Source organism: Alkalibacterium putridalgicola (assembly GCF_900109825.1).
GTDB lineage: Bacteria > Bacillota > Bacilli > Lactobacillales > Carnobacteriaceae_A > Alkalibacterium > Alkalibacterium putridalgicola.
The window spans coordinates 1-51,296 of the sequence record NZ_FOBL01000020.1; the positions used below are offsets into that span (position 1 = coordinate 1).

Annotated in this window: 47 protein-coding genes, 6 tRNA genes and 1 rRNA gene; 41 read left to right on the plus strand and 13 right to left on the minus strand. The window is 42.9% G+C overall.

Annotated features, from left to right (window positions below; all coding sequences use genetic code 11):
* The first annotated feature begins 129 nt into the window (after positions 1 to 129).
* The 4 genes from rrf (at position 130) to BMX84_RS07560 (ending at position 1,208) form a co-directional block, all read left to right on the plus strand.
* A 5S ribosomal RNA gene (gene rrf / locus BMX84_RS07545) occupies positions 130 to 245 on the plus strand.
* Between the two features lie 34 nt (positions 246 to 279).
* A tRNA-Asn gene (locus BMX84_RS07550) sits at positions 280 to 352 on the plus strand.
* A gap of 22 nt (positions 353 to 374) precedes the next feature.
* Positions 375 to 447: transfer RNA gene (locus BMX84_RS07555), tRNA-Thr, on the plus strand.
* A 359-nt stretch (positions 448 to 806) separates the two neighbouring features.
* A complete protein-coding gene (locus BMX84_RS07560) occupies positions 807 to 1,208 on the plus strand; it encodes a hypothetical protein (protein ID WP_091488578.1) in 402 nt (133 codons plus the stop codon).
* Positions 1,209 to 1,448: 240 nt separating this feature from the next.
* Here BMX84_RS07560 and BMX84_RS07565 read toward each other — a convergent pair whose 3' ends face one another.
* Positions 1,449 to 2,285 carry a Cof-type HAD-IIB family hydrolase gene (locus BMX84_RS07565; RefSeq protein ID WP_091488580.1) on the minus strand — a complete coding sequence of 279 codons (837 nt, stop codon included), beginning with the start codon at positions 2,283 to 2,285 and terminating at the stop codon, positions 1,449 to 1,451.
* Positions 2,286 to 2,716: 431 nt separating this feature from the next.
* Between BMX84_RS07565 and BMX84_RS07570 the strand changes: the two genes are divergently transcribed.
* Positions 2,717 to 3,295, plus strand: a complete 579-nt coding sequence (locus BMX84_RS07570) for a uracil-DNA glycosylase family protein (protein WP_091488581.1) — start codon at positions 2,717 to 2,719, stop codon at positions 3,293 to 3,295.
* 87 nt (positions 3,296 to 3,382) lie between these two features.
* Here the strand turns inward: BMX84_RS07570 and BMX84_RS07575 are convergent, their stop codons facing one another.
* Positions 3,383 to 3,976, minus strand: coding sequence for an NADPH-dependent FMN reductase (locus BMX84_RS07575; RefSeq protein ID WP_091488583.1), 594 nt, complete (start codon positions 3,974 to 3,976; stop codon positions 3,383 to 3,385).
* 260 nt (positions 3,977 to 4,236) lie between these two features.
* Between BMX84_RS07575 and BMX84_RS07580 the strand changes: the two genes are divergently transcribed.
* From BMX84_RS07580 to glmM, 8 genes are all read left to right on the plus strand, one after another.
* Positions 4,237 to 4,509 (plus strand): GNAT family N-acetyltransferase, encoded by a 273-nt coding sequence (locus tag BMX84_RS07580; RefSeq protein WP_091488584.1) that lies wholly within the window; start codon positions 4,237 to 4,239, stop codon positions 4,507 to 4,509.
* Between the two features lie 98 nt (positions 4,510 to 4,607).
* A tRNA-Glu gene (locus tag BMX84_RS07585) sits at positions 4,608 to 4,679 on the plus strand.
* A 28-nt stretch (positions 4,680 to 4,707) separates the two neighbouring features.
* Positions 4,708 to 4,780, plus strand: a tRNA-Thr gene (locus BMX84_RS07590).
* 16 nt (positions 4,781 to 4,796) lie between these two features.
* Positions 4,797 to 4,877, plus strand: a tRNA-Tyr gene (locus tag BMX84_RS07595).
* A gap of 5 nt (positions 4,878 to 4,882) precedes the next feature.
* Positions 4,883 to 4,954 (plus strand) — tRNA-Gln (locus BMX84_RS07600).
* Between the two features lie 161 nt (positions 4,955 to 5,115).
* Positions 5,116 to 5,976, plus strand: a complete 861-nt coding sequence (gene cdaA / locus BMX84_RS07605) for a diadenylate cyclase CdaA (RefSeq protein ID WP_091488586.1) — start codon at positions 5,116 to 5,118, stop codon at positions 5,974 to 5,976.
* Positions 5,973 to 6,977 (plus strand): CdaR family protein, encoded by a 1,005-nt coding sequence (locus BMX84_RS07610; RefSeq protein WP_091488587.1) that lies wholly within the window; start codon positions 5,973 to 5,975, stop codon positions 6,975 to 6,977. The genes cdaA and BMX84_RS07610 overlap by 4 nt, the downstream gene beginning before the upstream one ends.
* A gap of 43 nt (positions 6,978 to 7,020) precedes the next feature.
* A complete protein-coding gene (glmM, locus tag BMX84_RS07615; protein WP_091488589.1) occupies positions 7,021 to 8,379 on the plus strand; it encodes a phosphoglucosamine mutase in 1,359 nt (452 codons plus the stop codon).
* Positions 8,380 to 8,450: 71 nt separating this feature from the next.
* On the opposite strand, the gene BMX84_RS07620 is transcribed toward glmM, so the two are convergent.
* Positions 8,451 to 8,933, minus strand: coding sequence for a DUF456 domain-containing protein (locus tag BMX84_RS07620; RefSeq protein ID WP_218142355.1), 483 nt, complete (start codon positions 8,931 to 8,933; stop codon positions 8,451 to 8,453).
* Positions 8,934 to 9,190: 257 nt separating this feature from the next.
* Here BMX84_RS07620 and epsC point away from each other — a divergent pair, with 257 nt between their 5' ends.
* A complete protein-coding gene (epsC, locus tag BMX84_RS07625) occupies positions 9,191 to 9,742 on the plus strand; it encodes a serine O-acetyltransferase EpsC (RefSeq protein WP_091488592.1) in 552 nt (183 codons plus the stop codon).
* A 24-nt stretch (positions 9,743 to 9,766) separates the two neighbouring features.
* Positions 9,767 to 10,243, plus strand: coding sequence for an S-ribosylhomocysteine lyase (locus BMX84_RS07630; protein WP_091488593.1), 477 nt, complete (start codon positions 9,767 to 9,769; stop codon positions 10,241 to 10,243).
* 493 nt (positions 10,244 to 10,736) lie between these two features.
* Here the strand turns inward: BMX84_RS07630 and BMX84_RS07635 are convergent, their stop codons facing one another.
* A complete protein-coding gene (locus tag BMX84_RS07635) occupies positions 10,737 to 11,438 on the minus strand; it encodes a zinc metallopeptidase (protein WP_091488595.1) in 702 nt (233 codons plus the stop codon).
* Positions 11,439 to 11,657: 219 nt separating this feature from the next.
* Between BMX84_RS07635 and BMX84_RS07640 the strand changes: the two genes are divergently transcribed.
* The 4 genes from BMX84_RS07640 to BMX84_RS07655 are packed head-to-tail and all read left to right on the plus strand — an operon-like array spanning position 11,658 to position 16,431.
* The gene (locus BMX84_RS07640) at positions 11,658 to 12,833 is read left to right on the plus strand and encodes a galactokinase (protein WP_091488597.1); all 1,176 of its coding nucleotides are present in this window, start codon (positions 11,658 to 11,660) and stop codon (positions 12,831 to 12,833) included.
* The gene (gene galT / locus BMX84_RS07645; RefSeq protein WP_091488598.1) at positions 12,826 to 14,331 is read left to right on the plus strand and encodes a UDP-glucose--hexose-1-phosphate uridylyltransferase; all 1,506 of its coding nucleotides are present in this window, start codon (positions 12,826 to 12,828) and stop codon (positions 14,329 to 14,331) included. Before BMX84_RS07640 ends, galT begins: the two co-directional genes overlap by 8 nt.
* 27 nt (positions 14,332 to 14,358) lie before the next feature.
* Positions 14,359 to 15,399, plus strand: a complete 1,041-nt coding sequence (locus BMX84_RS07650) for an aldose epimerase family protein (protein ID WP_091488600.1) — start codon at positions 14,359 to 14,361, stop codon at positions 15,397 to 15,399.
* Positions 15,400 to 15,441: 42 nt separating this feature from the next.
* Complete coding sequence (locus BMX84_RS07655) at positions 15,442 to 16,431, plus strand: LacI family DNA-binding transcriptional regulator (protein ID WP_091488602.1); 990 nt, start codon at positions 15,442 to 15,444, stop codon at positions 16,429 to 16,431.
* Between the two features lie 716 nt (positions 16,432 to 17,147).
* On the opposite strand, the gene BMX84_RS07660 is transcribed toward BMX84_RS07655, so the two are convergent.
* Both BMX84_RS07660 and BMX84_RS07665 read right to left on the minus strand, forming a co-directional pair.
* Entirely contained in the window at positions 17,148 to 17,894 is a 747-nt protein-coding gene (locus BMX84_RS07660; RefSeq protein ID WP_091488603.1) for an NAD-dependent epimerase/dehydratase family protein, read from the minus strand.
* 75 nt (positions 17,895 to 17,969) lie between these two features.
* Positions 17,970 to 18,167, minus strand: a complete 198-nt coding sequence (locus BMX84_RS07665; protein WP_091488605.1) for a CsbD family protein — start codon at positions 18,165 to 18,167, stop codon at positions 17,970 to 17,972.
* Between the two features lie 162 nt (positions 18,168 to 18,329).
* Here BMX84_RS07665 and tsaB point away from each other — a divergent pair, with 162 nt between their 5' ends.
* The 4 genes from tsaB to tsaD are packed head-to-tail and all read left to right on the plus strand — an operon-like array spanning position 18,330 to position 21,137.
* Entirely contained in the window at positions 18,330 to 19,058 is a 729-nt protein-coding gene (tsaB, locus tag BMX84_RS07670; protein ID WP_091488607.1) for a tRNA (adenosine(37)-N6)-threonylcarbamoyltransferase complex dimerization subunit type 1 TsaB, read from the plus strand.
* A complete protein-coding gene (gene rimI, locus BMX84_RS07675; protein ID WP_177165504.1) occupies positions 19,045 to 19,644 on the plus strand; it encodes a ribosomal protein S18-alanine N-acetyltransferase in 600 nt (199 codons plus the stop codon). Before tsaB ends, rimI (BMX84_RS07675) begins: the two co-directional genes overlap by 14 nt.
* Positions 19,634 to 20,167 (plus strand): ribosomal protein S18-alanine N-acetyltransferase, encoded by a 534-nt coding sequence (rimI, locus tag BMX84_RS07680; protein WP_177165505.1) that lies wholly within the window; start codon positions 19,634 to 19,636, stop codon positions 20,165 to 20,167. Before rimI (BMX84_RS07675) ends, rimI (BMX84_RS07680) begins: the two co-directional genes overlap by 11 nt.
* Entirely contained in the window at positions 20,127 to 21,137 is a 1,011-nt protein-coding gene (gene tsaD / locus BMX84_RS07685) for a tRNA (adenosine(37)-N6)-threonylcarbamoyltransferase complex transferase subunit TsaD (RefSeq protein WP_091488611.1), read from the plus strand. Before rimI (BMX84_RS07680) ends, tsaD begins: the two co-directional genes overlap by 41 nt.
* Positions 21,138 to 21,613: 476 nt before the next feature.
* Here the strand turns inward: tsaD and BMX84_RS07690 are convergent, their stop codons facing one another.
* Positions 21,614 to 23,566 carry an ABC-F family ATP-binding cassette domain-containing protein gene (locus tag BMX84_RS07690; protein ID WP_091488613.1) on the minus strand — a complete coding sequence of 651 codons (1,953 nt, stop codon included), beginning with the start codon at positions 23,564 to 23,566 and terminating at the stop codon, positions 21,614 to 21,616.
* A gap of 374 nt (positions 23,567 to 23,940) precedes the next feature.
* Between BMX84_RS07690 and BMX84_RS07695 the strand changes: the two genes are divergently transcribed.
* Positions 23,941 to 24,621, plus strand: coding sequence for a redox-sensing transcriptional repressor Rex (locus BMX84_RS07695; RefSeq protein ID WP_091488615.1), 681 nt, complete (start codon positions 23,941 to 23,943; stop codon positions 24,619 to 24,621).
* A gap of 50 nt (positions 24,622 to 24,671) precedes the next feature.
* Here BMX84_RS07695 and BMX84_RS07700 read toward each other — a convergent pair whose 3' ends face one another.
* A complete protein-coding gene (locus BMX84_RS07700; protein ID WP_091488617.1) occupies positions 24,672 to 24,872 on the minus strand; it encodes a YdiK family protein in 201 nt (66 codons plus the stop codon).
* Positions 24,873 to 24,907: 35 nt separating this feature from the next.
* A complete protein-coding gene (locus tag BMX84_RS07705; RefSeq protein ID WP_177165506.1) occupies positions 24,908 to 25,570 on the minus strand; it encodes a CPBP family intramembrane glutamic endopeptidase in 663 nt (220 codons plus the stop codon).
* 241 nt (positions 25,571 to 25,811) lie between these two features.
* On the opposite strand from BMX84_RS07705, the gene groES reads away from it, so the two are divergent.
* Together groES and groL are read left to right on the plus strand one after the other, a co-directional pair.
* A complete protein-coding gene (gene groES, locus BMX84_RS07710) occupies positions 25,812 to 26,096 on the plus strand; it encodes a co-chaperone GroES (RefSeq protein WP_091488620.1) in 285 nt (94 codons plus the stop codon).
* Between the two features lie 57 nt (positions 26,097 to 26,153).
* Complete coding sequence (groL, locus tag BMX84_RS07715; protein ID WP_091488622.1) at positions 26,154 to 27,779, plus strand: chaperonin GroEL; 1,626 nt, start codon at positions 26,154 to 26,156, stop codon at positions 27,777 to 27,779.
* A 280-nt stretch (positions 27,780 to 28,059) separates the two neighbouring features.
* Here groL and menA read toward each other — a convergent pair whose 3' ends face one another.
* Positions 28,060 to 29,001 carry a 1,4-dihydroxy-2-naphthoate polyprenyltransferase gene (gene menA / locus BMX84_RS07720; protein ID WP_091488624.1) on the minus strand — a complete coding sequence of 314 codons (942 nt, stop codon included), beginning with the start codon at positions 28,999 to 29,001 and terminating at the stop codon, positions 28,060 to 28,062.
* Positions 29,002 to 29,432: 431 nt separating this feature from the next.
* Here menA and BMX84_RS07725 point away from each other — a divergent pair, with 431 nt between their 5' ends.
* The 5 genes from BMX84_RS07725 to BMX84_RS07745 all read left to right on the plus strand — a co-directional run bounded on the left by BMX84_RS07725 (position 29,433) and on the right by BMX84_RS07745 (position 36,775).
* Positions 29,433 to 31,286: an FAD-dependent oxidoreductase gene (locus tag BMX84_RS07725; protein ID WP_091488625.1), complete on the plus strand. Its 1,854-nt coding sequence runs from the start codon at positions 29,433 to 29,435 to the stop codon at positions 31,284 to 31,286.
* A 266-nt stretch (positions 31,287 to 31,552) separates the two neighbouring features.
* Positions 31,553 to 32,533 (plus strand): polyprenyl synthetase family protein, encoded by a 981-nt coding sequence (locus tag BMX84_RS07730; protein ID WP_091488627.1) that lies wholly within the window; start codon positions 31,553 to 31,555, stop codon positions 32,531 to 32,533.
* Between the two features lie 199 nt (positions 32,534 to 32,732).
* On the plus strand, positions 32,733 to 33,512 hold the full coding sequence (locus tag BMX84_RS07735; RefSeq protein WP_091488629.1) for a carbon-nitrogen family hydrolase: 780 nt from the start codon (positions 32,733 to 32,735) through the stop codon (positions 33,510 to 33,512).
* 137 nt (positions 33,513 to 33,649) lie between these two features.
* Entirely contained in the window at positions 33,650 to 35,128 is a 1,479-nt protein-coding gene (locus BMX84_RS07740) for a hypothetical protein (RefSeq protein WP_091488630.1), read from the plus strand.
* 144 nt (positions 35,129 to 35,272) lie between these two features.
* Positions 35,273 to 36,775 (plus strand): pyruvate kinase, encoded by a 1,503-nt coding sequence (locus BMX84_RS07745; protein WP_177165507.1) that lies wholly within the window; start codon positions 35,273 to 35,275, stop codon positions 36,773 to 36,775.
* A gap of 102 nt (positions 36,776 to 36,877) precedes the next feature.
* Here the strand turns inward: BMX84_RS07745 and BMX84_RS07750 are convergent, their stop codons facing one another.
* Positions 36,878 to 37,558 (minus strand): CAP domain-containing protein, encoded by a 681-nt coding sequence (locus BMX84_RS07750; RefSeq protein WP_177165508.1) that lies wholly within the window; start codon positions 37,556 to 37,558, stop codon positions 36,878 to 36,880.
* A 174-nt stretch (positions 37,559 to 37,732) separates the two neighbouring features.
* Here BMX84_RS07750 and BMX84_RS07755 point away from each other — a divergent pair, with 174 nt between their 5' ends.
* Positions 37,733 to 39,088, plus strand: a complete 1,356-nt coding sequence (locus BMX84_RS07755; RefSeq protein WP_091488638.1) for an MATE family efflux transporter — start codon at positions 37,733 to 37,735, stop codon at positions 39,086 to 39,088.
* A gap of 603 nt (positions 39,089 to 39,691) precedes the next feature.
* Here BMX84_RS07755 and BMX84_RS07760 read toward each other — a convergent pair.
* Positions 39,692 to 41,062: an MBL fold metallo-hydrolase gene (locus BMX84_RS07760; RefSeq protein ID WP_091488640.1), complete on the minus strand. Its 1,371-nt coding sequence runs from the start codon at positions 41,060 to 41,062 to the stop codon at positions 39,692 to 39,694.
* A 164-nt stretch (positions 41,063 to 41,226) separates the two neighbouring features.
* On the opposite strand from BMX84_RS07760, the gene BMX84_RS07765 reads away from it, so the two are divergent.
* The 8 genes from BMX84_RS07765 to BMX84_RS12510 all read left to right on the plus strand — a co-directional run bounded on the left by BMX84_RS07765 (position 41,227) and on the right by BMX84_RS12510 (position 48,072).
* Entirely contained in the window at positions 41,227 to 41,853 is a 627-nt protein-coding gene (locus tag BMX84_RS07765) for a glycosyltransferase family 32 protein (RefSeq protein WP_091488642.1), read from the plus strand.
* A gap of 129 nt (positions 41,854 to 41,982) precedes the next feature.
* Positions 41,983 to 43,611 carry an amidohydrolase gene (locus tag BMX84_RS07770; protein ID WP_091488643.1) on the plus strand — a complete coding sequence of 543 codons (1,629 nt, stop codon included), beginning with the start codon at positions 41,983 to 41,985 and terminating at the stop codon, positions 43,609 to 43,611.
* Complete coding sequence (locus BMX84_RS07775) at positions 43,601 to 44,503, plus strand: YitT family protein (protein WP_177165509.1); 903 nt, start codon at positions 43,601 to 43,603, stop codon at positions 44,501 to 44,503. The genes BMX84_RS07770 and BMX84_RS07775 overlap by 11 nt, the downstream gene beginning before the upstream one ends.
* A 71-nt stretch (positions 44,504 to 44,574) precedes the next feature.
* Positions 44,575 to 45,225 carry an ABC transporter ATP-binding protein gene (locus tag BMX84_RS07780; protein WP_091488646.1) on the plus strand — a complete coding sequence of 217 codons (651 nt, stop codon included), beginning with the start codon at positions 44,575 to 44,577 and terminating at the stop codon, positions 45,223 to 45,225.
* The gene (locus BMX84_RS07785; RefSeq protein ID WP_091488648.1) at positions 45,225 to 45,989 is read left to right on the plus strand and encodes an ABC transporter permease; all 765 of its coding nucleotides are present in this window, start codon (positions 45,225 to 45,227) and stop codon (positions 45,987 to 45,989) included. Before BMX84_RS07780 ends, BMX84_RS07785 begins: the two co-directional genes overlap by 1 nt.
* Positions 45,990 to 46,266: 277 nt before the next feature.
* Positions 46,267 to 47,202 (plus strand): 3D domain-containing protein, encoded by a 936-nt coding sequence (locus BMX84_RS07790; RefSeq protein ID WP_091488649.1) that lies wholly within the window; start codon positions 46,267 to 46,269, stop codon positions 47,200 to 47,202.
* Between the two features lie 472 nt (positions 47,203 to 47,674).
* Positions 47,675 to 47,872, plus strand: a complete 198-nt coding sequence (locus BMX84_RS07795; RefSeq protein ID WP_091488650.1) for a hypothetical protein — start codon at positions 47,675 to 47,677, stop codon at positions 47,870 to 47,872.
* Positions 47,873 to 47,904: 32 nt separating this feature from the next.
* Positions 47,905 to 48,072 carry a hypothetical protein gene (locus BMX84_RS12510; protein WP_177165510.1) on the plus strand — a complete coding sequence of 56 codons (168 nt, stop codon included), beginning with the start codon at positions 47,905 to 47,907 and terminating at the stop codon, positions 48,070 to 48,072.
* A gap of 268 nt (positions 48,073 to 48,340) precedes the next feature.
* On the opposite strand, the gene alr is transcribed toward BMX84_RS12510, so the two are convergent.
* Positions 48,341 to 49,510, minus strand: a complete 1,170-nt coding sequence (gene alr, locus BMX84_RS07800; RefSeq protein ID WP_091488651.1) for an alanine racemase — start codon at positions 49,508 to 49,510, stop codon at positions 48,341 to 48,343.
* 197 nt (positions 49,511 to 49,707) lie between these two features.
* On the opposite strand from alr, the gene BMX84_RS07805 reads away from it, so the two are divergent.
* Positions 49,708 to 51,045 carry a C1 family peptidase gene (locus BMX84_RS07805; RefSeq protein WP_091488652.1) on the plus strand — a complete coding sequence of 446 codons (1,338 nt, stop codon included), beginning with the start codon at positions 49,708 to 49,710 and terminating at the stop codon, positions 51,043 to 51,045.
* The last annotated feature ends 251 nt before the right edge of the window (positions 51,046 to 51,296 follow it).

Here is a 51,296-nt window from a genome sequence, read left to right on the forward strand (position 1 = left end):
AGGACTTAACCACCAAAGGTGGCTTAAGGGTAAGATGCGGTGTTGTAGAAAAACGTTGTGTGTACGTAAAATCAACTGTCTAGTTTTGAGAGAACAGAGTTCTCAAAAAAATAAAAAGAAGAGTCACTGTGCGGTGACGATGGCGGGAAGGACCCACCTGTTCCCATTCCGAACACAGCCGTTAAGCTTCCCAGCGCCGAGGATAGTGAAGGGTTTCCCTTTGTGAAAGCAGGACGTTGCCGTGCAGCTCTTTTTTTGATATAATGATTATATAATTATTCCGCAATAGCTCAGCTGGTAGAGCGCATGACTGTTAATCATGATGTCGCAGGTTCGAGCCCTGCTTGCGGAGTTATTTTTTTTGAAAATAATTAGCCGCTTTAGCTCAGCAGGTAGAGCGCATCCATGGTAAGGATGAGGTCGCCGGTTCAAACCCGGCAAGTGGCTTAAGATGGACGAGATCCCTGGATCTCGTCTTTTTATATTTACTAAAATAAATTAGAGAGTTTTATTGGAGTCATATCCTGCAAAGAATTGATCCAAGTATTATCCCTTGTAATAAATTTTTTATAGTATAAAATGAAAAAAAGTGTAACTATATATATATGGTCAATCTTGAATGGCAACATAAGCTAGTTTTTTATAATGTAGATACTTATTTGGCTCTTCTGCTGATCGATCTTCGTGATTTTGTGAGAGATTGGGGGTCAAGACTTGATGCCATTCATTTAGTAGAAGAAAGGGAAAGTATTGCTATCATACGATTTCTACATAGAGATACTATAAGTCAGAAAGGAGTCTCTCCCATGTCTGTCATTATAAAAAGAAAAGCAATGATCTTTAGAGGCTTTACTAGATTAGAGATGAAACTGAATGGAAAAGCTATCGGCACTATAAGTAACGGCGAAAAAAGAGAGATAAATGTCCCGTATAAAAATTCATGCTTGCAGGTGACTCAGTTTGGCGGAAAAAGTAATGAACTGTCTGTAAGTGACGGAGATATGGTGCTTATCAGTACTGCGGCGTGGACGGGATGGGGACTTTTTCTCATTGCGATCATTGTTCCGATGATGGTCAACAGTTTTGACGGATTACCTCAAGTCAGTAGTGTCATGCTGACCTTTGTGATGTATCTTTCTGCATTTTGGCTGGTATATTCTTTTAAACTGACTAAGCTGACCGCTGTTAATGAACTAAAGAAGAGGTAGATCTTTAAGAATGAAGACTTACCTCTATTTCAGTATGATTAAGAGGAACCACGAAAATCATATAAGCTGTTTTTGAGCCACTAGAGTTGATTACTGCTCTATGGTTTTTTTATTATCTGATGGATAGATTGGTGTTTCTAGTAATCTCCCGATTCAACCTTAAACAGCTCGAAGGCGTATTATATGGTGGGAAAGTTCAACTGTCCATGAAACCCTATCTTATTGAGTAACCTCATCCATTTAAATCAATTTAAGATGTCTAAATGCATTATACAGGCCATCATTAGCGACATCATCCGTCACGTGATCCGCCATTTCCTTGATTTCTCGGCTGCCATTTCCCATGGCAATACCAGTACCACAAACTTCCAGCATAGGGATATCGACGGCAGCATCACCAAATGCAATCGTATTTTTTTCAGATTCTCCCAGGTAATCCAAAAGTTCTGTGATTGCTGTTCGTTTATCGATATTATTTAAGGCAATGTCGCCAAAAAGAGCTGTTTCTCCCGCACCACCCCACGTTCCTACTTTAAATTCGCTGAAGAGGTGTTTTGCTTTCAAATAATCTTCATAAGAGTTCAAGATGAAGCTGATTTTATTGATGTCATCACGATAGGGAAGTTCTCCGAAAATCATATCTGGGAAGACATCTTTAACCTTGAGATGATCAGTCTGCTCTTGCCCTTTTTTTGCTGAATATAACTGTATAGGTCTTTCAGCTTCCTCTTCAAACCTCTCACTGGCGAACAGTCCGGCGTTACTTTCAAGATAAAATTCCAGATTATTTTCATATAGCCAGTCTACGATCATTCGAGTATCTTTGGCCGACAGTTTTTTTTCAGCTATGACATTGTTATTACTTTCGATATAACTTCCATTTCCACCAATGTATCCATTGAATCCTATATCCAGGATTTTTTTATACATTTCAGCTTTACTTCTTCCTGTAACAGTGAAGACTTTATGACCGTTGGCTTGTGCGGCTTTGATCGCTCTGACGGCTGATTCAGGCAGTTCATTAGTGTAAGTCACTAATGTTCCGTCTACGTCTAAAAAGATATAGTGTGATTCCATAATTATTCTCCTTATATAGTTGTTTATAAATTTGTCACCTTACTATAATTAGTTCTGGTCAGACCAGCTGACATTCCATGAGCCGCTGGTCACTTGATCCAAGTCAGCGAAGGATTGGTCAAAATAGAAAAACCTGAATCAATAATTGTCTGACAAAAGAAACTGTCAAAACAACTACTGATTCAGGTTTTGCCTAGTCGAGCTAGTAACAATCCAGATGATTTATGTGAGTCTATAGTATCATATATCCTTATGAATAGATATGCATTCTTACTCTCGTTTTTTTCAGTATCATTATGACGGATTTTACGTGCGTTCAGCAGAGGATACTTTATGATCGATTTTAGAAAAAACTCCTTCTGATACTTTCAGGTATTATCTATGCTAAACTAGTATTGAGATATCTTATATAGAAAGGGAACGGTAAGTATATGACGATTTTTGACGATATCAAGGAAGAAATCATGGCAGATCCAATGAATGCCGGCTACACAGAACGAGGTGTTAGGCCTCTGTTTAAAGCTTCGAGAGATGCCAAAATAGCTATCGTCGGACAAGCACCGGGTCGGAAAGCGGAAGAGACTCAGATGTTCTGGAACGACCCGAGCGGCGACCGACTTAGAGAGTGGATGGGCATCTCGAGAGAAGTATTTTATGATACGCACATCGTAGCGCACCTGCCCATGGATTTTTATTATCCGGGTAAAGCAAAGTCAGGAGATGTGCCTCCCCGGAAAGGATTTGCTGAAAAGTGGCATCCAATGATCCTTGAGGAGATGCCCCAGGTCGAGACGATCATCCTGGTGGGAAATCATGCACAGAAACACTATCTAGGCAAAAGGAGAGAACGGAACTTAACGGAAACTGTCAAGAATTATGAGCAGTATCTGCCTGACTATCTGCCTTTGGTGCATCCTTCTCCATTAAATCACGGCTGGCTGAAACGTCACCCCTGGTTTGAACAAGACGTGGTCCCGGTCCTTCGAAACATCGTACATGAACACATTTAAAGCTTAATCCAAGGTGAAGTCAAATAAACATGCAAGGGAGGGTTCCCTCCCTGCATGTTTATTTATAGCTAGTCAGTTAACGAGCTGTTATTTTTTAGGATCGCCTGCAGCTTCTGCTTTTTTCTCTCTAACTGATTTCATCGCTTCTGTCCAGTAAGTCAGCTGATAAAGCATCGTTTCTACAGCGTCTTTTTGTGCATCACTCGGGTTCAACCCATCGTCGTTCCAGTCATAAAATAATGAAAGAGCGGGGTGCGTACGTACGTGGGCAACCTGGAATTCAGAAAGTACCGTACGAAGCTGTTCTGCTGCTCGTACGCCGCCTGCCGAGCCATAGCTTACGATACCGGCTGCCTTATCGTTTAATTCGTTATAGACGAAATCCAGACCATTTTTCAGTGCGGAAGACATCCCGTGATTGTATTCAGGGGTAACAAAGATATAGCCGTCTAAGCTGTTTAGTTTTTCTGACCAGGGACGCTGTTTTTCTTTCTCTACAAGGTCATCAGTATAAGCGGGTGAAGCGGGTTCAGCAAACACCGGCAGATCGTATTCTTTCAGATCCACCAACTCGAATTTCAGCTCCTGCGTATAGTTCTCCGCTATATTTTTGACCCATTTTGCAACGTCCTCATTTACACGGCCTTCACGGATACTTCCTAATATTATCCCGATCTTCATTCGATCATTCCTCCTTTGAATTTGTGCGACGCTTTAAGCGTCTTCTGTTTAAGTATATCATATATATATTTTAAGTCGAATTCGAAGCACCTGCTTTAACGTCAAGAGGGAGTTGCGTATGTTCATAAGGGCCCTTTCAAATAGTCAGATCAGAGACTTTACGGCTATTCTTCGTCTTTTTCTAGAACTAAGAGAGTAATTTAATGTTAAATTTGAACCTACGTGTTACACTTATATCAAATACACAAGGAGTGGAACCAATGGAATTTACAAAAGGGGATAATCGTTTTTATAAGAAACAGGATGACAAACTCGTTGCAGAAATCACTTATATTCCTAAAGGCGATAATGTCGATGTCAATCATACATTTGTTGATCCGTCACTCAGAGGTCAGGGCATAGCTGAACAGCTTGTCGAACGTGTCGTAGAAGAAATGGAAAAAGAAGGAAAGAAAATCATCCCTTCTTGTCCATATGTAGGTAAGTTGTTCGAACGCAAGCCTGAAAAGTACGGGCATATCCACGCAAAATGAGTTTTCTCTAATAAAGCGAGATTCTTTTGAAATGATGTTGACAATTTATGCTTTTCATTATAGAATATATCTTGTGCTCAAAAAGTACAAGATATGCAGGCCCCTTGGTCAAGCGGTTAAGACACCGCCCTTTCACGGCGGTAACACGGGTTCGAATCCCGTAGGGGTCATCGCGCTTTATTCATAATGCGTCATAATGCCGGCTTAGCTCAGTAGGTAGAGCAACTGAATCGTAATCAGTGGGTCGAGGGTTCAATTCCTTTAGCCGGCATTGTTTATTTAATAGCGGAGGGATAGCGAAGTGGCCAAACGCAGCGGACTGTAAATCCGTTCCTTCGGGTTCGTAGGTTCAAATCCTACTCCCTCCATTTATTGGGCTATAGCCAAGCGGTAAGGCAGCGGGTTTTGATCCCGTCATTCCTAGGTTCGAATCCTAGTAGCCCAGTATGATAAAAAACTGTGCGGCGATATGCTGCACAGTTTTTTTGTTTATCCAGAGAGACTAAGGCTGCTCATAAAAAGAAAATTGTCAGAATTCACTCGTTAATGCAGGCTGATTATGTGGTATACTTACACCGTATATGTTTAGATTTTGGAGGTGGCATAATGCCCATAGAATTTCTTAGAACGTTCGACTGGTCACGCCTGCTGGCCTGGCGGACAGGAATCAATATTATCGATATTTTGATTGTTGCTTTCTTTATGTACCAGCTTATGAGAATAGTAAAAGGCACACGTGCTGTAGAACTTTTAAAAGGAATCGGAGTCATTTTACTGCTGAAATTAGTCAGTGTCCTGTTTCAGCTGAATACAACAGAATTTGTTGTCGACTTTGTCATTCAATGGTCTGCCCTGGCACTGATCATCATCTTTCAGCCTGAACTGAGACGTGGATTGGAACATCTTGGTAGAGGTTCGGTCTTTGGAAGAAAGAGAAAATCCAATCCGAGTGAACAGGTCGTGGATCATCTATCCCATGCGCTTCAATATATGGGGAAAAGACGTATTGGTGCCTTGATCTCAATTGAAATGGAAACGGGTCTGGATGAATACATTGAAACGGGTATCCCGATCAATGCAGATCTGTCCTCAGAATTGCTGATCAACATCTTTATACCGAACACGCCTTTGCACGACGGCGCTGTTATCATTAAAGACTTTAAGGTGGCTACAGCAGCAAGTTATCTGCCACTGTCAGAAAGTCCGGCTATTCCTAAGAAATTGGGGACACGACATCGTGCGGCAATCGGGCTGTCTGAAGTTTCCGATGCGATAACCCTGATAGTTTCAGAAGAAACGGGAGACATAAGCATTTCCCGCAGAGGGAACTTGATCAATGACATGACTCAGGAAGAAGTTGTTGATTACTTGAACAGAGAAATCGTTGAAACGGAGAAAGAAAAAGAAACAAAAGGACCTTTACAGCAATTTATAGAAGCTGTCAGAAAAGGGGTGTGGGGTAAATGAAAATGAATGTTGAAAATCCTTGGATTTCAAAACTCATTGCTTTATTCTTCGCCATCGTCCTGTTCTCATTTGTCGCGTATGAGAATGAATCGCGTAATCTTTCAACAAACCCGACAGATGGAGCAAGCATCACAAGTTCTGAAGTCATAACCAATTTACCTATAGATATCAACATCGATCGTGATACTTATTTTGTTTCAGGTATTCCCGAAACAGCTACGATACGTCTAGAGGGGCCACAAGCCATTTTAACTCAGACCCTGGCCACACAGAACTTTACTGTTGAAACGCCTGATCTCGATGAATTGGGTCCGGGCAGTCATACGATCGAACTGGAAGTCGAAGGACTAAGCAATCAGCTGGAATATAGTGTGATGCCGGCAGAGGTCATGCTGGAGATCGAAGAGAAACGAGTAGAAGAATATGAAGTGAGAGTCGAGTTCAATGAATCAGCTCACTTGGAAGATGGCTATAGAGCTGAAGATCCGATATTGTCTACTGAAACAGTAACAATTTCAGGAGCATTGTCCACAATGGAGGAAATCAGTGATGTCATGGTCGTTGTCATGCCTGAAGGCGGCAGCATCACCGAGGATATCGAAACGACATTGAACGTCCTTGCACTCGATGAGACAGGTGATCCATTGAATGTCAACATTTCACCTCAGCAGATCGATGTTACGATTCCCGTGAGAGGGACGCAGCGGACCCTGCCGATCGTTCTTGAAGAGTCAGGCGTGCCGAATGAAGATTATGAGTATGCATTAGAAATAGCTCAGGGAGAACCTGAGAACGTGACGATTACTGGAGAATCTGATACTATAGAAGAGTTGAATAACTTTGTGATAGAAGTGGATGTATCAGGTGTAACAGAATCAACTATACGTACGATACCTTTGAATCTGCCTGAAGGGATCACAGAAACAGAACCTGAAGAATTAGACGTTCTGATTCGCGTGAATAAAGTAGAACCAGCAGAAACAGATAATGGAACAGAATAAATCAAACAGATGAATAACAATAATGTGAGGAGTTAATTTTACTATGGGAAAATATTTTGGAACCGATGGTGTACGAGGAGTAGCCAATAAAGAACTGACACCGGAAATAGCATTTAAACTGGGACGTTTTGGCGGATATGTCTTGTCACAACACTCAGATTCTGACAGACCGCGTGTTTTAGTAGGTAAAGATACACGCATTTCGGGTAAAATGCTGGAATATGCACTAATATCCGGTCTTTTATCTGTAGGTGTCGAAGTGCTGCGTCTAGGGGTCATCACGACACCGGGTGTCTCTTTCCTGACACGTCAGCAGGATGCTACTGCAGGAATCATGATTTCGGCCTCGCACAATCCTGTACAGGATAATGGCATAAAATTCTTCGGTTCGGACGGTTTCAAACTTTCTGATGAACAGGAAGCTGAAATCGAAGCTTATCTTGATGGAGATAGTGATGACCTGCCTCGTCCAAGTGCGGATGATTTAGGTACATCTGACGAGTACAAAGAAGGCCTTCAGAAATATATCCAATTCCTGACACAGACGATTTCTGGTGACTTATCCGGGATACATGTGGCTCTGGATGGCGCAAACGGTGCAGCCAGTCCATTATTGAACCGCTTGTTTGCCGATCTGGATACGGATTTTGATGTGACGGGCAATACGCCTAACGGCTTGAATATCAATGAAGGAGTCGGAAGTACTCATCCGGAATATTTATCTCAATTCGTAAAAGAAAAAGGTGCTGATGTCGGTCTGGCATTTGATGGCGACGGTGACCGCCTGATCGCTGTAGATGAGTTAGGTAATATCGTCGATGGCGATAAGATCATGTACATCTGCGGCAAATTCATGCATGAAGAAGGACGTTTGAAAAAGAATACGATCGTTTCAACTGTGATGAGCAACATCGGGTTCTATAAAGCACTGGAAACGCATGATCTGGAATCGGTGAAAACAAAAGTGGGTGACCGCTTTGTTATGGAAGAAATGGTTAAAAACGGCTATAACTTAGGTGGCGAGCAGTCCGGACATGTTATCTTCCTGGACTATCATACAACAGGGGATGGCTTGCTGACTGGTGTACAGCTGTTGCATGTGATGAAAGAAACAGGGAAAAAACTATCAGAACTGGCGGAGGAAGTGACGTCTTACCCTCAAAAACTGGTCAACATACCTGTCACGGATAAACATAATGTGATGTCGAATCCGGCAATCAGTAACGTGATCGATGAAGTTGAAAAGGAAATGGCCGGAAATGGTCGTGTCCTTGTTCGTCCGAGCGGGACTGAATCTTTACTCCGAGTGATGGCAGAAGCTCCAACACAGGAGGCCGTTTCTGAATATGTTGAACGCATCGCTAAAGTGGTAAGAGAAGAGTTAGGAACTAACGAAGCTTAATCATGAAAAAACTACAAACCCCGTCTAAAGGTGGTTTGTAGTTTTTTATGTGGGTTGTTTATCAGGTGTGGCTAGAACCAGACAAGTAAAAAGAACCAGCTGATCATAATGAATTGAATGAGGCCTTCTGCCACTTTCCCGCTCAGAAAACCGATGAGTGTGCCGACAGCGGCGCGAAAAGCAGCGGATAGATCTTTATGCTGCCAATACTCGACGATGATGACGGCGATGAACGGAAGAGCCAGGATGCCGAATGGTGGATAGATAAAAGTACCGATGATCACGGAAACAGCTGCGACTCGTTCACCAAGTTTACTGCCGCCGAATCGTTTCACAGCCGCCGAATTGGTAAAGACATCGGCCAGCACAAGCACGGCAGTTAGGACAGCCATGGATATCCAAAAAAATGTCGTGAGCTCTGTGGAATTGATGAAGAAGTGATAAATTAGAAAACCTCCCCATACGGCAAAGACAGAGGGCAGGACCGGGAAAATCAGTCCGATAAAACTGACTATGAATAATGCCAGGACTAATATCCATAAAAGTATATTCAAAATGTAAGACTCCTTTCTGATTGATTAAGATATATCCAGTATACTGGATAAACCAGTATTTGAAAAAAGTTTGAGCTGACATCGAGCCGCGTTCCTGTTTGATCGCTGTACCAGTTGAAGCCAGAAACTGATTGATTGAATAAAAAAGTTATTATAGAGATAATATGATATGATGTAAGTTCTAAAATGCATACTTAGATAGAAATAATACAACACTCGCAACTTATGGTCATGAGAAAATAGGTAAAGGAGTTACTATGGGATTATTTAAAAAGTTTATTACCACCTACAAAAGGAACGATCCTTCAGCCAGATCGACTCTTGAAATTGTATTGACCTATCCTGGTTTCTGGGCGATCATTTATTATCGTATTGCCCACTTTCTACATCAGAAAAATCTAAAGCTGATTGCCCGTATGGTCTCTTCTTTCAGCCGTTGGGTCACTGGGGTGGAGATTCACCCAGGAGCGCAGATCGGCCGCTGTTTCTTCATCGACCACGGGATGGGGATTGTTATCGGAGAAACTGCCGTTATCGGGAATGATGTGAAAGTTTTCCATGGTGTGACGTTAGGTGGACGAGGAGACGAATCCGGCAAGCGTCATCCTACGATCGAAGATGGTGTGATGCTGTCCGCACATGTTCAGGTCATCGGAAATGTGACCGTTGGTAAAAATGCGAAAATCGGTGCCGGAGCTGTGGTGCTGAGTGATATCCCTGAAGGCGTAACGGCTGTGGGTATTCCGGCTAAGGTGGTCAAATCCAAGATCCAGAATCTGGAAGAACACAGTGAATGCAGACTTGATTAAAGTGAACAAAAGGAGAAAACTATAATGACCGATGAAAAAATGAACGTGGAAAGTTTCAACCTGGACCATACAAAAGTTAAAGCGCCTTACGTGCGTGTGGCAGATAGAAAAACGGGAGCCAATGGAGATATTATCGTTAAGTACGATGTAAGGTTTACTCAACCGAATAAAGAACATATGGATATGATGGCTGTTCATTCGCTGGAGCACTTGACTGCCGAACTGATCCGCAATCATGCTGATTATGTTATCGACTTTGGACCGATGGGCTGCCAGACTGGTTTTTATTTAACAGTCATGAATCATGAGGATTATAATGACGTACTGACTGTTTTGGAAAAGACTATGCTGGATGTTCTGGAAGCGGAAGAAGTGCCTGCAAGCAACGAGAAACAGTGCGGATGGGCGGCCAGCCACACACTGGAAGGTGCAAAAGAAGTTGCCAGGACCTTTTTGATGAAACGTCAGGAATGGTCCACCGTTTTTGCGGAAAATGTTTAATTTGAATCAAACTCTAAAAGCTGATTTCCTGTATTGGGGGGAAATCAGCTTTTTTCGTCCCACGTGATGAGAAACTATACTGAGTAAATCTGAGCGAAATATAAATAGCTGTTTTTCATTGCTCAGAATGAAGTGTTGGCCTGAAGCGTGCCCTCTAGAGAAAAACGGGAGGCGTGAAGGTCACGCAAAGAGGTAGAGCGTGCCCTTCAGAGAGAAACAGGAGGCGCGAAGGTCACGCAAAGAGGCAGAGCGTGCCCTTCAGAGCGAAACAAGAGGTGCGAAGGTCACGCAAAGAGGCAGGGCGAGCCCTTCAGCGAGAAACAGGAGGTGCGAAGGTCACGCAAAGAGATGGAGCGTGCCCTTCAGAGCGAATTCGAAGGCGTGAACGTCACGCTCCACTTTCAAGAACGTCCTAAATCAACTGAAGTGGATACAAAAAAAGGATGAAACGGGAGAACTTCTCCTGTTTCATCCTTTTTTATTCTATTTATTTTTAATGGCGGCGACGGCCTCCAAAAATCAGGAAGAGACGCATCACACTCAAGAATGAAGCGATAGCTGCGGCGATATAGGTCAATGCAGCGGCATTCAAAACTTTCTTTGCTTGAGGGATCTCTTCTCTGGTCAGTAAGCTCTGTTCTTCCAGGATACGAATGGCGCGTTTGGATGCATCGAATTCAACCGGTAACGTAACGAGCTGAAAGAGCAGTGTCAAAGAGAAGAGCAGTATCCCGATAGTGATCAGCATATCGCCACCTTCACCCAGGAACATACCTAAAATAAGAATCGGAAAGGCGGCTGTCTGACCGAAGTTTGTTACAGGAACGAGTGCGGCACGCAGACGCAAGGGTCCGTAATTGTCGCGATCCTGCAGGGCATGACCGGCTTCGTGAGCGGCCACACCAATGGCTGCAACAGATGTTGAAGTGCGGGTCGCGTCGGATAGACGCAGGACATTTTCCTGTGCGTTATAATGGTCGGTCAAATTTCCGCGTATGCCTTCCAGACGGACATTCTGCAGATTTGAAGCGTCTAAAATCTGACGACAGACGTCAGAGGCCGTATAACCGCGTTGACTTTTTACTTCGCTGAATTTTGAGTAAGTGGACTGCACATACATGCTGGCCGCTCCGGAAATGATCAAACCGATAATGATCAGTATCATCGTTGGATCCCAAAATAGTGGGAAATACATAATAAGAACCTCCAGTATTATTTAAACTAAGTTGATATCAAGAGAATGAATCTCCCTTAATTATACCATATATCAGGGGGAGTTATCGATCCAGGATTATGATTAATGCGTGAAATTTTATATTTTGAAATATTAACAGCAATTTTTAGTAAATTTACTTGTTTAGTTTTACTAAAGGGGTTACAATAATAGTGACTAACTAAAAGGAGCGTGAATTGAATGGAACGCAAACAGTTGATGCAGGACTTTAAAGAACAATTTGGCCATAAAGCCGACCGTGTTTTATTTTCGCCGGGACGGATCAATTTAATTGGGGAACATACAGATTACAATGGTGGAAAGGTTTTCCCCTGTGCGATCACGATGGGTACTTACGGTGTCGTCAAAAAGCGGGAAGATAAAGAAGTCCATGCCTTTTCCGGCAATTTTCCGGAAGTTGGCGAAATCACTTTTAATATACAGGACCTGTCGTTTAAAAAAGAAGATAACTGGACCAACTATGTCAAAGGCATGATCAGGTATATGCAAGAGAAAGTGGGAGAGCTGCCTCATGGCTTTGATCTCTATATCTATGGAACGATCCCAAACGGTGCTTCTCTTTCCTCATCCGCTTCACTGGAGCTTTTGACGGGTGTGATTGTCCGTGACATGTATCAGCTCGATATCCCGCAGCTGGACTTGGTGAAGCTGGGTATGCGTACGGAAAATGAATTTCTGGGACTCAATTCAGGTATTTTGGATCAGTTTGCTGTCGGTATGGCTAAAAAAGGTTATGCAATGCTCCTGGATACTAATACGCTTGAGTATGAACAGGTGCCGGTAGAACTGCCGGATCACAAAATAGTGATCATGAATTCCATGACGCGACGTGAACTGGTCGATTCCGAGTACAATACACGTCGGGAACAGTGTGAACAAGCTTTAGAACAGCTTCAGGAAGTCGTCGATGTAAAATCGCTTGGTGAGCTGTCGGTCGAGGCATTCGAGGAGCATAAACATGTCATTAATGACGATGTCCTGATGCGTCGTGCCCGTCATGCCGTGTACGAAAACGTTCGTACGGATCGCGCAGCTGAAGCATTGAAAGCCGGGGAATTAAACACGTTTGGTCAATATATGAACGAGTCGCATAAGTCTCTGGATGAAGATTATGAAGTAACGATCAAAGCGACAGACTATCTTGCCCGAGCAGCCTGGAAAGAAGCAGGTGTAGCAGGTGCCCGTATGACTGGTGGCGGCTTTGGTGGCTGCTGTATAGCCATCGTTGAGAATGAAGACGTCGACACATTCATTGACCATGTAGGGCGTGGATTTAAAGAAGAAATCGGCCATGATGCTGAGTTTTATATTGCAGAAACGGCAGATGGTACAAAGGAATGGGTCGCTCATGAATAAAACCGTATCAGAAGAGACCATCGATCAGATCATCACCGACTTTCTTGAGTATTATATCCAAACGGGCAAGGTGGATGCTCTTGACCGCATTTATCTGACGAACCGGCTGCTCGATCTGCTGGGTAAAAAAGAATTCAGGCAGATCGAACCTTCAGGGGAAATTAAACAGCCACTTGAACTGCTTGATGCTATGGTCGTCTATGCTGTTGAATCAGAAGCGATCGAGGATCTGTCTTCAAGCAAGGATGTCTTTGGAGCTAAAGTGATGGATCTGGTGACGCCTCGCCCTTCAGAAGTAAATCAGCTGTTCTGGGAGCATTATGAAAAAGGACCTAAGGAAGCCACGGATGTCTTCTTTGATCTGAGCAGACAGAACAACTATATCAAGACGAGAGAAATAGCCAAAAATATCGAGTACACCCATGCGACTGAATATGGGGACCTTGAGATAACGATCAATTTATCGAAACCGGAGAAAGACCCAAAAGAGATCGCCTTGGCCGGTAAGAGTGAGACGAATTATCCTGAATGCAAGCTATGCATGGAAAATGAGGGGTATGAAGGTCATCTGACTCATCCGGGAAGAGCGAACCACCGTATCGTCAGAATGGATGTCAATGGCGAAGAATGGGGCTTCCAGTATTCTCCTTATGCCTACTATAACGAACATTCTATCTTCCTGTCGCGTGTCCACCGGAAAATGGATGTAGGCGTGCAGGCGATAAGAAATCTTTTGGATATCCTGACCACACTGCCGCACTATTTTGTCGGCTCGAATGCGGGACTGCCTATCGTAGGAGGATCGATCCTCTCTCATGATCATTATCAGGGTGGACGCCACACTTTTCCACTGGAACGGGCTGAAGCTGACTATTCTTTTGAGATGAGTGGTTCATCCGAAGTTGAGACGAGTGTCATCAAGTGGCCGATGTCAGTGATCCGCTTGTCGGGTACTGACAAAGAAGCAGTCGTAGAAAAAGCAGATAGGATCATGCAGTACTGGGAAACGTATTCTGATGAATCGGTCGGTATTTATGCAGAAACAGACGGGACACCGCACAATGCCGTCACACCGATCGCAAGGCGTGACGGAGAAAAGTATGAGCTGGATCTGGTCCTTAGAAATAACCGGACATCAGAAAACTATCCAGATGGGATTTTCCATCCCCATCCACCGGTTCAGCATATCAAGAAGGAGAATATCGGCTTGATCGAAGTAATGGGACTGGCTATTTTGCCGCCGCGTCTAAAAGATGAACTGCAGACTGTGCGAGAATATCTTACCGGTAAGCAGACAGCGGTCGATCCGATCCATCAGGAATGGGCAGATGAATTAAAAAAGCAGTATGAAATCACAGAAGAAAATGTTGAAGAGATCGTGGATGAAGCGGTCGGTGACATCTTTCTGCAGGTACTGAAAGATGCCGGTGTCTTTAAACGGGATAAAGAAGGCAAAGCAGCCTTTAAACGGTTTATTGACGCCTTGATAAAAGATTGATATAAAAGAGAAAGTGGAGGAATGACTATGGAACTGACAAAAAAAGTGTTTGGCCGATTTGAAAACCAGGATGTGTATGAATACACATTGACAAACAAGAACGGCGTATCGATCAGTGCGACCCCATTTGGTGCGACCCTTACTAAACTCGTTACCCCGGATAAAGAGGGCAAGCGTGAAAATATCACGCTGAACGTGGAGAACTTAGAAGATTTCGCCAGCAACCGCCCGTTTTACGGCGCCACGATCGGACGCGTGGCCGGGCGCATAACTAAAGGCAAGTTCACTTTAGACGGGAAAGACTACCAGGTCGACGTCAACGAAGGGGAAAATATGCTGCATGGCGGCCCCAATGGTCTGGATACTAAGCTTTGGGATATCGTAGTCGATGAATCAGCTGGCAGACTTGTCTTTACCTATGAAAGTCCGGCGGGTGAAAATAATTTTCCAGGCACGATGCAGATCAGAGTCACTTACACACTGACCGAAGAGAACGACTGGGTCATCGATTATGAAGCAACGACCGATGAAGCGACCCTGTTCAATCCGACGAACCATGTGTATTTTAATCTGACCGGTGATATCAAAAAGCCGATCCTTGACCATGAACTGGAGCTGGCTAGTCTAAAGTATGTCCCGCTGGCTGAAGAAAACCTGCCGAGCGAAGAGAAAGCAAGTGTAGAAGGGACGCCTTTCGACTTTCAGACTGCAAAACCGGTCAAAGAGGCTGTTCTTTCTGATCATGAACAGATCAAGCCGCTGAACGGTCTGGATCATCCTTTCGTCCTTGATCAGGGCAAAGAGGTCAAAGGCACTCTGTATGATCCTGAAAGCGGACGTGAAGTAACGTTTTACACCGACTGTAACAGTGTGGTCGTCTTTACACATAATGGAGAAGTGGATGACTATACGATCGAAGGTGAACCTGCCAGACAGTATGCGGGCATTACACTGGAGACTCAGACACTACCAGATGCGATCAACAAGAAAGGTTTTGGCAACATTGTTTTAAGGCCGGGAGAAACCTTCCAGTCACGCACCACCTATCATTTTGGAACGAGAGACTGATCAGGTTTTATATAGATCAAGTAAGGACTAAGGAGAGTAGTGATGGCAACTTTAAAAGATATTGCAAATAGAGCAGGTGTATCCACATCGACAGTTTCTCGGGTACTGAATTACGATGCGTCACTCTCTGTCGGAGAAGAGACGAAGAAAAAAATATTCGAAGTTGCTGAAGAGCTGGAATATAAATCAAAAAAACGGCTGACTAAAAAAGCAAAAGGCAAACTGGCCATCGTCAACTGGTATTCTGAAGCAGAAGAACTTCAGGATGTCTATTACATGTCGATCCGTCTGGGTGCAGAGAAACGGGCAAAAGCATTAGGCTATTCCTATAACCGTGTTTACAAACAAAGTGACTTTATAGAGGAAGCTGATCTGGCTGGGATCCTGGCGATAGGTAAATTCAGTCATAAACAAGTGAAACAGCTTATGCGTCATAATGTCCCCCTGTGTTTTGTGGATCATCTTCCCCAGGAAGAAGTCGACAGTGTGGTCGTGAATTTTAAAAAAGCGATGCGCAGGAATATCGATTATCTGCTTGAAAAGGGTCATACGAAGATCGGTTTCATTGGCGGAGAAGAATCTTTCAGTGATGGGACTGGCCAATGGGTCGATCCGCGCGAAAAATATGTGAGAGAATATCTCAAGCGCAAGAAACTTTATAAAGAAGCCTACTTTTTCAAAGGCGCGTTTCGGGTAGAGGACGGCAAGCGCAATATGCTCGATGCTCTGGAGACGCTTGAAGGAGACCAGCGTCCCACTGCCTTTATTGCGGCAAATGATGCGATCGCTATCGGCTGTCTAAAAGCTTTGTACGAGAAGAATGTCAAGGTGCCGGAAGAGGTCAGTATCATCGGCTTCAACGATATCTCCACGGCAAAGTACATCACTCCGGCATTGACCACTGTGAAGGTCTACACCGAAGAGATGGGCATAAGCGGGATCGATCTACTGCAGGAACGGATCGAAGAGGATCGTGATGTGACCAAAACCGTTATTATGTCTACAAAACACATCGAACGGGAAAGCACATAGAAAAAACGTCGGCTCATTTGAGCTGACGTTTTTTTACTGGTGCGCCCGGCATGGGCGACAACTTGGTGGTGAAAGTCCACTACAAACCTTCGAATGAATACATAACGAAATGCTAAGATACTTTAAACAACAGAAAGAAACGCAAGCGGCAAAGAAATATAATGAATCATCAGGCAGCCTTGCCTGATCAGGACCGCATTAAAGCTGATCTCTGCTCGATGAAGGAGAAACTTCTCTGAACTTGATAGAAAAAGAGATCGAGTTTATATTACCAGGTCGTAGTTCTATGAACTCAATTTCTTATAAAAGAAGAGTTGATAGAAAAGAGAGCATCTTTTATCAACTCTTTCTGTTTTCATGCGGGAGTTATGAAAAGAAGAGCTATCTTCTAGTAACTAAAATGCCAATATGCTCTGGGTTGCTAAAAGAAGGGAGCTCTTTTAGTAACTCACACCGGATTCTCAAAAAAGTTATTAAAAGAAGAGGCATCTTTTAGCAGCTCGGGTCTTTCAAAAAGAGCCAGTTACTAAAACACGGCCTATTTTTTAGGAAGTCATTCAAACAATAGGCATGAGTTAACAAAAGAAATCATCTGTTCTCAAAAATTCGTACAAAGTGTTAGGTTAGTTTATAGAACTCTGGATACCTTCTAAAATAAAGCAATCAAGTAGGAGGTAAATAAATTAATCATTTACCTCCTACTTGATTGATCAGTATTATAACTTATTCAGCTTTTCAAAGGCATTGTCCTGCGGTTCATAGCCCAGTTTCACTTTGGCAGAATGAATATCCAGACGAGGGAAGGTATTATTCGAAATACCATTGACCAGCAGATACGGTTCAAGAAGCTCTGCCTCCAGACAACGGTCGATCAGGTGATTCATATCCCTGGCTGAGAAATACATAGCCATGCCGTTAAAGTCGCTGTCAGGATCCAGCTCTGAATCATCTGATTTATAATCCCCGATGCGGATACCGATGGACTCGATACCTTTATTGAAGGCATAGTAGCTTGCCAGGGCCTCGATATACACTTTTGAAACACCGTATAAATCATCCGGTCGTGGCTGGTCTGTTGTCTTGACCTGGACGTTATCCGGATAGGCATCGCTGGCGTGGATGGAGCTGGCAAAAATGATTCGTTTCAACTTGGATGCGTCCATTGCCTTTTTATAAAGGTTCTGCGGCAGCACATAGTTCAAACCAACCAGTTCATCGTAAAAATCAGCGTCTGGATCCGGATTAGCGGCAAGTTGAATGACATACTCGACATCATCAAGCAACCCATCCCAGGCCTCCAACTCAATGAGATCGTCCTTAATGATCTCAACACCCTGTTTCAAGTCTTCCGGAAAGGATGAAAAATCGATATCTACAAGCACCAAATCGTGTTTTCCTTTCAAGTGTCTGGTCAGATTGGTACCGATCGTGCCCGTCGCACCCGTTATTAAAATCCTGCTCATGTCGATCCTCCTTGGATACTTTATGGAAATAAGGACTCCACCCTTAGACAACTAAGGATGGAGAGTAGTTGAAACTTATCTACGGTTTTTGTCGTCTTCTTTGGCTTCGCCAACAGCTTCATGTGCGTGACCTTCAGCTTTCTGGGCCTTGCCTTCAGCTTGCTTTCCTAAGTCATCGGTTGCGCCACCGTAAGCGTCTTTGGCTGCTCCGACTGCCTTGTCTTTGGCACCTTCTGCTTTATGCTTCAAACTTTCTTTGTTTTCATCAGTCATATACACTCGCTCCTTCTTCATCGAATTTTGTTCACTTTTATTGTATGATGCGAAATGATTATTTGCAAAAGATATGGCTGTATCCCGTCGGAATCGTTTCTCAAAGGCGTCAGATTGTGCTAAACTTAATCTAAATAGATTGATGACCAGAGGAGTCTAAGAATGAGAATATTGGCTATAGATACATCTAACCAGTTAATGTCTGTCGCTTTGCTCGATGATGACCGATTGATCATCGAACGGACAGTCAACGTGAAACGTAATCACAGTATTCAGCTGATGCCGGCGATCGAGGAAATGATGAAAGAAGCGGAATGGAGACCCAAAGATCTGACACGCATCGTCGTGGCTAAAGGTCCGGGATCTTATACCGGCGTACGTATCGGAGTTACGGTCGCCAAGACTCTTGCCTTTAGTCTGGATATCGAACTTGTCGGCGTGTCCAGCCTGGAAGTCCTGGCCGCAAACGGAGCTCAGATAGAAGGTTCGTATTGTATACCGCTGTTTGATGCACGACGCGGCAATATATATACAGGCCTGTATCAGTATCAGGACAATACGCTTGTCCAGGTGGAAAAAGACACCCACATCTCAGCAGAGCAGTGGGCGAAATACTTAAAACAGCTGGATGGTCCCCTTCAGCTGCTGGGTGAAGACAGACTCAAACATATGGAGTTATTCGAGGAAGAATGTGGAGAAAGACTGATCGAACTGCCTTCCAGCCGACATTTTGCTCGCGCAAGCGTCCTGGCAGAACGCGGGAAAAACCGTGAACCTGAAAACAAACATGTATTTGAACCGGAATATCTGAAGCTGGCAGAGGCAGAACAGAACTGGATGGAGGCACATCCTGACTTTAAACAAGGAGGCGGGTGGATTGAAAAACTTTAAGGAATGGATATCTGAAAGAGTAGCCAAGTCAACGACTAAATCGTTTTTACCCATTTCAACCCGAGTAAAACTTCACCAGCCTTTTTATGGTCTCTCTGACGAGCATTTTTTAAAAGCAAAGATAGCAGATGAGGGAGACGTCGATGGTATCCTTCAGATCGAACGCCTTTGTTATAATGGCCTGACGCCCTGGAATCGTACAGCCGTTTTGCATGAAATCCGCTATAATAAAAATGCTTTCTATATCGTCATATATGACGATGACAAACCGGTCGCCTTCGTAGGTGCCTGGTTCGTGACACAGGAAGCTCATATCACCAATATAGCTACGATTCCTGCCTATGAGAAAAAAGGCATAGCAACGTACTTACTGAAAGAAATTATTCGACTCGCACAGGAAGAGGGTATTGAAAAAGTGACACTGGAAGTGAGAGTATCCAACGATACTGCTCAGAGTCTGTATCGTACCCTTGGCTTTGAAGAAGGCCGAGTGAAAAAAGGATATTATGCAAGAGACCATGAAGATGCACTCGAAATGGTCCGTCCGCTCGCTGATCCCACTGAAGAGTCGATCTATGAAGAATGATCAGGACAGGAAGAAAATACAGCCGATCATACGGCGGTATGATTTCAATGAAGAAAATTACGAGCGATTCTACGACATTGCCGATCAGTCCTTCCGATATGGGGCACCGTGGACGTACAAGCAGTATAAGGAAACCTTAGGCAGAGAGGATCTGGTTTTTTTCGTCGCAGAAGTGGATGGACAGCTTGTCGGGTACATTGGAGGCAAGCTGCTTCTGGATGAAGCTGAAATCTATACGATCGTCGTGTCCAAGAGATTTCAGAAGAAAAAAATCGCCCGTGCTTTACTTAAGCGGTTCAAAGAAGAATGCCGGATAAAAGGGGTCGAAGCGATCTTCCTGGAGGTCAGAAAGTCCAATAAGAAGGCGCGATCTTTTTACAGAAAGAATCAGTTCGATGTGATTTCTTCTAGAACAGACTATTACACAGAGCCGGGGGAAGATGCGCTCGTTATGAAATGCAGAATGAGAAAGAAGGAAGAGAATGGAAAAGAAGCTGATATTAGCGATAGAGACAAGTTGTGATGAAACAAGTGCGGCCGTTATCGAAAACGGACAGACGATTCTATCAAATATTGTCGCTTCGCAGATCAAAAGTCACCAGCGGTTTGGCGGCGTCGTACCGGAAATCGCCAGCCGGCACCATGTCGAGCAGATCACGCTGATCATTGAAGAGGCGCTGGAAAAGGCCGACGTCTCTTATGATGAGCTCGATGCTGTGGCGGTCACTGAAGGCCCCGGCTTAGTCGGCGCTCTTTTGATCGGTGTGAATGCGGCCAAAGCGATTGCGTTTGCTCACGATCTGCCGCTGATCGCCGTCAATCACATCAAAGGACATATTTTTGCAAACCAGTTAGTCACGCCTCTTGAATTCCCGCTGCTGTCCTTAGTGGTTAGTGGAGGGCATACGGAACTTCTCTATATGGCATCTGAAGATTCTTATGAGATCGTTGGAGAAACACGTGATGATGCCGCTGGTGAAGCATACGATAAGATAGGGCGCGTGCTGGGTGTCCCTTACCCAGGCGGTAAACATATCGATCAGATGGCTCATGAAGGGAAAGATACGTATGAATTTCCGCGGGCAATGATCCAGGATGATAATTTCGATTTCAGTTTCAGTGGATTGAAAAGTTCGTTCATCAATACCGTCCATAATGCGAAGCAGAAAAATGAGGAAATCAACGCCAATGATCTGGCCGCAAGTTTTCAGGCTGCTGTGATCGATGTACTTGTCGACAAGACGATACGGGCAGCCAAGGAGAAAAATGTCAGACAGCTGATCCTGGCTGGGGGAGTGGCTGCCAACAAAGGTCTGCGCACCGCTTTGGAGAAAGCAGTGTCTGAAGAACTGACCGATGTGGAACTGCTTATCCCGCCGCTCGAATTGTGCGGAGATAATGCCGCAATGATCGGCGCTGCTGCATATGTTCAGCTTAAAAACAATAATTACGCTGATTTTTCACTAAACGGCAGACCAGGATTATCAGTATAAGGTAGATTATCTATATTAACTGATTTTCAGCAGCGATGTATCCGGTATTTTTTGATACATTGCTGTCTTTTTATATCTATCTACGATTGCGTGCCCTTCCTGAAGAGTGAGGAGCAGTGGAGGTCACGCAAAAGGAAAATGCGTGCCCTTCGAGAAGTTTAGGAAGCGGTGAAAGTCACGGAAAAGTGAATTGCGTGCCCTTCACGAGATTTAGGAAGCAGTGAAGGTAACGCAAAAGGAAATTGCTTGCCCTTCACGAGATTTAGAAAGCAGCGAAGGTAACGCAAAAAGGAAATTGCGTGCCCTTCACGAGATTTACGAAGTAATAAAGGTCACACAAATGACCAGAGAGTGACCTTTAAGGAGATTGCGGAGCTGTGAAGGGCACTCTCTAAACATAAAAACCAATAAAAGATCAGAAAATAATGAAAGCAGCAGATCAGGAGAGGGTACTTCCTGATCTGCTGCTTTTTCAATTAATTCAAAGCGTCTAAGGCGAGCTGTTTTTCTTCCCATTCCTCAAGTAAGGTTTCTTGTTTGGACTGCAATTCCTGATTTTTTTTGGCGAGACGTTCGAGCTCTTCAAAATCATTGGATATCTCCGGTTCACTCAAGGCTTCCTGGACAGACTGTATCTTATCTTCCAGTTCTTCGAGTTCATCTTCGATAGCTTGAACAGCACGTTCAAGCTTCCGCTGATTCTTCTGATTCTCTTTCTGTGCTTCAAACGATTGTTTCGTGGTTGAAGGAGAAGAATCACTCTGTCCGTCTTCCTCTTCTTTTTCAGAAGACGTCAGTTGTTCCAGGGCTTCGAGCTCGGCTTTCTTTTGAAGGTAATAATCGTAGTCCCCAAGATAGACATCAGCGCCATTTTCGTTCAACTCAATGACTTTTGTGGCCAGACGGTTAATAAAGTAACGGTCATGAGAGACGAACAGCAAAGTGCCTGTATAATCGATAAGGGCGTTTTCAAGGACTTCTTTTGAATCGATGTCCAGATGGTTGGTCGGTTCGTCTAAAAGCAGGAAATTATTCTTTTCCAAGGACAGTTTGGCTAAAGCCACACGCGCTTTTTCGCCACCACTTAAAGAGGCGATGGATTTTTCGACATCATCACCGCTGAAGAGAAAAGAACCTAACAATGTTCGTATCGTCTGTTCCGGGAGACTAGGATGGTCGTCCCACACTTCATTCAATACCGTTTTCTTATTATTCAACAGATTCTGTTCCTGATCATAATATCCCAGATCGACTTTTGCTCCGTATGAAACATTACCGCCAAGAGCGGGGATCATCTGATTGACCGTTTTCAGCAGTGTCGTTTTTCCGATCCCATTGGGTCCGACGACAGCAATCGACTCCTCTTTTCGGATGTCCAGATCGATATGACTCGAGAGAGCAGTGGTTTCATATCCGATGGTCAAATCGTCAGTCTGCAGAACGATCTGTCCCGATTCTCTACCTGTCTGGAACTGGAAATGGGCGCTTTTTTCGTCATTTTGCGGCTTGGATAAAGGGTCCATTTTCTCCAGCTGTTTTCGGCGAGCCTGTGCCCGTTTTGTGGTTGAGGCACGTACGATATTTTTGTCGACAAAATCTTCGAGTTTGGCGATTTTTTTCTGCTGTTTCTCAAAGACCTTCCATTCACGTTTGATTTTTTCTGCTTTTAATTTCAGATAATTCGTATAGTTGCCCGGGAAATAATCCACGGACCCTCTGCTCACTTCGTAAACCTCGTTGATCACCTTGTCTAAAAAGTACCGGTCGTGAGAAACGATCAGGAGGGCTTTGGAATAGTTCTGCAGATACGTTTCCAGCCAGGAAAGCGTATCGATATCCAGATGGTTGGTCGGTTCATCCAGAATCAGCAAATCTTTTTTCTCTAAAAGCAGCTGGGCAAGGGCTAGGCGTGTTTTCTGCCCGCCTGACAGATTTTGTATTGGAGTGTCATAGTCTTCTTCATAAAACCTGAAGCCGTGAAGGACGGAACGGATCTCACTCTCGATCCCATAGCCGTTTTTTTCATGAAAAGTCAATTGCAGGGTATCGTAGCGTTTAAGCAGTTCGTCATAGTCACGGCCCGATTTTTCAAGGTCTGGATCGCTCAGCTGCGATTCGATGTCGCGCATCTGTTGCTCCATATCAAGCAGTGGTTCGGCGATTTTCATCATTTCATCCCAAATCGTCAGCGAGGAGTCGAGTCCTGTGTACTGATCAAGGTAACCGATGGTGATATCCTTTTTCTTGTGGATATTTCCGGAATCCGGTTCTTCCCGACCGGATAATATTTCAAGCAGGGTCGTTTTGCCGGCACCGTTCCTTCCGACCAAGCCGATACGTGCGTTGTCTTTAATTTCAATGGAGACATTATCGAACAGTTTATCTGCACCGAAATAACGCGAAATTTTTTCAGTTTGTAAAAGTATCATGTTAGTATCCTCATTTTCATAAAAATTACCTTAATTCATCTCTTAATAGTTTAGCATACATACAGCAGATAACAATACAGGAGTCCAGTGATATAAGATTATATTGTGAATCACATTCTCAATTAAGAATTAGCTATTATCATGTACGATTGCTCACTAATCGTTTTAACGTTCATATATATACAATTTAGATGTACTCTAAAGTTTATGAATATTCTCAGATTTCAGGCTATTTTACTTTTATTTAGTAAGATTAATGCTATAATAGAAAGTGGCATATTACTTATAGTTTGTGAATGCACAAAGACTGAATAAACAGTAATTTATAATGATTAAACTAAAGTTAATTTAAAATCGGATAAGGAGAATGAATGATGGTTGAAAAGAAAATACCTAAAGCGACAGCGAGACGTTTGCCGCTGTACTATCGCTATTTGAGGTTCTTATATGAAGCAGGCAAGGAACGCATCTCATCTGCCAAGTTAAGTGAAGCCGTAAAAGTGGACAGCGCAACGATCCGACGCGACTTTTCATATTTCGGTGCTCTAGGTAAAAGAGGTTATGGTTATGATGTTGAAGCGTTAATGAACTTTTTCAGTAAAACGCTGAATCAGGATAGACTGACCAACGTTGCCCTGATCGGTGTAGGTAATTTGGGACAGGCGTTACTGAACTATAATTTCCGCCGCAATAATAATATCCGCATCAGTGCCGGATTTGATGTCAAAGATGAGCTGATCGGAACGATCCATCAAGGTGTGCCGATCTACTCCATAGATGAAATGGTAGAACAGCTCGACCTGCAGCAGATCGATGTGGCCATCTTAACAGTGCCTTCAGAAATCGCTCAGGATATGGCCAACCAGCTGGTTGAAGGTGGAGTTAAAGGTATCATGAATTTCACGCCGATCCGTGTGACGGTGCCTAAACATATCCGCGTCCATAATGTTGATTTGACAAATGAGCTGCAGACACTGATCTACTTTATCAATTACTATCAGGATCTGGAAAATTCAGATGACCCGGATGAACCGTTGAATGATTTTATTATCTAAATTGAAATTAAAAAAGCGTACCCGCTTGATTAGAGCGGGTACGCTTTTAGTTATCTCTTACTTTTTTTGATGTTGTAATAGGCTTGCGCCAAACGTGTCCCGTTCACAAAGTCCTTTGTTGCAAAAAGGGCAAACAGATAGGAAAAGAACCCCCACCCATTTGATGAAACCGAGTCAATGGTGAAGAAGAGGAAAAGTGCAAAGAATACATATTTAAAAACGATTTGTAGTTTAAGCTGTTTTTCTGTCATAGTGGATCCTTTCTACATGGGAAATTTAGTCATGATCAGAGGAAATATAGGTTCGCAATTACGGCCAGGGTATTCATCAGACAATGCGCAATGATCGGTGTCCAGATATTCTTGGTTTTGAAGTAAAGCCAGGAGAATACAAACCCCATGGATGAATAGACAAGTAGCAGACCGTCAAAATGGACGAAAGCAAACAATAGTGAACTGATGACCGCTGCACCGATACCGCCAGTTTTTTCAATGAGCATCCCAAAAATCGCTTTTCGAAATACGAATTCTTCCATGACCGGCCCGGCCACTCCTATGAGAAGGATGAAGACAGGGTAGTTTCTGACCACTTCGACAAGCATTTGTGTATTCTGAGACTCCATCGGTGATCCCAGCAACTGGACCTCGATGATGCTCGCCAGGTTCTGTGCAAAGAGGGCGATAAAGATACCGGCGATTCCCCATAGCAGAACGTCTTTCTTCTGCTTGTTTAGAGGTTTTTCAAATGGAAAATGCATGTGAAATCTTTTTTCGATCGCTATCATACCGACCGCACCTAGAGTGAAGAGGACGAGTGACGGTGTCAAAAATCCTATCGTTCCTAATGATTCAGGTAGAAAGACAGGAATGACCCCTGCCAGGACTTGAACAAGCAGGAAAAGTATGATGATACGTGTTGCCGCTTTTTTATTTAAAGTGATTTGATCCATTAAAGTCATCCTTTGTTTGTTATATACAATACTAGTAATTTAACACAAATAGAGGTCCGTTTCCACACAAGGAAAAATGAATGTTTTTTTGAGATAGGGCTTGCAAGATCATTCTGTTTTGAATATACTTAGAATTGGAGTTAGCACTCGACTGGTTAGAGTGCTAAAACTCACTTATTCACTAGCTGATAGTGAAAAAAATAAGACAAAACAAACAATTTACTTATGGAGGGATTACATTATGTTGAAACCTTTAGGAAATCGCGTACTTCTTGAAGTGAAAAAAGAAGAAGAAAAAACTGCAAGCGGCTTGGTCCTGCCGGATTCTGCCAAAGAAAAACCACAGACAGCCGTAGTAGTCGCTGCAGGAGAAGGTAGACTGCTTGATAATGGTAACTATTCCAAACCAGCCGTTTCAGTTGGCGACAAAGTTATCTTTGAAAAATATGCCGGATCTGAGATCAAATATCAGGGGACCGAATATTTAGTTGTCAAAGATACAGACATCATTGCGATCGTCGAATAATTCGTTCGTTTTAACGATTTCATTTTCAATATAATCAACGAAGGAGAGAATTAAAACATGGCTAAAGATATTAAATTTTCTGAAGATGCCCGTGCAGCAATGCTGCGCGGAGTAGATAAACTGGCAAATACAGTTAAAGTAACATTAGGTCCAAAAGGCCGAAACGTCATTTTAGATAAATCATTCGGTGCTCCTCAAATCACTAATGACGGAGTCACGATCGCAAAAGAAATCGAACTGGAAGATAAATTTGAAAACATGGGTGCCCAGCTGGTCGTTGAAGTGGCAAGCAAAACCAACGATATTGCCGGCGACGGTACAACTACAGCAACTGTATTAGCTCAAGCTATCGTCAACGAAGGTATGAAAAATGTGACAGCTGGTGCTAACCCGGTCGGTATCCGTCGTGGAATCGAAATGGCAACGAAGAAAGCTGTTGAGTCACTTCGCGAGATTTCAACACAAGTTGCTGACAAAGAATCTATTGCACAGATCGCAGCAATCTCTTCCGGAGACGAGGAAATCGGTCACTTGCTTGCAGACGCTATGGAAAGAGTCGGCAGTGACGGCGTAATCACGATAGAAGAGTCTCAAGGTATCGAAACGGAACTGGATGTCGTTGAAGGGATGCAGTTTGACCGTGGATACTTATCTCAGTACATGGTGACAGACAACGAGAAGATGGAAGCTAGTCTTGATAATCCGTATGTCCTGATCACAGACAAGAAAATCTCATCTGTTCAGGAGATTTTACCCGTCCTTGAAAATATCATGCAGCAGAATCGTCCGCTCCTGATCATTGCTGATGATATCGAAGGCGAAGCTCTTCCTACATTAGTCCTGAACAAGATCCGTGGCACATTGAATGTTGTTGCCGTTAAAGCACCTGGCTTCGGTGATCGCCGTAAAGGTATGCTTGAGGATATCGCTACACTGACGAACGGAACTGTCGTTACAAGTGACTTAGGTCTGGATCTTAAAGATATGACCATCGACCAGCTAGGTACGGCAGGTAAAGTCGTTGTGACGAAAGATGATACAACGATCGTTGAAGGTGCCGGTGATGCAGCATCCATCGAACAGCGTGTCGGCATGCTGCGTTCTCAAGCTGAAGAAACCACCTCTGAGTTTGACCGTGAAAAACTTCAGGAACGTATCGCCAAGTTAGCCGGCGGTGTGGCAGTGATCAAAGTGGGTGCAGCAACTGAAACGGAAATCAAAGAACGTAAACTGCGTATTGAAGATGCATTGAATGCTGCACGTGCGGCCGTTGAAGAAGGCGTGATTGCCGGCGGAGGGACTGCGTATATCAATATCTTAAATAAACTGGAAGAAATCGACGCTGAAGGCGACGAAGAGACCGGCGTGAAGATCGTCCTGCGTGCTTTGGAAGAACCTGTCCGTCAGATCGCACAAAATGCTGGACTTGACGGCAGTGTCATCGTTGAACGTCTGAAACATGTTGAGCCAGGAATCGGCTTTAACGCCGCAACTGGGGAAATGGTCAATATGGTTGAAGCGGGTATCATCGATCCAACTAAAGTTACCCGTTCAGCTCTTCAGAATGCTGCATCTGTATCAGCCCTACTTCTCACAACAGAAGCAGCTGTCGCAGAAATCCCTGAAGAAAATGACAACCAGGCTGGCGGAATGAATCCCGGCGGCATGGGCGGCATGATGTAATAACGAGATTTATTTCCTGAACAATATAGAAATTTTAGATGAAAAGAGGGTAGGACTTTTGTCCTACCCTCTTTGGCGATTCCGAATCATTTGTTATAAACGTGTTCCAATAAACAGCCCCGCCGAAAACTACTTCAGCAGTTATCGGCGGGGCTGCGTTAGAAGCTACAGGGCTAAACGCTTTTTGTCCCGTCCTCTTAAATTCTTTGATCGATCAGAGAATCATGCCGGAATGATGATCTTGGGCCGACGTTAGAGCGCTGATAAATATTCTTGAAATTTATACAAAAAATAAGCTGAGAGCCAGCAGGCCGACTTCTACACTGCTGAAAAGGACTACATTTTTGATGGCTACCACAAACGTTTCCGTTTTTATCTGTTTTTGGTTGTAGGCATTCAAGTTCTTTTTGATCAAGGGGAAAGTAATGAAAACAGCGAGCATTAAAGGATGAAGGTACCCCAGGACAACAGATAAAGCGATGATCACATAACAGAGATACATCAACAGGTTAAAAAGTAAAACAGCTCTTTCTTTCCCGATATAAAAGGGGAGAGTAAACCGGTGATTGACAATATCCTCTTCAAGGTCACACGTGTTGTTAGCTAGCATGATATTTGAAATCAGAAATACAGTCGGCAAGGATACTAAAAAGACTGAAAAGATAGCCTGCAGATTACCGGTCAGAAAAAATTCAGGTCCCTCAAAAGCTAAACGGATCAGACTGCCATCTGAATCATTGATCAGCACTGCAATAAAGAAAATGCCAAAGCCCATAGTCAGTCCGGAAAGTATTTCTCCCAATGGCGTTCTAGAGATAGGTATTGGTCCGAACGTATAAAAGATCCCTATAGCAAAACAAACAACCCCGATAGCCAAAAGTAAAAATGTTGTCCGATAGACTAGTATTAAACCCAGTACTATGGAAAGTCCAAGCATAATAAAAATCAGACGAATCACTTTCTTTTCTGATAAACCGGTACGTCCGATAATATTGACGTTCTGCTGATATGTTTTATCTTTTGCTTTTTGAAAATCCATTAGATTATTAATGGCTGTTGTCGTCATATCAAACAAAATCATGGCGACAAAAAAGAGAAGCGTGTTCCAAAAGTTGAATTCGGAAAAGTAGTAAGCCGAAAACAACACGCCGAGGAGGAACGGGAATAAACTGGCGATTTTAGTTTGTATTTCCACTAATTTCATGAATACAGATACTTTCATTTTGATCTTCCTTCTTTTTCTATTTTGATTCTTTGCAACTAGCATGACATTACTGCTTCTAAAATACTCTGCTATAGAGTATAACATAAAACTATAGGAGGAAATATGAGATTTTATCTTCTGACATTTTATATTAGTGAGAGAAATAAGGATAAAAAAAACAAGGACGTAGTCGGAAAGACGGTGTGAGACAATAATTGTCACATAAAATTAATATTCTCTCGAGTTATTGAAATTTGTCTCATATTAACTAGACAAAATTTTTCTTCTAATGTATAATTAATCCTGTTGCATGTGAAAGTTTAAACATTGTCTGCTGTTCTATTTTCAGACGCAATCTGCCTTTTAGGGTTTATAAATAAGTATTATCATAATCTTGTAAGAAAAGTTTGTTTAAACTGTTGTGTAAAAAATATTAAGGAGTGGGAAGAATGTCCCAAAAAAACATAGTCGTCGTCGGTGCGGGATTTGCCGGAGTTGCGGCAACTAAAAGACTCGCTAAACGATTCAAGAAAAATGAAGATGTTACGATTACATTGATCGATCGTCATCCTTATCAAACATATATGACTGAACTTCATGAAGTTGCTGGTGGGCGTGTAGAACCTGATGCGATTCAGTTTGATCTGCAGCGTCTGTTCAGCCGTAAGAAGAACGTGAAGTTGGTGACTGACAATGTACTGGATATCGATCATGATAAAAACATAGTCAAGACTGAGAATGATTCTTATTCATTCGATTATCTGATTTTAGGTATGGGTGGAGAACCCAACGACTTTGGCACTCCTGGTGTTAAAGAGCATGCCTTCACACTGTGGTCTATGGAAGATGCAATCAAGATTCGTGAACACATTGAGAGCACAGTTGCCGAAGCCTCAACTGTACGTGACGATGCCAAGCGTAAAGCCATGCTGACATTCACTGTCTGCGGCTCCGGTTTTACAGGGATCGAAATGATCGGTGAACTCGCAGACTGGAAAGACCGTCTTGCAAAAGATCATAAAGTCGATCCAGATGAAATCTCACTGATCGTTGTTGAAGCTATTCCGACTATTTTAAATATGATATCACGTAAAAATGCTGAAAAAGCAGAACGTTATATGGAAAAAAGAGGAATCAAAATCCTCAAAAGTTCTCCTATTGTAAAAGTGGCACCTGATCATATCGAACTGAAATCTGGAGAAAAAATACCGACACATACTCTTATCTGGACAGCCGGTGTTAAAGCCAACTCTGATACAGAAGATTTCGGACTGGAAAAAGCACGTGCCAATCGTTTAGTGGCCAATGAGTACATGGAAGCTGAAGGTTATGATGATGTTTATGTTATCGGTGACCTGGTTTACTATGTAGAGGAAGATGGGGCTCCAACTCCTCAAATCGTTCAGGCTGCTGAACAGACCGGACATACAGCTGCCGAAAACATTGTCGCTGCTATTGAAGGTACTGAAAAGCACAAACATGAAAGTAATTATCAGGGCTTCATGGTTTCCATCGGATCGACATATGGTGTAGCTGAATTGATGGGCAAGTATAATCTCTCTGGCTTCTTTGCTATTTTAGTTAAACACTTGGTCAATCTTCTTTACTTCTTTGAAATCCGTTCTGGATACTATGCCGTTCAATATGTTTTCCATGAGTTCTTCCATATTAGAGATAAACGGAATATTTTCCGCGGACATCTTTCCCGATATGGCAATGTGCTGTGGAGTGTTCCACTGAGGGTATTCTTCGGTAGTATGTGGCTCGTTGAAGGACTGAAAAAAGCGTTTGGTTTATTCGGTTCAGAAAGCTGGTTCACTGATAGAGTGGCTTTACCATTCTCATGGCTCCAGGATGCAACTTCCGGTGCTTCACCTGCTGCCGAAACAGCAGCGGCTGATCCGGTATTTGGACTAAGTTATGTATATGGTGAAGAACCTATGATGATTTTAAAGGAAGCACCAGGCTGGTTTGAAGCGATCATGGAGTTTATGATTCCAAATACCGACATTGCTCTTATTTTCCAGAAAGTTATGACACTTGTTGAAATTGGTGTAGGTCTGGCGCTTATTTTCGGATTGTTCACTTGGCTTGTTAGTGCTTTAACTATTGCTCTGGTAGCCAGCTTTACTTTATCCGGTATGTTCTATTGGGTGAATATCTGGTTCGTCTTTGTAGCTCTTTCATTAATGAATGGTTCCGGCCGTGCATTCGGTTTAGATTACTACGCTATTCCATGGATACAGAAGGTTGCTGGAAATTGGTGGTATGGAAAAACAAAGCCAGTATATAAACAGAAATAACTTTTTCAATTAAATAACTAAAAAAGAGTGAAGGATGAATGATGATGCTCTCCTTCATTCTTTTTTATCGTTTTAAAATATTTTAATTCAATGGTCTGTTCTGATCGTAGAATAATGGTAAACTAAAAGAGACTGCTAAAGTGAAAAATAGAATGGTATCCAGGAGGCCAATGCCGAGAGTATATTTATTGGCTGCTGTATTAGTGTTGGTTGTACCAACGCCCTCCCTGCGAAAACTGTGTCAAAAAAAGGAAAGAGGAATCAAGATGGAGATACACCCAATGTGGGACGCCTATCCTGAAGTAAAGTCTGAACTAAAAGAGACGCTTACGATGATCGATAAGGAGATATTCCTTCGAAATAAGGAAGTTGAAGCGGCTATCTTAGATATGCTTCATTCAGGCGGGAAACTTTTGCGTCCAGCCTACACTCTGTTATTTTCAAGTTTTGGTGAAGAGCATTCGCCTGAAAGAGCACGTAGTCTAGCTGCGGCTATAGAGCTGCTGCATACAGCTACGTTAATTCATGATGATATTATTGATGAAGCTTCAACAAGACGAAGCAAGCAGACGATTCAAGATAAATACGGGAAAGATGTTGCAGTATATGCCGGGGACTATCTGTTTACTGTCTTTTTCCGTATTCTAGCCAAACATGCTGAATCAATGGAGAATTTGACGATCAGTACGGATGGTATGGAGCGTATTTTAATGGGGGAATTGAACCAGATGCATTTACGCTATAAAAAAGATATGAGCATCCGTGAATATCTGACCCAGATTTCAGGAAAAACAGCTCAGCTCTTTGCTTTATCTTGTTATGCAGGAGCAATGGAGAGTGGCAATTCAAAGTCATTTTCTCGCTACTGTTATTATATCGGAAGTCATATCGGTATGGCTTTCCAGATTATGGATGATGTCCTGGATTATACTCAGTTATCTGAAGATTTTGGTAAGCCTGTTCTGGAAGATGTTAGACAGGGTATCTATACTGCTCCTCTGATTTTTGCTTTAAGAAAGAACAAGAAAGATCTGCTGCCGTTGTTATCGAAAGGTGAGAGAACAACGAAAGAAGAGGCAAGAAAAATACAGCTGCTCGTGACTGAAGCAGATGGAGTGAATGAGGCAAAAAAACTGGCTGAGAAATATACCAAAAAAGCCATGAAGCGTATTGCCGGTCTTCCAGAATCAAAAGAAAAACAAGTGATCGAGGAAATCACACTGAAAATGCTCAATCGTGAAATGTAGAACCAATCAAAAAAGCTCCCCTGAGGGAGCTTTTTTTGTGCCATATTATATATACTTCATATATGAAGTGATGCTGAGCTTTCATGGTTTGATAGTTTTTTTGAATGATACTGAATTTCATTACATAATAAACTGTTAAGTTTAGCCAATGATCATTGTTACTGGTAAAATGAAGAAAACAAATCAGAGGAGAGATAGAATGAGAGTAGCAGCTGTGCAGCCTGATTTAGCTTTTAAGGAACCAGCGAAGAATTTCAGAAAAATATCTGAACTTATCCGGACAGCGGTCGAGAGAAAAAAACCAGATGTGATCGTACTTCCAGAAATGTGGAATGTCTCTTTCTTCCCGAAGGATCTGGAAGGATGTGCAGATGTTAAAGGTGAAGAGACAAAACGTCTGTTAAGTGATCTGTCAAAGAAATATATGATCAATATCGTCGGAGGTTCGGTGGCAGTTCAGTCTGACGGGAAATTTTACAACACAAGTTATGTTTTCAATCGTATGGGGGAAGTGGTGCATGCCTATAATAAAGTGCATCTCTTTTCGCCATCACAGGAGCATCAGATTTTTAAAGCTGGAAATCAGATGGGCATTTTTGATATTGATGGTGTAAAAGCGGGAATCGCAATCTGTTACGATCTGCGTTTTCCAGAATGGATCCGTAAAATGGCTCTGGAGGGGGTCCAAGTCTTATTTATTCCAGCTGCTTGGCCGCACCCCCGTATGCGCGCCTGGGAAACCTTGTTATGCGCGCGGGCTATTGAAAATCAATTTTTTGTTGTGGGGGTAAATAGTGTTGGTACAACGGATAAATTGAATTTTTGTGGTCATTCAAGTATTTTCGGACCATCAGGCGAGAGTCTGGCTGCAGCACGAGAAGAAGAAATGGTGTTATGGGCTGATCTGGACCTTACTAGTATCCCGGATATCCGTCGGGAGATCGCTGTTTACAACGACCGGCGCAGGGAATTGTACTAAAGCAAACATGTCCCGGTTTTTCTGATTGCAGAATGAAAGGGATATGCACTGGCATAAAGAGTGCTTCAGTGTGCTGTCTTTTCTAAAGTAAAGCAACTGTTTAGCAGGATGGCTGATTATTTTAAGGAGGCAACAGCATGATAACAGAGTATGACTTTAATGACTTTGAGAACCCGTATAGTCAGTTCAAAACAAAGGAACTGGGGGAACGGCTTTCTCGGGCGCAGCGTTTAATAGGTAATCTTGATATTCCCGTACTTATCATAATAGATGGTTGGGAATCCTCCGGTAAAGGATATGTCATAAAAGATTTAGTGAAGGAATTGAATCCCAAGCATTTCAAGGTAAGCGTCTTTGAAACACCAACGGAAGAAGAACGGACGCGGCCTTTTTTATGCCGCTTCTGGAATAAAACGCCGCGCTATGGAGACATCGCTATTTATGACCGGAGCTTTTATTTTAAGCTGTTCAACGATTTGTCGATTGAACAGGAAGAACTGGAGCAGAATATAGAGGATATCAGTTCGATAGAAAAACAGCTGTTGGATGACAATGCGATCATTATCAAGTTTTTCCTGCACCAGAAAGAAGACACACTGCAAAAGCGGATCGATGAGCTGAAAGGTGACGAATACCGTTCATTTATGATCAGCGAACGTGATGAGGATCAGTATGATCAGTATCATGACTATCTTGAACATTTTGATAAAATATTGGAAAAGTCAGACTTCACCTTCAGTAAGTGGCATGTCGTCTCTTCTGAAGATAAAAAAGAGGCCTCAGATAAAGTGCTCGGAATGTCGATCGATCTGATCCATGAAGGTATCGACCGGATCATGGGGATGAAAAATGGCGGCCTTCGCAGACAGATGAGAGATTATGTACCTATGGAAAAGCCGCTGAACAAATTGAATTTGAATTTGAAGCTGGATGATGATGAATACGATGAATTAAAAGACGAACTGCAGATGGAAGCTCAAGAACTAGCTTTTGAGTTGTACACAAAAGGTATACCGACTATACTGGTCTTTGAGGGTGTAGACGCAGCGGGTAAAGGCGGGGCCATCGAACGTCTGACAAGGGAAATGGACCCTCGGGGTTATGAAGTCGTGACGACGTCGGCGCCATCGCAGCTCGAACGGGAACACCATTACTTATGGCGTTTCTACAAGGATTTTCCAAAAGAAGGCGACATGAAGATTTTTGACCGGAGCTGGTATGGCCGGGTGATGGTCGAGCGTGTGGAAGATCTGGCTGACATGGAAGAATGGAATCGTGCGTATAAAGAAATCAATCAGATGGAAAAACATCTTTATAATGCCGGTACGCTTATATTGAAATTCTTTATCTATATCGATAAGAATGAACAACTGGATCGGTTCAAAGACCGAGAGACTGAACCGGACAAAGTATATAAACTCACTGATGAAGACTGGCGCAATCGTGAAAAATGGAATGAGCACATCGAAGCCATGAATGAGATGCTGGTTCGGACTGATACGGATCATGCGCCCTGGATCATCGTCGAAGGACAGCAGAAAAAATATGCCAGAATCAAAGTGCTCAAAACGTTCATCGAACAGGCCAAAAAGAAGATAGAACAGTGGGATGCATAACTAAAGAACGATCATTTCTTATGGTAGGGGCTTTTTCTGTATGTTATCTGAAAAGCTATGACGTGAGAAACAGCCAGATTCCGGTATAATATAACTGAAGAGAATATCATGCCCGTGTTGATAAAAGTCAGGAGAGGGAAGAATATGGATCAGGAATCCACAGAACGTGTGAATAACTTGTTAAACAAGGTCGCAGACTTGAGAGATAACATCTATGAAGAAGGGACAAAAGCATTCAAAAAATGGGAGAATGAAATCAGCCGTGATGCCTTCGAATTAAGTGCACAAAATCTGGCCTATTATCTTGCGCTCCGAAGACGTGATGTACGAGACATTCAAAGTGAACTCACACCGTGGGGCTTGTCTTCTTTGGGCAGGCTAGAGTCCCGTACACTGAATAACATCGATGCTGTCCTGGCCAGTTTATCGGCGATAGCTGGAAAAGACAGTCGATGGTCTTACCCATCCCAGTCATCATATATCACTGGTCAGGAACAGTTGAGTAAAAATGCGATTGAACAGTTCGGGAAGCAGCCTCAGAACCGGCATACGCGTATCATGGTCACTTTGCCGTCAGAGGCAGCAACAGACAGCAAGTTTCTCAGAGAACTGATCGCTTGCGGTATGAATGTCGCCCGGATCAACTGTGCCCATGATAATACCGAGACTTGGAAAAAAATGGTCGACAAAGTTAGAAAAGCAGCAAAAGACGAACAGACTGAAGTGAAAATACTGATGGATATTGCGGGGCCAAAAATAAGAACAGACTGGGTCTTTACGACTTTGAAAAAGCCCAAAGTCAGTCCTGGGGACAGATGGTATCTGACGAAGGATAATCAGACATTACCTCTAGATTTTGAATCAAAAGTAACTGCCGGATGCAGTATCCCGGAAATATTTGAAACCCTTAAAAAAGGGGACCCGGTCTTATACGATGATGGAACGATTGAATCGGTAGTGGATGAAGTAGCGGAGAATGGAGCGGTCCTTAAAGTGAAACGGACCCGTACCGGAAAAAGCGTCCGTGTGAAAGCCGAAAAAGGTCTGAACTTCCCGAAAAGTCAGTTCGATCTTGAAATGCTGACAGCTAAGGACAAGGATGATTTGGGATTTGCTGTTGAACATGCCGATATCCTTGGCTTGTCATTTGTTAAAGATGCGGACGACATCAAAAAAGTCCAGAAAGAACTTATCCATCAGACAAATAAACAGCGTGCAGCTGAAATCCCTTTGATGGCTAAGATAGAAACGGTTCAGGCTGTGGAAAATCTGCCTGCCATTATCATGACGGCTGCCAGCAGGAATCCATTCAGCGTCATGATCGCTAGAGGAGACTTGGCCGTGGAAACTGGATACAGCCGATTAGCCGAACTTCAGCAGGAAATCATGTGGATCTCTGAAGCGGCTGATATCCCAGTTGTATGGGGGACGGAAGTACTGGATAATATGGTTTCAAGTGGTGTCCCGACAAGAGCCGAAGTGACAGATGCAGCAGAGAGTGAACGGGCAGAATGTGTCATGCTCAACAAAGGCGATCATCTTCCGGAGGGTGTGGCCTTTTTAAGTGAGATACTGGAAAAGATGCAGGAACATCAATACAAAAAGACATCACTTTTGAGAGCGCTAAGTATTGCTAAAGATAAATAGAAGATCTCCAAAACAAAAAAAGCAGAAGCGGGCTGATCATCAACTCGCTTCTGCTTTAAAAATGTAAACTAAGGACAGTCACTGATTTGGCTGTGTGGCTGTTCAGTATAAAGGCGTACCAAAAATCTGAGTGGCATAGAGGAATTCACCATCGTAATGAACGCCTACACCGATTTCTTCATATTCCGGTTTGATCATGTTTTCGTAGTGACCTTCACTTTCGACCCAGCCATTGAACAGCAGTTCAGCCATCTCTTCTTCATTCATGTAATAGGTCGCCATTCCCAGGTTTTCGCCCACGACCTTATACGGATAGGATATCCCTTCTTCTTCAAAGACGGTAAAAGGTCCTGATCCATCGGGGCGGATATGGTCGAAGCTTTCTTCCGTTTCCACGGCACGGATGATGGCAGCGGCTTTCAGCATGTCGTTGGAGGCTAGTGTGTTGAGATTTTGTTCTTCCCTTAATTCATTCACCAATGTCAGTATTGTCTGTTCAACAACATCATAGTCGACGTCTGCATGGGTATTTGATTCCAGTATCGTATTGTTTTTTGATTTCTGACCTTCCTGATCTTGTGTAAAAGAGGTATCTTGAATAAGAGGGAAAGTGTCAAATGAAGACCTTAACTGCTGCAGCTCCATTCGCGTAGGGAAATAATCCACGGCTGTATTCATCCAGCTGCCGGCACGCGTACCGTTCAGCAGGCCGCTTGCCCCGAGCCAGAAGCCTATAGTGAGGACTAATAGTAATGTGATTATTTTTCTTAGAAGTTTCATCATTCTCATGCCTTTCTGTTATTGAATCAGTTTACCAGAAAGTGATTCAAGGAAAAAGTTAAACAGATTATTATTCATTCATTTTTAACTAGGGCCATTCACTTCAATTCGGGATGCTGCTTTTGTATACTAAAAGAAGTTACGATTAGACGATACATATTTCTAGGAGATAGTGACATGAAAAATATGAATTCAAAAAAGCTCGGCACGATGCCGATGAATAGACTCATTTTAACTCTTTCGGTACCAATGATGATCTCGATGTTCATCCAGTCCCTTTACAATGTGGTCGACAGCATGTTCGTCGCTCAGATCAGCGAAGATGCCTTGGCAGCTCTGTCACTCGTTTTTCCGATTCAGATGCTCATGGTTGCTATCGGTATCGGGACCGGTGTCGGAATGAATGCAGAGTTATCCAAGCGATTAGGAGAAGACGACAGAAAACTGGCGAGTGCTGCGGCCAATAATGGCGTATTCCTGACGCTCTTCCATTATGGGATATTCCTTGTCTTTGGCTTGTTCTTTGTTCGACCATTTTTTGAGATGCAGACGGATAACAGTGAAATTATTCGATACGGAATGGAGTATACGGTACTTATTACGACCCTGTCGATAGGTAAATTGATGCAGTTCACTTATGAACGTATTCTGCAGGCGACCGGCCGGACGTACTATACGATGATCACTCAGGGGACCGGGGCTATCTTGAACATCATCCTTGACCCGATCCTTATCTTCGGATGGTTCGGTGTCCCGGCGCTGGGGGTATATGGTGCTGCTATTGCCACGGTCATCGCACAGATGACATCTGCTACATTAGCCTTTGTCATAAACAGTAAAGTCAACGATGACCTGGATATGCATATTTTCGGAAATAAGCCGGATCTGAAAGTGATCAAGCGTATTTATTCGGTAGGTATCCCGTCGATGGTCATGACCTCTATCACGTCATTAGTGACGCTGATTTTCAATAATATCCTGCTGCAGTTCACACCCACAGCTATAGCGGTATATGGGGTCTATATAAAATTTCAAGGCTTTGCATTCATGCCAGTATTCGGTCTGAATAACGGCATGGTCCCTATCGTGTCTTATAACTTCGGAGCCAGAAATAAAGAGCGGATGGTTAACGCGATCAAACTGTCTCTCATGTACGGCGGATTGATCATGCTGACAGGGACCCTGCTGTTTCAAATCTTCCCAGTCCAGTTTTTGAACCTGTTCAGTGCTTCGGATGAAATGCTGAGGATCGGGGTCCCAGCATTGAGAACCATCAGCCTGAGTTTTGTCTTTGCAGGCATAAGTATCATGCTAGGGACTGTTTTTCAGGCTATCGGCAATGCCGTGATCAGTTTATGGATCCAAGTCATCCGGCAACTGCTCGTGCTCGTGCCGGTTGCCTACGCTTTATCCCTGACTGGAGATGTCAATATGGTCTGGTGGTCTAAGCTGATCTCTGAAAGTGTGACTGTTGTCTTTGCAGTCATGGCTATGCGCTTTATATACAAGAAGAAAATCGAACCATTAAAATAAACAACAGAAGAGAGCCTGGGACAAAGGTGTATCTTAAATCTAAATGGAAATATAAAGCAGAAATAATTTGCTCGATCTACAAAATATTTCTGCTTAGTTGTGTTTAAAAAAGTCCTGAATAAAAATCTTTATGATTTTTTGTTCAGGACTTTTCTGTTTTTAACTGGGATTTCGACTGTGGTTTTTATTATAAGCGTGTTCGACAAGTAGGATATCATTTAGGAATCTAACCTGTCGAAGTTGACTATGTTCGGTAAGTAGCTGACGAAGCCGATAAGCTACATACCGAATTAACCCTCTATTCGACACTTTGATAAGCGATTTGACGTGCTACTTACCGAATAAGCGCTTCTTCGGTAAGTAGGTTTCCTTTATCGATTTCTATCGACCGAACATCACCTAGGTTCGACAATTAGGAAGAAATAAGGAGCGTGTACTTACCGAACTTCGCTACATTCAGCACTTAAGAGAGTGATAACTGATCCTAATCGTCTAACCTACATCTGATAAGGAAAGCGGTCGACGCATCGACCGCTACCTTTAAATAATCAGAGTATGAAATTTTTATTACGCATTTAGATACATGAATCTATGAAATCAGGATCACTCATCCATCAGTTCTTCCAGTTGGCCGAAACCGCCTTTGATATCCACGATATGAGTATAGCCCCGTTTTTCGAGTGCTCCCAGGGCTATACCGGAACGGACCCCCGACTGGCAGTGAACAAAGACTGGTTCATTTTTGTCAAAAGGGAGATCATCGGTCAGCAGATCCCCGAACAGGACCCGTCTGGCTCCTTCCAGATGGTTCTCTTCCCACTCAGACTTACTTCGTACGTCTAAGATATTCAGATCCTGATTTTTCTGCTTATACATCGTCACAAATTGTTCTGATTCGATAGTCAGAGAAACGGTATCCAGGTCTAAATTATCCGGACTGATGTAACCTTTTACTTTATCGTAGCCGATGAGCTGCAACTGTTTAGCTGCTTCGTCGGCGTCATTTTTTCTGCCAATGAAGGTCATATTTTTGTCGTAATCAAGGAACCACCCGGCGTAACTGAGAAAACTCTCGTTCATAGGAATATTAAGTGTTCCGTGCTTATGTCCGGACTGATAAACCTCTTTTGGACGAAGATCGATCGTCAACTCAGTCAGCTCGTTTGTCGAAACGGGATAGGTCCGTGTATCCGCAGCCAGAGGGACATCGATCTTGTTGATTTTTTTCATTTGGGCAAAGTAATGCGGCGGTTCCGGCTGATCTTCTACGAGTTCTTTTTTGAATTCTTTTTCATCAGTATACTGGAATGCCCAGTTATTTTCTTTTTCATAACCGAGGGTACTCATCGGCACTGCGCCCAGTGACTTTCCGCAGGCACTTCCTGCACCATGTCCTGGCCAGATTTGAAGATGGTCCGGCAATTCTTTGGCTTTCTGCACAGATCCATACATATCTTCAGCTCCAGATTCAGTCGTACCTTCCAGTTTAGCAGCTGTTTCAAGCAGATCTGGACGGCCGACATCACCGACGAAAAGGAAATCGCCCGAGAAGATACCCATCGGGATGGAAGAACCGCCGCCTTTGTCTGTCAGTAAGAAGGATAGGCTTTCTGGTGTATGCCCTGGGGTATGCATCACATCGAGGATGATGTTGCCGATTTCAATGGTATCACCTTCTGCCAGGAATACAGTATTGTCAGGCATGTTCTGGTATTTCCAATCCTCACCACCCATGTCAGAAACGTAGGGAACGGCGTCCAGTTTACGGTTGACATCTCGCAGTCCAGATGCGAAGTCGGCATGGATATGAGTTTCCGCTGTTTTTGTGATCCTTAATCCTTCTGCTTCGGCAGTCTCGATATAGTCTTCGATATCCCGGAGAGGGTCTATGATGATGGCTTCGCCAGTCCGCTGGCAGCCGACAAGATAAGCCATTTGTGCGAGTTGTTTATCAAAAAAAGATTTAAAATACATGTAATCAGCTCCTTGAATGAATAAAAGATTCTTATTGATTATAGTTTAACATGATAAATGTTATCCTTTTATCATAATGCTTGAGCAGTGTTCAAGTCTTTATGATCGATTTTTATGATTATAATTTGTTAAACTGAGGGTAGTACTTAGAAGGAGAGAAGATTATGATACCTAAAATTATTCATTATGCCTGGTTTGGTGGGAATGAACTAGGACCACTTGAAAAAAAGTGCCTGGAAAGCTGGAAAAAATACTGTCCTGACTGGGAAATCAAGCGCTGGGATGAGTCTAATTTTGATCCGAAAGAACACGGAAAGTACGCTGAACAAGCTTATGAGAGAGAAGACTGGGCCTTCGTTTCAGATGTGGCCCGACTATATGCATTGAATGAATACGGTGGCGTGTACTGCGATACTGATATGGAACTTATCAAGCCGATCGACAAGTTCCGAAAATTCCCGGCTTTTTTCAGCTTTGAAATCGAAACTGAAATATCCACTGGAATCATTGGCGCAGAACCGCATCATCCCTTTATCGAAGAACTGTACAATGACTATGAAGGCAGAGAATTCATTTTGCCCGACGGTTCTAGAGATGATAAGACAAACGTCATAAGGATCACTGAAATAATGATCGAAAGAGGCCTCAAACCAAATAATACACGTCAGGAGATAGAAGGCTGCACGATTTTTCCGCGTGAATATTTTTCTCCGAAAGATTACTGGACCCGGGAAGTGGATGCGACAGAAAATACACATGGGATCCACCAGTTCACGGGCAGCTGGTTATAGACTTTGTCATTACCGTTTAGAAGCAAGTCAGAACATTACAGTTCTGGCTTTTTTTCATGGGATACGGTGCATACAGACAGGTTTAACGTTATAATGTGAAAGAGTGTGAGTACATGAAAGGGTGATTGGATGAAAGTATTTATAAATGGAAAAATATACCTTGAACGCGATTCCTTTGCAGAAGCGATGATCGTAGAAGGTAATCGAATAATCAAAGTTGGAACGAACGATGCCTGCCTGCAGGGCCTTACAGAAGCAGCACGGGAATCAGTGACAGACTTAAAAGGAAAAACAGTCTTGCCGGGGCTTAATGATTCGCATCTGCATTTTCTGATGACTGCAGAGTATCTAAGTTTGCTGCCAATCACAGATGTGACCTCAATGAACGAACTCATAAAAAGATGTCGGGACTACATAAAGAAGAATAAATTGACGGCAGATGATGTTTTATATACTGAAGGATGGAACCATACGACCTTTACAGATGAAAAAAGGATGCCGGACCGTTCGGATCTTGATCAGGCTTCAACGGAGGTCCCTATCGTATTGGTGCGGGTGGACAGACACGTTATGAGCCTGAATACCGCAGCTTTAGATCATTTTAATATAACAGTTGAGACCCGTCCTTCTACAGGCGGAGAAATAAAGAAAGATGATGCCGGTCAGCTGACGGGGATATTGACAGAAGGAGCTGTTGATCTCGTTAAGGCAAAATTGCCGAAGAAATCCCGTGAAGAGAAAAAAGAATTGCTCGTGGATACGATGGCACTGGCCAATAAAAAAGGACTGACATCGATGCACACGAATGATGCTAAAGATGAAACGATCGAAGAAACCCTCTTACTGTATAAAGAACTGGAAGATGAAGACCGGTTGTCGGTCCGTTTTTATCAGCAGGTCTGGTTTAATAACGGCAAGTATTTATCCGACTTCTTCAATAGTGACTATACATTCCAACAAGGCTCAGCCTGGAATAAAATCGGTCCGGTCAAATTCTTTATCGACGGGACACTGGGAGCGCGGACTGCGGCCTTGAGAAAGCCTTATACGGATGACCCGGCTGCTTTTGGGATAGTGACCAAGACTCAGGAAAAGCTGACAGAAGAAGTGACACTTGCAGTAGAGAATGGCTATCAGGTGATCATTCACGGCATAGGGGACCGCGGTATCGAAATGATCCTGAACGCTTATGACAACACCCTGAATGGTCAGCCGAATACGCTCCGACTCGGCATCAACCATATGCAGATCACCGGACACGACCTTATCGACCGGGTAGCAGAAAAGGATTATCTCACATACGTCCAGCCGATCTTTCTTGATGACGACATCCCGATTATAAGAGAGCGCGTGGGAAATGAGCGGGCAGAAACCTCTTATTTGTTTAAGACGATGCATGACAAAGGGATCCATCAGTCATTCAGTAGTGATGCCCCTGTGGTTTCTTTTGATCCTTTTTATAACATTCAATGTGCAGTAACACGAAACCGTCTAGAAAGTACCGGAAATGACCCTTATCTTCCTGAAGAAGCTATGGATATCTGTGCAGCGATCGATGCCTATACCTATGAAAGTGCCTATGCATCATTTGAAGAAACTGAAAAAGGGCGGATCAGAGAGGGATATCTGGCTGATTTTATCGTTCTGGACAAAGACATTTTCACTTGTGATCTGGACGATATAAAGACGACTAATGTTCTGGCGACCTTTGTTGACGGGAAATGTGTCTACAAGACCGGTGAAGCAAATGAAAAATAATGTGATAACTCAAGCTCGTGTGAAAAACATTATACTCATTGTCATCGGTTCACTTCTTTATGCCATAAGTGTGAATGTGTTTACCGTGCCGAATGGTTTGGCTGAAGGCGGATTGACGGGTTTTTCTCTGATCCTGTTTTATCTTTTTGGGCTTCCGCCTTCTTATACCATCTTCATTATAAATATATTTATTCTTGCCATCGGTTATAAGTTCCTGGATAAAAAAACCTTATATTATACGCTGATAGCCAACGGTATCATCTCTGTCCTTTTACTGGTCGTCACACAGTGGGCCTTCATTCCTGAAACCACTCTGCTGGCGCCTATAGGTTCTGGCGTATTCATGGGAGCAGGGATCGGACTGATCATGCTGGGACACGGAACGACAGCTGGCAGTGATATCATCGCCAAGCTCCTTCACAAATACGCGGGCATCAATGTCCCAACAGCCTTACTTTTGATCGACGTCTTTATCGTTGTTCCGAGTGCTTTTATTATCGGTGCGGAAAATGCCTTCTTGACCCTGATCAATTTATACATCCAGAGTAAAGTGATAGACTTTATACTTGAGGGTCTGAATCCCAGGAAATCCTTCTTCATCATTTCTGCTAAGTATGTGGAGATAGCCGAAGCGATCGAGCAGCAGCTGGGCCGGGGCATCACGATTTTAGACGGCAAAGGTTATTATACCAAAGAAAAGAAAGAGATTCTGTACATCATAATCAGCCGTAGAGAAGTCCTTCGGATCAAACGGATCGTTGAGGCGATCGATCCCAATGCATTCATGACGATCTCTCATGTTCAGGAAGTAACGGGAGAAGGGTTTTCTTACTTATCAGAGGAAGTACAGGCACAACGGATAACCGAGGCTGAAGAAGAGTGGAATGATTAAACAAGAATGGTTGTAATTTGATTTGTTTAGTTTATAATTATTATAAAGTGTAAAAAAAGAGGAGTAATGACATGACAGATAATATCATAGAGGTCAATAACATAAGTTTTAACGTTGGCCATGAAAAAATATTAAGTGGCGTGGATTTTTCCATTGTCAAAGGAGAGCGTGTGACGATCACTGGTCCTTCGGGGGGAGGCAAGAGCACCCTGCTGAAAATCATAGCCAGTATTCTGACGCCCACAAAAGGAAACATCGTTTATAAAGGTAAAGACGTCTCTGAAATCGATCCGATCGATTACCGTAAAGAAGTGTCCTATTTCTTTCAGAATGCGACCTTGTTCGATCAGACGGTCAGAGATAATTTAGCATTTCCTTATGAGATCCGCGACGAAGAATTCAATGAAACAAAAAGCGTGACCATGCTGGAAAGATTGAAATTGAACCGCTCATACCTGGACAAAGAAGTGAAGGATCTTTCAGGGGGAGAAAAACAGCGTGTCGCCCTTGTAAGAAATCTGCTGTATAAACCTGAAGTCATCTTGCTGGATGAAGTGACGAGTTCACTGGATGCTGAAAATAAAGATATTATCTACAGTATACTAGACGAATTGAATGAAGAAGATAACATGACGATTCTTTCAGTCACCCATGATGAGAGAGAAATTAATAAGGCTGATCGGATCATACGAATCCTAGATGGAAAGGTGGCTGAACAATAATGGGTGCAAACTTAGAAATCGGAAATTTTTCGTTACTGTTATCTACAGGGTTGCTGTTTATTGCCATATTTGTAGATTATAAAGAAAAACTGGATCTAGGTAACGACATTTTCATCGCCGGTGTCAGAGCGGTCGTGCAGCTGTTCGCCATCGGTTATGTCCTGAAGTATATCATTCAAGTCGACAACTTCTTTATTACGCTCGCAATGGTCCTGTTCATCGTCTTTAATGCGGGTTTCAATGCCCACAAGCGCAGCGAAGGAATATCGAATTCCTTATTTATCTCACTCACAGCGATCGGAGTGGGGACTGCAATCACGTTGGGCGTTATGCTCGTTTCAGGAGCCATTATATGGGTCCCGTCACAGATCGTACCGATCACAGGGATGATCGCCAGTAATGCCATGGTCGCCATCGGATTGACTTACCGAGCATTGAACAGCAAGTTTACTGATCAGAGACAACAAGTCCTGGAAAAACTTGCTTTAGGTGCTAATGAGAAACAGGCATCCATGAGCATCATAAGAGAAAGTGTGAAGACAGGCATGAGTCCGTCGATCGACCGGACGAAAACGGTAGGTCTAGTGAGTCTGCCGGGAATGATGTCTGGCTTGATCTTTGCGGGTGTTGATCCTACAGATGCTATTAGATACCAGATCGTTGTTATGTTCATGCTTATTGCCGTTACAAGTATTGCAAGCTTCATTGCAAGCTATCTGGCCTACAGAGAATACTATAATGACCGGAACCAGCTGATGATATAAAAAATTATACGAGCAAGACCACTCTGTCCATAGTTGATCAGGGTGGTCTTTTTATATTACACTGTTACAAAACATATCGATACTGAAATAGTTTTGAGATATTAGTTCATGAATAATACAAACTAACTAAAAGGAAGTGACAAAGGGCCCAAACCCCTTTTCTTTATGATTTAGCATGGTAAGATACAATCAGTTGTTCAGGAAAACCAGATGAACAAACGCGAACACTGTCTAATTAACCTTACCAATCGAACTATATGAAAAGGGGAATAAATTAATGACTATTCAAAAAAATACATGGCTTAAAGCAGGCTTGACATTATCCGCAGCTGGATTGATGCTGCTGACAAATGATACAGAAGCAAGTGCCAATTCAAACTGGGCACCGCGTACGGTTCTGGAAATCGAAGAAGATATCAATGAAGCTAAAGCAGATTATGATGAAGACAAAACATTGGAATATACTTTCCAATGGGGAGATACACTATGGGGCGTTTCTCAAGCCACTGATATCTCGGTTGAAAAACTGGCAACAGTGAATGATATTGATAACCGCAGCCTGATTCAGGTAGGGACGACTATTTATTTAAGTAATGATTTATCCGTCATTTCTGTAGAAAATGAAGAAGAGGTCGTCAGTTACGATGTATCTGAAGAGGAAGTGAAAGAAACAGAAACACCTAAAGAAGTAGAAGAAGCTAAAGAAGAGAAAAAAGAAGTGAAAGATAACCAGGCAGCGGCTGAAAAAGCAGCAGCCGAAAAAGCGGCAGCCGAAAAAGCAGCAGCTGAAAAAGCGGCAGCCGAAAAAGCAGCAGCCGAAAAAGCAGCAGCCGAAAAAGCGGCAGCTGAAAAAGCAGCAGCCGAAAAAGCGGCAACAGAACAAGCAGCGTCAACTTCTTCTAACAATACAGCATCACAGGAAGAATCTGGCCGTTGGATATCAGTTGAAGCCACAGCGTATTCTAGAAATCAGGCAAGCTTAAGTAACTTTACCTTTATGGGTATTGATTTAAGAGAGAATTCTCGCGTTATTGCTGTAGATCCGAATGTCATTCCACTGGGTTCTAAAGTATTGGTACCTGGATATGGTGAATACATTGCCGGAGATACTGGTGGTGCCATTAAAGGTAATCGAATCGATGTCCACATGGAAGATTTAGATGCGGCATGGTCATTTGGACGTCGTCAAATCGACATCAAAATATTAGACTAATAGAAAAGTCAAAAAAAAAGTACAGAGTAACTATACTCTGTACTTTTTTTTTGATGAAAATCGATCCTTTGTAATATTAATAATACTAAATACAAACGAGTAACCAAATTGTTAAAGCGTTATCTTTTTAAAAAAATGCTATTAATGATAGGGTATAAGTAGATAGGATCTTGGAAACATTAGTACGTTCATTCGTTCGTCAGTGTTTGATATGTCATATAAAAGTGATAACAGTAAAATGAGTCGACGTGCTATCACTTTTAAAAATAACCTTATTCTGATAGGTTATTTATAGATAATACACAAAAGGAGAGATGCTATGAACGAAGAGTTTTCTAGCATAGCAGAACCGGCCGTCCCATAATTCGAAGTGGCATGGTTAACGATACGTTGACGAACTGGATACTGACACCGTAGATGACATATACGGATAAAACAGATAACTGCAGAATTATTGAAAGGAGAATATATAATGAAGAAACTGACAAAGTTACTTGCTCTGATAATGACCGGTGGTATGCTCATGGTCGGTTGTGGAGAAGTTGACGAAGAGCTGCCTGATGTAGAAGAAACAGAAGAAAATATAGATGAAGGACTTAACGATGTAGAAGAAGGGGTAGAGGATACGGGGGACGAAATTGATGAAGAGTTAGACGAAGAAACGGAATAACAGGCTGATTCACCTAAAAAGGAATGAGTATTATGAAAAAACTGACAAAACTTATTGCCCTTACCCTGACTGGTGGTTTGCTTTTAGTCGGGTGTGGAGAAACAGATGATATGGAAAATGATTTGCCTGATGTAGAAGAAACAGAAGACGATTTAATGAATGATGACTTGGGTGATGAAATGGAAGACGACGCTGAATGATATTCTGGTCAAACATTATAAATTACTAAAACTCTAATGAAAAAAGCGGATCAACCTGCTTGCTCTGATGATGACTAACGGCATAGTCATAGTTACAAGCGGAGACAGCGATCAATGAAGAGTTAGCTGATGTGAAAGAGCCCTCAGATTCTCTCGTCCGTTGGTTGGGTTAGAATTGTGAGAAAGTACAGACGAATAACAAACGTTCAATCTTAGAATATGTATGTTAAAAAGACACACACCTTATTGAAGGCGTGTGCCTTTTTTACTAGTCCAAAAGTGAATTATGTTTTGCTTCAATGGATTCATTTTTATAATATACACGTGGGACCCTTTTACCAATACCGCAGAGAATCTCATAATGAAAACTGTCAGTCAGGTCTGCCATTTTATATATACTGGGATGCCCTTTTTTAGGATCGCCTATAAACACTAGCTCAGTATCTTTATTGAAACCCGGGATATCACTTACGTCGACCATCAGCTGATCCATACATATTCGTCCCACGATAGGCGCTTTATGATCATCTGTAGTCAGATACCAGCGGTTGGATAATTCTCTAGGGATCCCATCGGCATATCCCAGTAAGATCGTTGCTATAGTTTTTTCTTCCGCTGCTGTAAAAGTTCTTCCGTATCCGATCGTTGTTCCTTCTTCGACCTTTTTTACATAAGCCGCATGAGTAGATAATCTCATTACCGGCTGCAGATCTATTTTATCTTCAAGAGACTTGTCCGGGTGATATCCGAACAAAGAAATTCCTGTACGGATCATATCCAGGTGATATTCAGGGTATAAAAGAGTTGCTGCAGTATTACTGCAGTGGGTCAGGTCAAAGTATATCCCCTGGTCTTTGAGGTCATTAACGATATCCATAAAAAAATCAAATTGGTGTTTTGTATAAGTTGGATCTTCGGTATTTTCGGCTTCGGCAAAGTGAGTGAAAATACCTTCGAACTCTACCCATTCGGAAGTCATGGTTCGACTTAATCTTGCTGCTTCTTCACGTGAACGTACACCGATCCTGGCCATACCCGAATCGACCTTTAAATGGATCTTTGCCTTTTTCTGAAGACTTTCGGCGGAATGTTTAACCTTACCGGCAATTTCATCAGAGAAAACTGTAATGGAAATGTCATTCTTGATTGCTGTTGGAATTGTATCCGGTTCAATTGGACTCAACAGAAGAATGGGACTTTTCACTCCTGCTTCCCTCAATTCCATGGCTTCATCCAAGACAGCTACAGCTAGAAAATCGATGTTCTGACTTTCGAGATGCCTGCCGACCTCTACAGCGCCATGGCCATAGGCATCTGCTTTGATCACACCCATGAATTTGGTTTTAGGGGATAATAATTCCTTCATACGAATATAATTATCAGTCAGTTTATCTAAGTCGATCGTTGCACGAGTATAGCGATAACTACCATAATGCATAATCAGTACTCCTTTCAGTTACACTTTATTTTAACATGAAAAAGGGGAATTAATGAAGCAGCGATGTGGGATTTCATAGACTTTAAACACGAATAAATAGTTAGGGATGGAATGGGAACGAGAAAAAAATGACAGCTTGTCATCATTCCTGTTTTTGTATAAAATAGAGATAGTGATTAAAGGGAGATGTAAATATGATGAAAATTACCAAAGAATCATTAGCAAATTACAAAGATAGATATAACGGAAATGCGACCAATAAAGTGGTACAGAATGCGATCGCCAAAGTAGGAATAAACAAATCCTCTGTCGATAATAACATGACCAGACGACATAATTTCGTATTCTCTCATGAAACAGAAAAAGGCGACATCACGAATCAGAAGTCCAGTGGGCGCTGCTGGATGTTTGCCGCATTAAATACTGCTCGCGTAGATACAATGGAGAAACTGAATGTGAAGACATTTGAATTTTCGCAGAATTATACCCTTTTCTGGGATAAGTTGGAAAAATCAAATTATTTCCTCGACAGTATAATTGAAACGGTGGATGAACCCCTCAACTCACGTCTGGTTCAGCACCTGCTGCAGGACCCCGTTCAAGATGGTGGACAGTGGGATATGTTTTCTGGGATCCTTGAAAAATACGGGGCTGTTCCCAAATCAGCCATGCCGGAAACCTATCATTCTTCTAATACACGAGAACTCAACCAGCTTCTGACTGCCAAACTGAGAGACTTTGCCGCGAAGATTCGAGAAAATCATAAGAGTGGAAAAACAAAGGATGAGCTTGTTGAACTGAAAGAGGACTACCTCTATTTTGTCTATGCCTTGTTAGTGAAGACATTGGGTGAGGTTCCGGAATCATTTACGTATGAATATCGCGATAAGGACGAAGAATTCCACCGTATTCATGAGATAACTCCACGTGAGTTCTTTGAAAAATATGTTGCATGGGATTTGGAGGAACGCATTAGTTTGATCAATGCGCCCACTGATGATAAGCCGTTTGGTAAAGCATATACTGTTAAATATCTGGGAACGATCAAAGAAGCACAACCGATCAGATATGTTAATGCACCTATTGATGCATTGAAAAAAGCAGCGGTCCAGTCGATCAAAGATGGTGAACCGGTATGGTTTGGCTGCGATGTCGGAAAAATGCTTGACCGTGAAGCAGGGATCATGGATGATAAAGCGTATGATTACGAAGCAACCTTGGGAGAGTCTGTTGAACTGACTAAAGGCCAGCGCCTCGATTATGGTGAAAGTTTACTGACCCATGCGATGGTTTTTGTTGGAGTTGACCTCGATGATGAAGGCAACCCGATCAAGTGGAAAGTCGAAAACAGCTGGGGCGACAAGAGCGGAGATAAAGGTGTCTATTCGATGACTGATAAATGGTTTGACGAATATAACTATCAAGTGGCCGTTAAACGTAAATACATTGATGAAAAATGGCTGAAAGCTCTAGACGAACCAGTTGTTGAACTGGAACCGTGGGATCCTATGGGTGCTCTGGCCATGGTCAAATAAACCTTCAGGCATTCTAACTTGCTGAAGGGAGACGTCTATCATCATTAGTCACCTGGACTAACGATGCGGTGCGTACAGCTATTCTTGATCTCATTAGGCGCACCCAGCAAGGAGACAAATTGAGTACGCTGAATGAGCCGGACAAAGGACGTACTCATCGAGAATAAAGCATGAGTACGCTGAATGAGCTACGCAAAGGACGTACCCGGCGAGAATAATACGTGAGTACGCTGAATGAGCCGGACAAAGGA

Coding starts and splice junctions, on each gene's coding strand:
- BMX84_RS07560 (WP_091488578.1), top strand. CDS start 807: ATGTCTGTCATTATAAAAAGAAAAGCAATGATCTTTAGAGGCTTTACT.
- BMX84_RS07565 (WP_091488580.1), bottom strand. CDS start 2,285: ATGGAATCACACTATATCTTTTTAGACGTAGACGGAACATTAGTGACT.
- BMX84_RS07570 (WP_091488581.1), top strand. CDS start 2,717: ATGACGATTTTTGACGATATCAAGGAAGAAATCATGGCAGATCCAATG.
- BMX84_RS07575 (WP_091488583.1), bottom strand. CDS start 3,976: ATGAAGATCGGGATAATATTAGGAAGTATCCGTGAAGGCCGTGTAAAT.
- BMX84_RS07580 (WP_091488584.1), top strand. CDS start 4,237: ATGGAATTTACAAAAGGGGATAATCGTTTTTATAAGAAACAGGATGAC.
- cdaA (WP_091488586.1), top strand. CDS start 5,116: ATGCCCATAGAATTTCTTAGAACGTTCGACTGGTCACGCCTGCTGGCC.
- BMX84_RS07610 (WP_091488587.1), top strand. CDS start 5,973: ATGAAAATGAATGTTGAAAATCCTTGGATTTCAAAACTCATTGCTTTA.
- glmM (WP_091488589.1), top strand. CDS start 7,021: ATGGGAAAATATTTTGGAACCGATGGTGTACGAGGAGTAGCCAATAAA.
- epsC (WP_091488592.1), top strand. CDS start 9,191: ATGGGATTATTTAAAAAGTTTATTACCACCTACAAAAGGAACGATCCT.
- BMX84_RS07630 (WP_091488593.1), top strand. CDS start 9,767: ATGACCGATGAAAAAATGAACGTGGAAAGTTTCAACCTGGACCATACA.
- BMX84_RS07635 (WP_091488595.1), bottom strand. CDS start 11,438: ATGTATTTCCCACTATTTTGGGATCCAACGATGATACTGATCATTATC.
- BMX84_RS07640 (WP_091488597.1), top strand. CDS start 11,658: ATGGAACGCAAACAGTTGATGCAGGACTTTAAAGAACAATTTGGCCAT.
- galT (WP_091488598.1), top strand. CDS start 12,826: ATGAATAAAACCGTATCAGAAGAGACCATCGATCAGATCATCACCGAC.
- BMX84_RS07650 (WP_091488600.1), top strand. CDS start 14,359: ATGGAACTGACAAAAAAAGTGTTTGGCCGATTTGAAAACCAGGATGTG.
- BMX84_RS07655 (WP_091488602.1), top strand. CDS start 15,442: ATGGCAACTTTAAAAGATATTGCAAATAGAGCAGGTGTATCCACATCG.
- BMX84_RS07660 (WP_091488603.1), bottom strand. CDS start 17,894: ATGAGCAGGATTTTAATAACGGGTGCGACGGGCACGATCGGTACCAAT.
- BMX84_RS07665 (WP_091488605.1), bottom strand. CDS start 18,167: ATGACTGATGAAAACAAAGAAAGTTTGAAGCATAAAGCAGAAGGTGCC.
- tsaB (WP_091488607.1), top strand. CDS start 18,330: ATGAGAATATTGGCTATAGATACATCTAACCAGTTAATGTCTGTCGCT.
- rimI (WP_177165505.1), top strand. CDS start 19,634: ATGAAGAATGATCAGGACAGGAAGAAAATACAGCCGATCATACGGCGG.
- tsaD (WP_091488611.1), top strand. CDS start 20,127: ATGGAAAAGAAGCTGATATTAGCGATAGAGACAAGTTGTGATGAAACA.
- BMX84_RS07690 (WP_091488613.1), bottom strand. CDS start 23,566: ATGATACTTTTACAAACTGAAAAAATTTCGCGTTATTTCGGTGCAGAT.
- BMX84_RS07695 (WP_091488615.1), top strand. CDS start 23,941: ATGGTTGAAAAGAAAATACCTAAAGCGACAGCGAGACGTTTGCCGCTG.
- BMX84_RS07700 (WP_091488617.1), bottom strand. CDS start 24,872: ATGACAGAAAAACAGCTTAAACTACAAATCGTTTTTAAATATGTATTC.
- BMX84_RS07705 (WP_177165506.1), bottom strand. CDS start 25,570: ATGGATCAAATCACTTTAAATAAAAAAGCGGCAACACGTATCATCATA.
- groES (WP_091488620.1), top strand. CDS start 25,812: ATGTTGAAACCTTTAGGAAATCGCGTACTTCTTGAAGTGAAAAAAGAA.
- groL (WP_091488622.1), top strand. CDS start 26,154: ATGGCTAAAGATATTAAATTTTCTGAAGATGCCCGTGCAGCAATGCTG.
- menA (WP_091488624.1), bottom strand. CDS start 29,001: ATGAAAGTATCTGTATTCATGAAATTAGTGGAAATACAAACTAAAATC.
- BMX84_RS07725 (WP_091488625.1), top strand. CDS start 29,433: ATGTCCCAAAAAAACATAGTCGTCGTCGGTGCGGGATTTGCCGGAGTT.
- BMX84_RS07730 (WP_091488627.1), top strand. CDS start 31,553: ATGGAGATACACCCAATGTGGGACGCCTATCCTGAAGTAAAGTCTGAA.
- BMX84_RS07735 (WP_091488629.1), top strand. CDS start 32,733: ATGAGAGTAGCAGCTGTGCAGCCTGATTTAGCTTTTAAGGAACCAGCG.
- BMX84_RS07740 (WP_091488630.1), top strand. CDS start 33,650: ATGATAACAGAGTATGACTTTAATGACTTTGAGAACCCGTATAGTCAG.
- BMX84_RS07745 (WP_177165507.1), top strand. CDS start 35,273: ATGGATCAGGAATCCACAGAACGTGTGAATAACTTGTTAAACAAGGTC.
- BMX84_RS07750 (WP_177165508.1), bottom strand. CDS start 37,558: ATGATGAAACTTCTAAGAAAAATAATCACATTACTATTAGTCCTCACT.
- BMX84_RS07755 (WP_091488638.1), top strand. CDS start 37,733: ATGAAAAATATGAATTCAAAAAAGCTCGGCACGATGCCGATGAATAGA.
- BMX84_RS07760 (WP_091488640.1), bottom strand. CDS start 41,062: ATGTATTTTAAATCTTTTTTTGATAAACAACTCGCACAAATGGCTTAT.
- BMX84_RS07765 (WP_091488642.1), top strand. CDS start 41,227: ATGATACCTAAAATTATTCATTATGCCTGGTTTGGTGGGAATGAACTA.
- BMX84_RS07770 (WP_091488643.1), top strand. CDS start 41,983: ATGAAAGTATTTATAAATGGAAAAATATACCTTGAACGCGATTCCTTT.
- BMX84_RS07775 (WP_177165509.1), top strand. CDS start 43,601: ATGAAAAATAATGTGATAACTCAAGCTCGTGTGAAAAACATTATACTC.
- BMX84_RS07780 (WP_091488646.1), top strand. CDS start 44,575: ATGACAGATAATATCATAGAGGTCAATAACATAAGTTTTAACGTTGGC.
- BMX84_RS07785 (WP_091488648.1), top strand. CDS start 45,225: ATGGGTGCAAACTTAGAAATCGGAAATTTTTCGTTACTGTTATCTACA.
- BMX84_RS07790 (WP_091488649.1), top strand. CDS start 46,267: ATGACTATTCAAAAAAATACATGGCTTAAAGCAGGCTTGACATTATCC.
- BMX84_RS07795 (WP_091488650.1), top strand. CDS start 47,675: ATGAAGAAACTGACAAAGTTACTTGCTCTGATAATGACCGGTGGTATG.
- BMX84_RS12510 (WP_177165510.1), top strand. CDS start 47,905: ATGAAAAAACTGACAAAACTTATTGCCCTTACCCTGACTGGTGGTTTG.
- alr (WP_091488651.1), bottom strand. CDS start 49,510: ATGCATTATGGTAGTTATCGCTATACTCGTGCAACGATCGACTTAGAT.
- BMX84_RS07805 (WP_091488652.1), top strand. CDS start 49,708: ATGAAAATTACCAAAGAATCATTAGCAAATTACAAAGATAGATATAAC.